42 protein-coding genes, 2 tRNA genes and 1 pseudogene are annotated in these 51,063 nt (G+C 65.1%); 14 read left to right on the forward strand and 31 right to left on the reverse strand.

Going from position 1 to position 51,063, the window contains the following annotated elements:
• Positions 1-240 precede the first annotated feature (240 nt).
• Both EYB42_RS15100 and EYB42_RS17750 read left to right on the forward strand, forming a co-directional pair.
• The gene (locus tag EYB42_RS15100; RefSeq protein ID WP_135450961.1) at positions 241-1,134 is read left to right on the forward strand and encodes an NAD(P)-dependent oxidoreductase; all 894 of its coding nucleotides are present in this window, start codon (positions 241-243) and stop codon (positions 1,132-1,134) included.
• Positions 1,135-1,667: 533 nt separating this feature from the next.
• Positions 1,668-2,333 (forward strand): nuclear transport factor 2 family protein, encoded by a 666-nt coding sequence (locus EYB42_RS17750; protein ID WP_135450962.1) that lies wholly within the window; start codon positions 1,668-1,670, stop codon positions 2,331-2,333.
• 80 nt (positions 2,334-2,413) lie between these two features.
• On the opposite strand, the gene EYB42_RS15110 is transcribed toward EYB42_RS17750, so the two are convergent.
• The 8 genes from EYB42_RS15110 to capB form a co-directional block, all read right to left on the reverse strand.
• Complete coding sequence (locus EYB42_RS15110) at positions 2,414-2,857, reverse strand: GNAT family N-acetyltransferase (protein WP_135450963.1); 444 nt, start codon at positions 2,855-2,857, stop codon at positions 2,414-2,416.
• A 62-nt stretch (positions 2,858-2,919) separates the two neighbouring features.
• Positions 2,920-4,098 carry an ABC transporter substrate-binding protein gene (locus tag EYB42_RS15115; protein WP_135450964.1) on the reverse strand — a complete coding sequence of 393 codons (1,179 nt, stop codon included), beginning with the start codon at positions 4,096-4,098 and terminating at the stop codon, positions 2,920-2,922.
• A 23-nt stretch (positions 4,099-4,121) separates the two neighbouring features.
• Positions 4,122-5,171, reverse strand: a complete 1,050-nt coding sequence (locus EYB42_RS15120; protein ID WP_135450965.1) for a branched-chain amino acid ABC transporter permease — start codon at positions 5,169-5,171, stop codon at positions 4,122-4,124.
• Positions 5,171-6,085, reverse strand: coding sequence for a branched-chain amino acid ABC transporter permease (locus tag EYB42_RS15125; protein ID WP_167851041.1), 915 nt, complete (start codon positions 6,083-6,085; stop codon positions 5,171-5,173). Before EYB42_RS15125 ends, EYB42_RS15120 begins: the two co-directional genes overlap by 1 nt.
• Positions 6,085-6,819, reverse strand: a complete 735-nt coding sequence (locus EYB42_RS15130) for an ABC transporter ATP-binding protein (protein WP_135450966.1) — start codon at positions 6,817-6,819, stop codon at positions 6,085-6,087. The genes EYB42_RS15125 and EYB42_RS15130 overlap by 1 nt, the downstream gene beginning before the upstream one ends.
• Positions 6,816-7,568: an ABC transporter ATP-binding protein gene (locus EYB42_RS15135; RefSeq protein WP_135450967.1), complete on the reverse strand. Its 753-nt coding sequence runs from the start codon at positions 7,566-7,568 to the stop codon at positions 6,816-6,818. The genes EYB42_RS15130 and EYB42_RS15135 overlap by 4 nt, the downstream gene beginning before the upstream one ends.
• The gene (gene capA / locus EYB42_RS15140) at positions 7,565-9,655 is read right to left on the reverse strand and encodes a caprolactamase subunit alpha (RefSeq protein ID WP_135450968.1); all 2,091 of its coding nucleotides are present in this window, start codon (positions 9,653-9,655) and stop codon (positions 7,565-7,567) included. The genes EYB42_RS15135 and capA overlap by 4 nt, the downstream gene beginning before the upstream one ends.
• A gap of 13 nt (positions 9,656-9,668) precedes the next feature.
• Positions 9,669-11,426, reverse strand: a complete 1,758-nt coding sequence (capB, locus tag EYB42_RS15145; RefSeq protein ID WP_240784204.1) for a caprolactamase subunit beta — start codon at positions 11,424-11,426, stop codon at positions 9,669-9,671.
• Between the two features lie 281 nt (positions 11,427-11,707).
• On the opposite strand from capB, the gene EYB42_RS15150 reads away from it, so the two are divergent.
• The gene (locus EYB42_RS15150) at positions 11,708-12,649 is read left to right on the forward strand and encodes an AraC-like ligand-binding domain-containing protein (RefSeq protein WP_135450970.1); all 942 of its coding nucleotides are present in this window, start codon (positions 11,708-11,710) and stop codon (positions 12,647-12,649) included.
• A gap of 83 nt (positions 12,650-12,732) precedes the next feature.
• Here the strand turns inward: EYB42_RS15150 and EYB42_RS15155 are convergent, their stop codons facing one another.
• From EYB42_RS15155 to EYB42_RS15175, 5 genes are read right to left on the reverse strand one after another with little or no spacing between them, the layout of a single operon-like run.
• Positions 12,733-13,701 (reverse strand): 5-oxoprolinase subunit C family protein, encoded by a 969-nt coding sequence (locus EYB42_RS15155; RefSeq protein ID WP_135450971.1) that lies wholly within the window; start codon positions 13,699-13,701, stop codon positions 12,733-12,735.
• Positions 13,691-14,566 (reverse strand): 5-oxoprolinase subunit B family protein, encoded by an 876-nt coding sequence (locus tag EYB42_RS15160; RefSeq protein WP_135450972.1) that lies wholly within the window; start codon positions 14,564-14,566, stop codon positions 13,691-13,693. Before EYB42_RS15160 ends, EYB42_RS15155 begins: the two co-directional genes overlap by 11 nt.
• A 12-nt stretch (positions 14,567-14,578) precedes the next feature.
• Positions 14,579-15,955 (reverse strand): acetyl-CoA carboxylase biotin carboxylase subunit, encoded by a 1,377-nt coding sequence (locus EYB42_RS15165; protein ID WP_135450973.1) that lies wholly within the window; start codon positions 15,953-15,955, stop codon positions 14,579-14,581.
• Entirely contained in the window at positions 15,955-16,188 is a 234-nt protein-coding gene (locus EYB42_RS15170; protein WP_135450974.1) for an acetyl-CoA carboxylase, read from the reverse strand. The genes EYB42_RS15165 and EYB42_RS15170 overlap by 1 nt, the downstream gene beginning before the upstream one ends.
• A gap of 11 nt (positions 16,189-16,199) precedes the next feature.
• Positions 16,200-16,922 (reverse strand): LamB/YcsF family protein, encoded by a 723-nt coding sequence (locus EYB42_RS15175; protein WP_135450975.1) that lies wholly within the window; start codon positions 16,920-16,922, stop codon positions 16,200-16,202.
• A gap of 106 nt (positions 16,923-17,028) precedes the next feature.
• Between EYB42_RS15175 and EYB42_RS15180 the strand changes: the two genes are divergently transcribed.
• From EYB42_RS15180 to mgtA, 4 genes are all read left to right on the forward strand, one after another.
• Complete coding sequence (locus EYB42_RS15180) at positions 17,029-17,934, forward strand: LysR family transcriptional regulator (RefSeq protein WP_135450976.1); 906 nt, start codon at positions 17,029-17,031, stop codon at positions 17,932-17,934.
• Positions 17,935-18,213: 279 nt separating this feature from the next.
• Positions 18,214-19,167, forward strand: a complete 954-nt coding sequence (locus EYB42_RS15185; protein ID WP_240784206.1) for an LOG family protein — start codon at positions 18,214-18,216, stop codon at positions 19,165-19,167.
• Between the two features lie 2 nt (positions 19,168-19,169).
• Entirely contained in the window at positions 19,170-20,540 is a 1,371-nt protein-coding gene (locus EYB42_RS15190) for an MBL fold metallo-hydrolase (protein ID WP_135450978.1), read from the forward strand.
• 152 nt (positions 20,541-20,692) lie between these two features.
• Positions 20,693-23,230 (forward strand): magnesium-translocating P-type ATPase, encoded by a 2,538-nt coding sequence (gene mgtA, locus EYB42_RS15195; protein ID WP_205910001.1) that lies wholly within the window; start codon positions 20,693-20,695, stop codon positions 23,228-23,230.
• 71 nt (positions 23,231-23,301) lie between these two features.
• On the opposite strand, the gene uvrB is transcribed toward mgtA, so the two are convergent.
• On the reverse strand, positions 23,302-25,485 hold the full coding sequence (gene uvrB / locus EYB42_RS15200) for an excinuclease ABC subunit UvrB (protein WP_135450980.1): 2,184 nt from the start codon (positions 25,483-25,485) through the stop codon (positions 23,302-23,304).
• Between the two features lie 135 nt (positions 25,486-25,620).
• Between uvrB and EYB42_RS15205 the strand changes: the two genes are divergently transcribed.
• The 4 genes from EYB42_RS15205 to EYB42_RS15220 all read left to right on the forward strand — a co-directional run bounded on the left by EYB42_RS15205 (position 25,621) and on the right by EYB42_RS15220 (position 27,588).
• Positions 25,621-26,478 (forward strand): class I SAM-dependent methyltransferase, encoded by an 858-nt coding sequence (locus EYB42_RS15205; RefSeq protein ID WP_240784208.1) that lies wholly within the window; start codon positions 25,621-25,623, stop codon positions 26,476-26,478.
• Between the two features lie 225 nt (positions 26,479-26,703).
• Positions 26,704-27,015: an ETC complex I subunit gene (locus tag EYB42_RS15210; RefSeq protein WP_135450982.1), complete on the forward strand. Its 312-nt coding sequence runs from the start codon at positions 26,704-26,706 to the stop codon at positions 27,013-27,015.
• Positions 27,016-27,480: a GNAT family N-acetyltransferase gene (locus tag EYB42_RS15215; protein WP_135450983.1), complete on the forward strand. Its 465-nt coding sequence runs from the start codon at positions 27,016-27,018 to the stop codon at positions 27,478-27,480.
• A gap of 31 nt (positions 27,481-27,511) precedes the next feature.
• Positions 27,512-27,588, forward strand: a tRNA-Arg gene (locus EYB42_RS15220).
• Positions 27,589-27,656: 68 nt separating this feature from the next.
• On the opposite strand, the gene EYB42_RS15225 is transcribed toward EYB42_RS15220, so the two are convergent.
• The 13 genes from EYB42_RS15225 to EYB42_RS15285 all read right to left on the reverse strand — a co-directional run bounded on the left by EYB42_RS15225 (position 27,657) and on the right by EYB42_RS15285 (position 40,853).
• On the reverse strand, positions 27,657-28,895 hold the full coding sequence (locus EYB42_RS15225) for a mandelate racemase/muconate lactonizing enzyme family protein (protein WP_135450984.1): 1,239 nt from the start codon (positions 28,893-28,895) through the stop codon (positions 27,657-27,659).
• A 206-nt stretch (positions 28,896-29,101) separates the two neighbouring features.
• Positions 29,102-29,812, reverse strand: a complete 711-nt coding sequence (locus EYB42_RS15230) for an alpha/beta fold hydrolase (RefSeq protein ID WP_135450985.1) — start codon at positions 29,810-29,812, stop codon at positions 29,102-29,104.
• On the reverse strand, positions 29,805-30,578 hold the full coding sequence (locus EYB42_RS15235) for an alpha/beta fold hydrolase (RefSeq protein ID WP_240784210.1): 774 nt from the start codon (positions 30,576-30,578) through the stop codon (positions 29,805-29,807). The genes EYB42_RS15230 and EYB42_RS15235 overlap by 8 nt, the downstream gene beginning before the upstream one ends.
• Entirely contained in the window at positions 30,578-31,546 is a 969-nt protein-coding gene (locus EYB42_RS15240; protein WP_135450987.1) for a threonine ammonia-lyase, read from the reverse strand. Before EYB42_RS15240 ends, EYB42_RS15235 begins: the two co-directional genes overlap by 1 nt.
• Positions 31,543-32,373 carry an alpha/beta fold hydrolase gene (locus EYB42_RS15245; RefSeq protein ID WP_135450988.1) on the reverse strand — a complete coding sequence of 277 codons (831 nt, stop codon included), beginning with the start codon at positions 32,371-32,373 and terminating at the stop codon, positions 31,543-31,545. Before EYB42_RS15245 ends, EYB42_RS15240 begins: the two co-directional genes overlap by 4 nt.
• A 216-nt stretch (positions 32,374-32,589) precedes the next feature.
• Positions 32,590-33,282: an EI24 domain-containing protein gene (locus EYB42_RS15250; RefSeq protein WP_135451002.1), complete on the reverse strand. Its 693-nt coding sequence runs from the start codon at positions 33,280-33,282 to the stop codon at positions 32,590-32,592.
• Positions 33,282-33,860 (reverse strand): nitroreductase family protein, encoded by a 579-nt coding sequence (locus EYB42_RS15255; RefSeq protein WP_135450989.1) that lies wholly within the window; start codon positions 33,858-33,860, stop codon positions 33,282-33,284. Before EYB42_RS15255 ends, EYB42_RS15250 begins: the two co-directional genes overlap by 1 nt.
• Before the next feature lie 188 nt (positions 33,861-34,048).
• A complete protein-coding gene (locus EYB42_RS15260) occupies positions 34,049-35,152 on the reverse strand; it encodes a class II histone deacetylase (RefSeq protein WP_135450990.1) in 1,104 nt (367 codons plus the stop codon).
• Between the two features lie 58 nt (positions 35,153-35,210).
• Positions 35,211-36,599: a glutamine synthetase family protein gene (locus tag EYB42_RS15265; protein ID WP_135450991.1), complete on the reverse strand. Its 1,389-nt coding sequence runs from the start codon at positions 36,597-36,599 to the stop codon at positions 35,211-35,213.
• Between the two features lie 2 nt (positions 36,600-36,601).
• Entirely contained in the window at positions 36,602-37,975 is a 1,374-nt protein-coding gene (locus EYB42_RS15270; RefSeq protein ID WP_135450992.1) for an aspartate aminotransferase family protein, read from the reverse strand.
• A 135-nt stretch (positions 37,976-38,110) separates the two neighbouring features.
• On the reverse strand, positions 38,111-39,274 hold the full coding sequence (locus tag EYB42_RS15275) for an alpha-hydroxy acid oxidase (protein ID WP_135450993.1): 1,164 nt from the start codon (positions 39,272-39,274) through the stop codon (positions 38,111-38,113).
• A gap of 154 nt (positions 39,275-39,428) precedes the next feature.
• Positions 39,429-40,220 (reverse strand): tryptophan synthase subunit alpha, encoded by a 792-nt coding sequence (gene trpA, locus EYB42_RS15280; protein WP_135450994.1) that lies wholly within the window; start codon positions 40,218-40,220, stop codon positions 39,429-39,431.
• Positions 40,221-40,289: 69 nt separating this feature from the next.
• Positions 40,290-40,853, reverse strand: coding sequence for a TetR family transcriptional regulator (locus EYB42_RS15285; protein WP_135450995.1), 564 nt, complete (start codon positions 40,851-40,853; stop codon positions 40,290-40,292).
• Between the two features lie 48 nt (positions 40,854-40,901).
• Here EYB42_RS15285 and EYB42_RS15290 point away from each other — a divergent pair, with 48 nt between their 5' ends.
• The 3 genes from EYB42_RS15290 (at position 40,902) to EYB42_RS15300 (ending at position 43,248) form a co-directional block, all read left to right on the forward strand.
• Positions 40,902-41,429, forward strand: a complete 528-nt coding sequence (locus EYB42_RS15290; protein ID WP_135450996.1) for a dihydrofolate reductase family protein — start codon at positions 40,902-40,904, stop codon at positions 41,427-41,429.
• 64 nt (positions 41,430-41,493) lie between these two features.
• On the forward strand, positions 41,494-42,591 hold the full coding sequence (gene ychF / locus EYB42_RS15295; protein WP_135450997.1) for a redox-regulated ATPase YchF: 1,098 nt from the start codon (positions 41,494-41,496) through the stop codon (positions 42,589-42,591).
• Positions 42,592-43,157: 566 nt separating this feature from the next.
• Positions 43,158-43,248: transfer RNA gene (locus EYB42_RS15300), tRNA-Ser, on the forward strand.
• 63 nt (positions 43,249-43,311) lie between these two features.
• Here the strand turns inward: EYB42_RS15300 and EYB42_RS15305 are convergent.
• The 4 genes and pseudogenes from EYB42_RS15305 to EYB42_RS15320 all read right to left on the reverse strand — a co-directional run.
• Positions 43,312-43,720: pseudogene (locus EYB42_RS15305) on the reverse strand (IS5 family transposase); the annotation flags it as partial.
• A 67-nt stretch (positions 43,721-43,787) separates the two neighbouring features.
• Positions 43,788-45,287 (reverse strand): HlyD family type I secretion periplasmic adaptor subunit, encoded by a 1,500-nt coding sequence (locus EYB42_RS15310; RefSeq protein WP_135450998.1) that lies wholly within the window; start codon positions 45,285-45,287, stop codon positions 43,788-43,790.
• Between the two features lie 4 nt (positions 45,288-45,291).
• Positions 45,292-47,049: a type I secretion system permease/ATPase gene (locus EYB42_RS15315; protein ID WP_135450999.1), complete on the reverse strand. Its 1,758-nt coding sequence runs from the start codon at positions 47,047-47,049 to the stop codon at positions 45,292-45,294.
• A gap of 70 nt (positions 47,050-47,119) precedes the next feature.
• On the reverse strand, positions 47,120-50,974 hold the full coding sequence (locus EYB42_RS15320; protein WP_346763312.1) for a DUF5801 repeats-in-toxin domain-containing protein: 3,855 nt from the start codon (positions 50,972-50,974) through the stop codon (positions 47,120-47,122).
• Positions 50,975-51,063 lie beyond the last annotated feature (89 nt).

Consider the following 51,063-nt stretch of genomic DNA (forward strand, 5'->3'; position numbering starts at 1 on the left):
TTCAAAAGTCCCATGTGGATCACTCCGTTGCCCCCGCCGCTCACCGCTCTGGGGGAAGGTTCACATGGCTCAATTCTCAGTGGAAATTATACGCCTACCCGGCTCAGTTCTGGGTGGAAATCAACACGCCAAGCTGTTCCTGATGTTGCGTGACCACGCCTTGCGGACCTTGACACCCGAGCAGCTGGCCGACCTGCGCCGTCGCTTAAACTTGACCTGATCCCCTACCGGAGACACGAAATGACCGCCACGAAAGAAAAGATCGGCTTTGTCGGCACGGGGCTGATGGGGCATGGCATGGCCAAGAACATTGTCGAGAAGGGCTATTCCCTGACCGTCATTGCCCATCGCAACCGCGCCCCGGTGGATGACCTGGTGGCGCGGGGCGCGACCGAGGCCGCCTCGCTGGCCGATCTTGCCCGCAGCTCGACCATCATTTTCCTGTGTCTCACCGGCGCGCCCGAAGTAGCGGCCACCGTGGCGGCACTGAAGCCGGGGCTTGCCAGGGGTTCGGTCATCGTCGACTGCTCGACCTCGGACCCGACGGTAACGCTGCGTCTTGCGGCAGAACTTGCCGAGGTCGGTGTCGAGTTCGTTGATGCGCCGCTGAGCCGCACCCCGAAGGAGGCCTGGGAGGGTACGCTGGATTGCATGGTGGGTGCGAAGCAGGAAACATTTTCCCGCGTCCAGCCGGTGATCGCCACCTGGGCCGCCAAGATCGTCCATATCGGCGGCGTCGGCGATGGCCACAAGATGAAGCTTCTGAACAACTTCCTGTCGCTTGGCTATGCCGCGCTCTATTCCGAGGCGCTGGCGCTCTCTCGCAAGGTGGGCATTCCGGTGGCCGAGTTCGACAAGGTGATCCGCGGCGGGCGGATGGATTGCGGCTTCTACCAGACGTTCATGGGCTACGCGCTGGAAGGCAACCGCGAGGCGCACAAGTTCACCATCGGCAACGCCTACAAGGACATGCGCTATGTCGAGGCGATGGCCAATGCCGCAACCGTGGCCACACCCATGGCCAGCGCCGTCAAGAACTCTTTCGCGCTCGCCATGGCAACTGGGGGCGACGGTCCGACGGACTACGTCCCTCACCTGTCTGATTTCGTGGCGCGGGCGAACGGCATTCGCTGAACGCCGTCCATGGGGGCGTCGATCGCCGTATTCCCGCTGGCTTGCTGGTGCAAAATCATGTTCGGCCGCCCGAAGGATCGGCGCCCCATTGCCACCCGCCAAGACAGGCACCCGAACGCCTTTCCCTCCGCTGTCGTTGTTGCAGGAATGGTCCTGTTTCGGCTTTTACGATCAATGAGCTTGGAGTCCGGGTCAGGCAGCGTGTGCCGACGAACTTGTGCCAGCGCCCGGATGGCATGATTGCCAGCCGGCCCCTGCCGATGAAGGACAAAGGGCAGGCGCGCCGTTCATTTCGAAACTTCGGCCACGGATCGCTGAGGTCCAGGTGCACGAAGCCGTGTTTCATGAATCTTGCGCGCTTCGCGTTCCCGTCATGTCAGCCGCGCGATGGATCCGTTCGGGGAAATGTTCAACGCTCCCATCAGACGACTTGCGCAACCGGGCCAATTGCAGGCGACCATGGCAGCATGGACCCTACTCATTGGCCCGGCAGCGCGCTAAGGTCGCTGCGGTGCGTCAGACCGGGAGCAGCCATGACAAAGATCGCCGAACCTGTCGTGCATATCCATGACGATCGTTTCAAGGTAACCGAATGGCGCTTTTCCCCGGGGGCAGAGACGGGGTGGCACCGGCACGAGCACGACTATGTGATCGTGCCGTTGACCGACGGAACCCTGACACTGGACATGCCGGATGGCCAGAGGGCGCAGGCACAACTTCGGCAAGGTGTGCCCTACTCGCGCCGGGTTGGGGTAGAGCACAATGTGACCAACGGTTCGTCCGTCGCCCCCCTGTCGTTCCTTGAAATCGAAGTCGTGGATGACGCCCTTGCCCGGAAGCGACGTGCGACCATGGAACGGTTGATGGCGGCGTTCAACATGCGGGATCTGGATGGGCTGATGGCCTGCATGTCAGCCAATTGCGCCTTTCATGCCGCTGCCGGGCCGGATGCCGAGGGCCGGGTTCACCGCGGCCGCGAGGCGGTTCGCACGGCCTATGCGGCCATCTTCGACACTTTCCCGCAGGCGGCCTGGACCGAGGGCGCGCATGTCGTAGCGGGTGATACGGGCCTGTCGACCTGGCGCTTCGTCGGCACCACGCGCGACGGGGTGTCGGTGGATGTGCGCGGTTGCGATGTCTTCGCCTTCGAGGGCGACCTCATTGCTCTGAAGGACAGCTACCGCAAGGCACGCGGCTAGCTGCGCCGTGCAGAGCCGCACCGACGGGCAGACGACGCCGCATGAGGAAGCTGCCCGCGTCGCGCGGTCTGCATACTGACCTAGCGATTGTAGCGGATGAAAGGCGTCTGCCTGCCGATCCGGTCATACAGCCGCCGACCGGCTTCGTTGAAGTGCTGGGTCAGCCAGTACACGGCGGGCGTGCCGTTGGCATCGGCTGCGGCATAGACTGCCTCGATAAGGCGGCGGCCAAGTCCGGTGCCGCGTGCGGCAGGGTCGACGTAGAGATCCTGGAGGTAACAGACGTTCTCGACCTTCCAACAGTGCCGGTGGAACAGATAATGCGCCAGCCCCATCGCGCGCCCATCAACCTCGGCAATCAGGGCGTTGAAATCCTGCGGATCGTCGCCCAACAGGCGCGCAAAGGTGGTGGCATAGACCACCTCGGGCACCGTGGTTTCGTAATAGTCAAGATAACCCGTCCACAGACGCCGCCAATCGGTTTCGTCGGTGGCACGCAGCGGGCGGATGCTGACCTCGGGCATGTTCCCCTCCGACAGGAAGGCCGGCCCTGAACGCGCGGGGCCGGCCATGCCTTGGCTGTGCTTTACTTCATCAGGTCGGCAACCGGAATGGGCGAGGAGATCGTCCATTCATCGACCACGCCCGGCTTGCCGTTGTTCGTTTCGACGATCAGGTAGCGGGCCCGGTTCTGGTGGTGCAGTTCGCTGGTGAAGGTGCGTGGGCCGAAGAGGGTAGGTTCATCGACCATCTTTTCCAGCTCTGCCACAACGGCGCTGGTCTCGGTCGTGCCGGCACGCTCGACGGCCTTGGCCCAGACGTCGATCATCACATAGCCCGGATAGGTGTATTGCGTGGCCGGCGGCGCACCGGTCACTTCGGTGTATTTCGCGTTGAACTCGTTCACCGCGGGGTTCGGGTCGTCGCCATAGATCGAGCCCTGAACCGGCACGTAGAAGTTCGACAGGTCCGGCACCGCAGACAGCCAGTAGCTGCCATCCACGCCCGAACCGTTCAGGATCATCGAGTTGATGCCCGCAGCGCGCAGCTGCTTGATGGCCGAAACCGCGCCCGGCATCATGGTGCAAAGCATGATCGCATCGGGCTCTTCAGGCAGTGACTTGATCCGGGTGATCTGCGCAGCGATCGAGGCGTCCTCGTTCAGGAAGGTATCCTCGCCGACCAGCTTGGCCTCGGGCAGTTGCGGCAGCATCCAGTCGAAGCCGTCGCAGATGCCTTTGTTGTATTCGGTCCAGGTGTCCAGAAGGCGGTAGAATGTCCGGGCCTCTTTCTTGTTGTAGGCCCATTCCGCCATGGTTGCGCCCTGAACGGCAGCCAGGACCGAAGCCGAGAAGGAGTTCGGCCCGACACCCTGGATGCCGGCCTTGATCGATTCGGCGCAGAGGAAGAACGAGATCAGGCCATTCGATTCCGCCGCCAGCGCGGCGGGGGCGCCAAAGTCGTAATCGCAGGAGACCACGACCATGTCTGCGCCTTGGTCGATGACGGAAAGGCCAGCCTTTGCGCCTTCGGCCCGGTCGGTCTTGGTGTCGGCCTTCACCACCTCGATCGGCTTGCCCAGAAGGCCGCCGGCCTCGTTGATTTCCGCGATGCGGATCATCGCCGCGTCCTGCGCGGGCTTGTCATAGGCCTGCATGAAGCCGGTCTCGGCCGTGGCGAAGCCCACGATGATGCGGTCGTCATCCGCAAGGGCCGCGCTGGAAAGGCACGTCGTGGCGGCAAGGATTGCTGTCAGTTTCTTCATCGTTCAACTCCCGTTGGTTGGTTTCAGTCCGTTCCCGGTTCGACCGGTTTTTCCGTCCGGGCACGCAGCCCGGTCAGTTCGCTGTTGCCCATGATTCCCGATGGCCGGAACATGAGGATGAGGATCATTACCACGCCCAGTGCGATTTCCTGCACGCCGCCCGGCAGGGCGAAGGTGCTGGCGCCCACCTGCACCCCGGCCTCGAGCCAGCGCAGAACCTGGATGAGGCTGGACAGGATCAGCACACCCAGCACGGCGCCCGACAGGCTGCCCATGCCGCCAACGACCAGCATCGAAAGGGTGGTGAAAGTCAGTCCAAGATAGAAGGTATCGGGCGTCACAAGGCCGATGGAATGGGCATAAAGCGCGCCCCCTGCCCCCATGATCGCGCCCGAGATCACGAACGCAATCAGCCTCACGCGGGGGATGTTGATGCCGCTGGCGGCGGCGGCCGTGGGTTCGTCACGCGCGGCACGCAGCGCAAGGCCATGGCGACTGATCGAGAAGGCCCAGGCCACGAAAACCGCCAGAATCGCGGCGATCATGTAAGGCCAGATCGAGCGGACGATCGGAATCCCAACGACCGAGGAGGTCGCGGCCGTGACGCTGCTCCAGTTGGAATAGATGGCGTTGACCATCGCCAGCATCGCAAAGGTCGCAATCGACGCCGCGATGCCCGACAGGCGCATGAGAACGGCACCAAAGACAAGGGCCCAGAAGGCCGCGAAGGTTCCGCCCGCAAGCGCCGCCGCCCAGAAGGGAATCTCCATCTGCATCAGCCAGTCGGGCAGGCCGGGCATGGCGGTGCCCTTCATCATCGGCTTGATCGTCGTCCAGGCCGCGACATAGCCGCCAAGACAGGCAAAGGCGATGTGGCCAAAGCTGATGACGCCGGAATTGCCGATGAAGGTGTAAAGTCCGACGACGAACACCACCTGAAGGAAGATGTCGATCACGGTCTGATTGAATGGCCGAGACCCGACGAACCATGCGATCAGGGCGAAGGCCAAGAGTAGCGCCGAAAGGATCAGCGGCGTGGCGATGGTGCGGCGCAGGATCGAGTAACGGGCCATCACACGCGCTCCTTCGTGCCGCGCGCCGCAAGCAGGCCTTGCGGGCGGAAGATCAGGACGAGGATGACCGCGCCATAGACAAAGGCATCGCGGAAGGCGCGGGCATCGGGCGGCAGGATCACCTGCATCACCGTGGCGATCGCCCCCAGCGCAAAGCCCGCGATCACTGCCCCGGCCAAGCTGCCCATGCCGCCGATCACGGTGGCAATGAAGGCCATCAGCATCACGGATGCGCCCATCATGATGTTTGCCGTTCCGGTCTGGCTTCCCAAGATCAGCGCGATTGCGGCAGCCAGCGCGCCCGACAGCGCGAATGCCCCCATGATCACGCGGTTCGCCCTGACCCCCAGCATCCGCGCCATGGTGAAATTTTCGGCCGCGGCCCGCATCTCAAGGCCAAAGCGGGTGCGGCGCAGAAAGGCGGTCAGGCCGATCAGGACGGCGATGGTCACAAGGATGGTGATCAGCTGCAGAAGCGGGATACGCGCGCCCAAGATCTCGACAGGCTGACTGAGGCCTGGCAGCAGCGAGATGCTTTTCGGTCGGCTGGAGAACAGCATCAGCAGGAAATACCGGATCACGAAGCCAAGAGCAAACGAGGCGATCATCATCGTTGCGGGGTTCGCGCGGCGGAAGCGGCGGAACACCACCACCTCGGACAGCACGGAAAGCCCCGCGCCCACGGCAAGGGTGAAGGGAATCAGCAGGAACCAGGGGAGGTTGCCCGCGAAGATGATCGCGACCGCATCGACCGAGGGCCAGAGCAGCGCGAAGACGCAGAAGGCGATCACGTCGCCATGCGCGAAATTGACCAGCCGCATCACGCCGAAGATCAGCGCGATGCCAAGCGCGCCAAGAGCGTAAAGCGACCCCAGCGACAGCGCGTCGAAGATGACCTGCATCAACCCGCCCATCAATGTTCCCCATATCCGAAGTATGCAGCCTGCATCGCCTCGCTTTGCCCAAGCGCGCGGGCATCGCCGTCCAGCACGATTTCGCCCCCCCGCATCAGCATCATCCGCCCACCCACCATCATCGCGCGGGTGGAAGACTGTTCGACGATCAAGAGCGTCAGCTTGCGTTCGGCGCGAAGCGCGATCAGCCGTTCGTAGACCTGATCGGTGATGTTCGGCGCAAGGCCAAGGCTGGGTTCGTCGATCGCCACCAGACGCGGCGTCGTCATCAGCGCCCGGCCGATGACCAGCATCTGCTGCTGGCCACCCGACAGAAGCCCCGCCTGGCTGTGACGCCGCTCCTTCAGGATCGGGAAGGTGGCATAGACGGCCTCAAGCTCGCTGGCTGCCCGCGCCCGCCAGCCGCGGGTGCCGGAATGCATGCCGGTGCCGACCATCAGGTTTTCCTCGATCGTCAACGAGCCGAAAACGTCACGCCCCTCGGGCACCATGGACAGGCCCAGACGCGCGATGTCCTCGGGCGCCCGGCCGGTGATGTCGTGATCGGCAAAGTCGATCCGGCCCCCGGCAGGGGGTGTGACCCCGGCGATGGCCCGCAGAAGCGAGGATTTCCCTGCGCCGTTCGGGCCGGTAATGAACAGGATCTCACCCTCGGCAAGGGTGAAGGTCACGCCGCGAACGGCCGTAAGCCGCCCGTAACGGACCGAGATGTTGGACAGGGCCAGCAGGCTCATGCCTCTACCTCCAGCACGGGAAGATCGGTGTCGGCGGCGCTGCCCATGTAGGCGTGACGCACCTTCTCGCTGGCGCGGATCACATCGGGCGGGCCGGCCTCGATTACCGCACCGCTGTCGAGGACGACAATGTGGTCGCAAAGGCCCAGCACCAGGCCCACGTTGTGTTCGATCAGCAGGACACCACAGCCCATTTCCCCGGCGATGCGGCGGATCAGGGCGGAAAGTTCGGCCGCCTCCTGTGCGCTCATCCCGGCGGCGGGTTCGTCAAGCAGCAGGAACTTCGGCCGTCCCATCAGCGCCCGACCGATGGCGACGCGGCGTTCGTCGGTATAGGGCAGCGCGCCCGCGATCCGGCCCGCCAGGGGGGCGATGCCAACCCAGTCGAGCATCACCTCGGCCTCGGCGATCGCTGCCGCGCGCGACTGGCCCAGGCCGACGCCGGTGACCTCCAGATTGTCGATCACCGGCAGGTCACGGAACAGCCGCCCGCCCTGAAAGGTGCGGGCAATGCCGCGGCGGCGAACCTCATGCGGCTTCAGTCCCGAAAGGGGCTGTCCGTCCAGCAGGACAGCCCCTTCCGTTGCGGTCTGAAACCCGGTCAGCACATTGACAAGCGTGGTCTTTCCAGCCCCGTTCGGGCCGATCAGCCCGACGATCTGACCGGGCGACACTGTCAGGTTCACCCCCGACAGCGCCTTCAGCCCGGCGAAGGCCACCGATACCTTGTCAGCGCGCAGGTCGTTCATCTTGCTCCTTTCCGGTCGCGGGTGATGAGGTAGGAACCGCTGGCATCAAGCCGCGCCGTCCAGCCCGGTTCGATCACGATGGTTGTGGTGACCTCTTCGATCACCGCCGGCCCCTTTATCACGGCATCGGCCCCAAGCGGCGTTCCGTCATAGATCGGCGTCCTTGTCCGCTTGCCATCGGCGCTGAACACCGCATCGCGGTGGCCCTTCAGCGCCTTCTGCGGCGAAACGCCCTTGCCGATGCTCATGCGGGCGGGCTTGTCTACGACGCCATAAAGCGTGCTTTCGATGTTCACCACTTCCACGGTCGAGGCAGGCTCGGCATAGGTGTAAAGCTCCTTGTGGCGCTTGTGGAAGGCGTCCTTGATCTTGCCGATCGACCTTGCATCGACCTTGAATGTGCCGATTTCGACGGTGCATTCGTGCACCTGCCCGACATAGCGCATGTCGAGGCTGCGCTTCGTCACGATATCCCTGGCCTTGAAGCCGTCAGCCTTCAGATGCGCCACGCCCTGCGCCTCGATCTGGTTGAACAGCTCGTCGATCCGGGCATAGGCCGCGTCGTTGTCCAGCCGCAGGGGGGCGGTGGCCATGTAGTTGTATTTCACGTCGCTGATGATCTGGCCGAAGGCACAAAGACCCGAGGCAAGCTTGGGCAGGACGATGGTGTCGATCCCCATGGCCGAAGCCAGTGCCGTGATATGCGCTGCCGTCGCCCCGCCCGCACCGACCAGCACGAAGTCGCGCGGGTCGTATCCGCGCTCCACGGTCACCCGGCGGATGCCATTCACCATGTTGGCGTTGACGATGGTGAACATCCCATAGGCGGCACGTTCCACGCTCATGCCCAAGGGATCGGCGAGGTTCGCCTTGATCGCCTGATGCGCCTTTGCCGCATCAAGCGGCAGGCGCCCGCCCACCAGCCCGTCGGGGTTCAGATAGCCCAGTACCAGGTTCGCATCCGAAACGGTGGGAAGCTTGCCGCCCTGCCCATAGCAGGCCGGTCCGGGATCCGAGCCCGCCGATTGCGGGCCCATCTGCATCAGCCCCATCTCGTCGATCCAGCCGATCGACCCGCCGCCCGCGCCCAGGGTTTCCACCTGGATCATCGGCACGCCGATCCGGTAACGCAGGAAGTCGATGTTCTTGTTGATGTTCGTCGACCCGTCCTTGGTCAGCGTGATGTCGAAGGACGTGCCGCCCATGTCCACGGTGATGACGTTGCGGTGTCCGAAGGGTTCGCACACATACTGACCCGCTGCCGGTGCCGAGGCAGGACCCGAATTGATGGCATAGACCGAGCGGTCCGTCATCGCCTGGCCGATGGCAAGCCCGCCGTTCGACTGATAGTAGCGGACCGGCTGCTTCGCCCCGAGGCTGCGGAAGTAGCTGTCCACCGCCTCGACATAGCGCTTCATGATCGGCGCAAGATAGGCGTTCACCACCGCCGTCGAGGTGCGGGTGTATTCCCGGACCTGCGGATAAAGTTCGCTGCCCAGGGTCAGGACCACGCCCGGAAGCATTTCGCGCACGATTTCCCCCGCGCGGCGTTCGTGGTCGGGGTGCAGCACCGACCAGACGAAGCTGATCGCCACCGTCTCCACCCCTTCGGCGCGGAAAAGTTCGCAAGCCGCGCGCACGTCGGCTTCGTTCAGGGGCTCGCGCACGCTGCCGTCCGACAGCACCCTTTCGCGCACGCCCCGGCGCAGATACCGCGGCACCAGCATCGTGGCGGGCGGATATTCCGGGTCGTAGCGGTAGCCGTCCTCCTTGTGACCCAGCCGGATTTCCAGGCTGTCCTCATGTCCGGCGGTGCAGATCAGGCCGGTCTTGGCCCCCTTGTGGGTGATCAGAGCGTTCAACCCCACCGTCGTTCCGTTGATGCACAGGTCGCAGTTCGACACCACCTTCTCTGCGGGTATGCCAAGATCCTCGGAGATCAGCGCCAGGCCGTTGCGGATTGCCTGTGTCGGGTCCTGCGGGGTGGAGAGCGCCTTGTAAAGCCGCACCTGCCCGGATTTGTCGGCCAGAACGAAGTCGGTGAAGGTGCCGCCCGCGTCTATGCCCAGTCGGTAATCGGATTTCATCTCATGTTCCCCCTTATTTCGCGGCCATGGCGGCGCGACGACGCGCCCGCAGCTCTTCGGTTGCCTTGATGTCCACATGCAGTGTGGCGGGGTCGGTGATGATGACTCCGTAGTCCTCCCTTGCTCCGTCGATGGAAACGAGACCGTTCTTTACGTCCCAGACCACCTTTTCAACGGCCCGGTCCATCGGGTTGCCGTAGCCGCCGCCGCCGGGGTTCATGTTGGTGATCCGATCGCCCGGCTTGATGACCTTGATGACGTTCTCGCGGATGGTTTCGGTTCTTTCGCCTTGCACCAGTTCCAGCCGCCCGACCTTGGTGTCGATGATCGTGCTGGCCGCGCCCGCCGCGCCCACCGCAGGGATGCGGCGGCCTTCCCCGAAGGTGATGAAGGTCATTTCATCGTTCAGCGGTTCCACTTCCCAGGCGGTGCCGCTGCCCCCGCGGAACTTGCCCGCGCCCCCGCTGTCGGTCATCAGGCTGTAGCGGTGGATGATGATCGGGTAGCTGTATTCCAGAAGCTCCACGTCGCCCGACGTCAGCGCGCCGAAGCAGCATTCCGGCCCGCAGGCGTGCCATCCGTCCTGCGACGGCGTGGCCCCCGCGCCCGAGATGATGGTGGCCAGCACCATCGTGACGTATTCCTCGTTGTGGCGCTTGTCCCAGCCGGCGATGTTCAGCCCGTTGGCATGGCCCCAGCTGGCCGAAACCTTGGACGGCACGGCCTTTTCGAAGGCCAGCCGGACCGCGTCGGTCAGCGTCTCCATCGGGGTGGTGGTGCAATTCATGTGCGGCGCGGGTTCGGCCGCGTTGCAGATCGTGCCCTTGGGGCCGAAATCCACCGTCACGCAGCGGTAGAGCCCCTCGTTGTAGGGGGGCGGCAACTGGGCGAACATCATCAGGCCCAGATAGACGCCAGAATGGCTGTTCCCCTCGTAGCTGTTGATGAAATAGGGGATCTGCGGCGGGCTCGAGATGGCGATATGGCAGCTGTCGCCCTTGATCGTGACAGTCGCCTTGATCTCGAAGTCGCCGTAGCCGTGACCGGCATCCTCCAGGATCGCCGAGCCCTCGTAGGTGCCGTCGGGTACCGCTGCGATCAGGCTGCGCATCTGGCGCTCGGCCATGTCGAGCAGCGTTTCGATGCAGGCATCGACCTGTTCTTCGCCGTATTTCTCCAGCATGGCCAGAAGCGCGCGCTCGCCGACCTGGCAGGCACCGATCAGGGCATTGAAATCGCCTTCCTGGTCACGCCGGGCGCGCATGTTGGTCAGAAGCAGGTTCAGCACATCCTTGCGTGGGGTGCCACGGTCCCAGACCTTGACCGGGGGGATGCGCAGGCATTCGGCATAGATTTCCTTGGCGTTGGGATTGTAGCCAGCCGGCACCGGCCCCCCCACGTCGGTCAGGTGGCCCTTGCAGACCGTCCAGTATTTCAGTTTCCCCTTCCAGAACACGGGCTTGTAGAAACAGGTGTCGATCGCATGGCTGCCGCCCCAGGCCGGATCGTTGTGAATGATGAGGTCGCCTTCATGGATGTCGCCCTCGAAATACTTCGCCACAACCTTCATCGCCGGGATCAGCGAGCCTAGGTGGATCGGAATGTCCTGCCCCTGCAGGATCATCTCCGGCCGGTGGTTGAAGAGCGCGGTCGAATAGTCGTGTGCCAGGTTGAACACCGACGATCGCGCGGTCTTTTCCAGGCTCAGCGTCATCTCGCGCTGCGTCGTTTCAAGAATGCCCCGGACCACCGACAGGGTGATCGGGTCCACCTCGACCTTCTTCCTTTTCCTTGGCGTGCCCGCCATCACGAAACCCTCCCGTAAGGGCCGCGCAACAGGGAAATGGCCGGGCAGGAAACCCGGTGCAGTCGTCTGCCTTCCCTGTCGCGCGGCGTCTGTTGCGCCGTTGGTCGGGGAAGGCTAGCGACGCCATCGCGCTCACGTCTTTGCACCGGGTGCACCGCTTCTTGCGTTTCAGTGCAGGGCGGGTTGATGACCGCTTGTCCGACTCGCACGTCCGTGCCCTGATGCGGCAAAGGGGGAAGGACGCGATGAAGACGACGATCACCACCCGCGGGGTGGATCAGGCAGCCCGCAGCCGGCACTGGCACGAAACGATCGCGCGCATCTACTTTCCGCTGGAACTGACCTTTCACCGCCCCGAGGCCTTTGACGGTGAGCTGACATCCTGGGATCTGGGCGGGGTATCGATCTCGCGCCTGACCTCGGACGCGCTGCTTTACCGCCGTCTGCCCAAGCATTTCCGCGAACCCGGACCCGAGGAATTCCTGGTCACCCTGCCCGCGCGGTCCGAAGTCCGCTTTGCACAGGCAGGAAAGGAGGTACGGGCCAACCCCGGCGCCTTCTTCATTGAGCGCAGCCACGAGCCGTACGAATTCAGCCACGCCGAACCTGCCGACCTCTGGGTGATGAAGCTGTCGAAGGACATGCTGGGCGGTCGCATCCGTGCGCCGGACCGGTTCTGCTCGCTTCAGTTCGATGCAACGAACGGGGCGAACGGCCTTTTCGTAGACATGGTCCACCTGATCCCGCAGCGCTATGACGCGATGAGCGAAGAGACCCGCGCCATCGTGGGCCGCCAGCTGGTGGACCTTCTGGCGCTGGCCATCCAGTCGGACGAGCGGGTTCTGACCTCGGGCGCCTCGACCGTGCGCGCCGCGCACCTGGCGCGCATCGAGGCTTTCGTGCGCCGGAACATCGACGACCCGGACCTCGGGCCGGAAGAGGTGGCGGCAGGCTGCGGAATTTCGGTGCGCTATCTGCACGAGCTGTTGCGCGACACGAACACCACCCTGGGCCAGTGGATCCGCGACACGCGGCTGCAGGCAGCGATGGAGGATCTGAAGAACCCGGCCGACCGCCGCGCCATCGGCGAGATCGCGTATGCGCGGGGCTTTACCGACCAAGCGCAGTTCAGCCGTGCCTTCCGGGCCCGGTTCGGCGTGACGCCGAAAGAGGCCAGGGGCAGGTAGGAAACCGCTCATCGACGCACTTCGTGCGCTTTTCGCTGTGTCGCGACCGGCAGCCAATGGCGCACGATGAGCGGTTGCGTGCATCATTTCCCCAGATGATGACGCACGCGTTGCAGGGCGGCCTGCCGGTCGTGCCGGGCCGCCAGTGCCTGTTCCATGCTGACCTCGACAAAACGTGCCGGGGCATGCGGCTGCAGCTGGCCGATCAGGTCCATGTCGGCACTGATGACGCAGCCAAGCATCATGTAGCCGCCGCCCGACACGGCGTCGCGGTGCAGAACGATGGGCTCGGTTCCGCCCGGAACCTGGATCGACCCGTAAGGATAGCAGGCATCGACGATGTTTGACGGGTTCGACCCCGCTCCGAAGGGCTGTTCGCGCGGGACGAACTCCAGCGCGGTGCCTCCGCGGAAGCGGTAGCCGATCCGGTCCGCCTCGGGCGCAACCTTCCAGGTGTCGGCGAAGAAGCGTTTGCCCGCCTCGGCCGTGATCCGATGCCAGTAAAGACCCGGCAGCATCCGCAACTCGGCCGGGTTGCCCGGCATCCGCCGCAGGGCCGCCGGCACGCTGCCCTTGCCCGCACTGCCCGCGCCCACCGGCAGTTCGTCGCCTGCCTTCAGCGCGCGTCCCTCGTGCCCGCCCAGCGCGCCCAGCGTATAGGTCGAGCGCGACCCCAACTTCAGCGGCACGTCGATCCCGCCAGAGATGGCGATATAGGCCCTGGCGCCGGACTTCAGGAAGCCGAAGGACAGCCGGTCCCCGGCCTTCACAGGAAACGCCTCCCAGCCTGCACGTTCATCGCCGTTCAGCTTCGGCGGCAGGTCCCCCCCGGTCACCGCCACCCAGGCCGGCGCGGTGAATTCCAGTTCCGGGCCCATGAACACTGCCTCCAGCACCGCCGCGCCCTCGTCGTTGCCGACCAGCATGTTGGCCACACGCAGGGCAAAGCGGTCCATGCCCCCGGAGAGGGGGATGCCCAGGTGGTAGTAGCCCGGGCGGCCAAGATCCTGCACGGTCGTCGAAAGCCCCGGAGAGATCACCTTAACGGCCATTGAGTGCCTCCATCAGCTTGGCATTGGTCCCGGCCATGTCCTTGTTGAACTCGGAGAGCGAGAAGGTGGCGGGCCGGATCACCGGCTCGAATCGGTTCTGTTCGACCGCTTCGATAGCCGCGTCGTATTCGTCGCGGCCGATAGGCTTCCACTTGACGATGTCGCCGGGCCGGAACAGGCACATCTCGTCGCGCAGATAGGACACCTGCTGGTTCGGGTCATAGATCGGCATCGGCGTGATCCCGAACATCTGATACCCCCCCGCACCGCGCACCGAATAGATGCAGGAGAAGCAGCCGCCGTGCCCCACAGTCAGCTTGGGGGTGTCGGTTCGCGGCCGCAGGTATTTCGGCACCTGCAACTGCCGCTCCCGCTCCACCATCTGATAAAGGAAAGGCAGCCCCGCCACGAAGCCCACCATCGACACGAACCAGGGCTGGCTGGAATGGGCCTTGATGAAGTTCTCGACCGTGCCCAGCCCGTTGATCTCGGCGGCGTATTCGAGGTCGGTCTTTGTCGGATCCTGGTGCCGCTCGCGGAATCGCATCAGCGTCTCGTGCGTCCAGGGATCCTGGTAGAAGACCGGGATCTCGATGATCCGCGTCTTGAGGCTGGCATCGGACTGTGCCGCTGCTACCTCCATCCCCTGCAACTCTTTCAGCAGGTCGTCCGGCTTGATCACGTCCGGGTCGAACTTGACCTGAAAGCTGGCATTTGCCGGGCAGATCTCGGTCACGCCCTTGATGCCTGCGGCGCGGACCGCATTGGTCATCGACAGCGAGGTGAAGAAGGCCTCGAGCGACATGGCTTCGGAAACCTCTCCGAAGATGTGCTCATCGCCTCCGAAGCTGAAACGGATCGACATGGTCCCTCCCTCCTACGGTTCCAGTTCCGGCAGCAGCCGAGCGGAATGGGTATCCAGCCAGCCTTCCAGCCAGCGGGTATGAACGGCATTGGCCTGAACGTGTTCGTCTTCGGCCAGTGCCAGGAACAGCGGCCTTGTGGTGCGGAGGCCCTCGATGCGGGTTTCCTTCAGGGCCCGCACAAGACGGGTGATCGCCGCCTCTCGCGTTTCGCCATGCACGACCAGCTTGGCAAGAAGCGAGTCATAGAAGGGTGGCACGGTGTAACCCGCGTAAAGCATCGATTCGAAACGCACCCCTGGCCCGCCCGGCACCCGCAGGGCCGAAACGGTTCCCGGGAAGGGTGCAAAATCGCGCGACGGATCCTCGGCGTTCAGACGCACCTCGATGGCGTGGCCGCGCGCCACGATGTCCCGCTGCTTCAGCCGCAGCGGCTCGCCCCCAGCGATGCGCAGGCCCTCGGCCACCAGGTCGATGCCGGTAATCATCTCGGTGACCGGATGTTCCACCTGGATGCGGGTGTTCATCTCGATGAAGTAGAAGCGGTCGCTTTCGTCGTCGTAGAGATATTCGATGGTCCCGGCACCAGAATAGCCGACCGCCCTGGCAAGGCGCACGGCGCTTTGGCACAGATCGTCGCGCACACGGTCGGACAGGGCCCGCGAGGGCGCCTCTTCCCAGACTTTCTGGCGCCGGCGCTGCAGGGAACATTCGCGCTCCCAGCAATGCACGGCATCGGTGCCGTCGCCCAGCACCTGCACCTCGATGTGGCGCGCCTTCGTGACGACCTTTTCCATGTAGAGTCCGCCATCGCCGAAGGCGGCCAGCGCCTCGGCCGCGGCCTGGGGGAAGGCAGCCTCGAACTCGGCTAGGTCGTTCGCGATGCGGATGCCCCGCCCGCCCCCGCCGGCCGCTGCCTTGATCATCACCGGAAAGCCCGTGTCGATCAGGATGTGCCGGGCTTCGTCGATGTCGGCCACGCGGCCCATGCTGCCCGGCACCACGGGAACCCCTGCCGCATGGGCAGCCGAGCGCGCGGCAACCTTGTCGCCCATCGTGCGGATCGCGTCCCCGGACGGACCGACGAAGATCAGCCCAGCCGCCTTGCAGGCATCGGCGAAATCGGCGTTCTCGGCCAGAAAGCCATAGCCGGGATGCACACTGTCTGCCCCCGTATCGGCGGCTGCCTTCAGGATAGCGGCCTGATTCAGATAGCTTTTCTTCGCCGCCGGCGGTCCGATGTTCACGGCCTCGTCAGCGATCTGGACGTGCAGCGCCTCGCGGTCCGCATCGGAATAGACTGCAACAGTCGCGATGCCCAGATCCTTCGCCGCACGGATCACGCGCACGGCGATCTCTCCGCGGTTGGCGACCAGAAGCTTCTGCAGCATCAATCCACCTCGGCCAGCACGGCGCCCGCCATCACGGGCTCCTCGTTGTCGGCAACGAAGCGGATGTTCGTGCCGGCCACTTCGGACCGCACCTCGTGGAAGGATTTCATCACCTCGATCAGCCCGATCACATCGCCCACGGCGACGGAGTCGCCATCGGCCTTGAAGGGCGGCTTGTCGGGGGCAGAAGCGCGGTAGAACGTGCCAGGAAGCGGAGACTGGATCTGGGCCATGGGAAATCCTCTCAGGTGTAGGGCTGGACGGCCGCCCGCACCGCGCGGGCGATGTCGATGGCATTCGGCGTGTCGGAATGGATGCAGATCGAATCGCAGCGCACGGGGATGTCCGACCCATCCGTTGCCGTGCCCTTGCCTTCCGTGATCGCCCGGATGCAGCGCGCAGCCATCAGCGCGGGATCCTTGGCGTCATGCTCGCGCGTGACGATCAGGCTGCCGTCGGGGCGGTATTCCAGATCGGCATAGAACTCTGCAATGAAGCCGTGCCCCCGGGCAGGATAGATCTTTTCATGCAGCGTGCCAGTCATGCCCAGAAGCGGCACCTTGAACACATCTGCCGCGTCGCAGACCGCGTGGGCGATCTCTTCCTGACGCGCGGCCATTCCGTAAAGGCTGCCGTGCGGCTTTATGTGGTTCAGCTCCATCCCCTCGGCCTTCAGGAAGCCGCAAAGCGCGCCCACCTGGTAGATGATGCAGTTGGCCATTTCCTCGCGGCCCATCTTCATCTCGCGTCGGCCAAAGCCCTGAAGGTCGGGCAGGCTGGGATGGGCGCCAACCTTCACCCCGTGCTTCTTCGCCAGCCGCACCGTGGCGCGCATATGGTCGAAGTCGCTGGCGTGAAAGCCGCAGGCAACATTGGCAATGTGGATCATGGGCATGATTCCCGCATCGTCGCCCATGCGCCAGAGCCCGAAGCTTTCCCCCATGTCGCAGTTGATCGTGACCGGCATCGCCCCCCCTACTGCTACTCGATCCCGCCGCAGGTTCGCCTCGGGATGGCTTCATTGCAAATTCGAATTATTGCGATACGATATCAAAAAATCAGATAGGCGTTCGGTGTCCCTTACCATCCGGCAACTTCGCTATTTCATCGCCGCGGCCGAGACCGGTCAGGTCAGCCATGCCGCAATGGAACTGAACATCTCGCAGTCGGCGGTGACGGCGGGGATCAAGGGGCTGGAGGCGACGCTGGGCGCCAGATTGCTGGCGCGAAACGCACATGGCGTATCCGTGACCCCCGAAGGTGCGCGTTTCCTTTCGCGGGCCAAGGCCATAATCGCAGCGGTCGAGGAAGCCACCCGCAGCCCCCTGGGCGAGGAGACCCAGGTCACCGGCCGTCTGCGCCTGGGGCTGACCTACACGGTCGCGGGCTATTTCATGGCCCGCCACTACGCTGCGTTCCGCCGCATCTACCCCGGCATCACGCTGGAACTGTCCGAACAGCCCCGCGCGGCGATCGAGAATGCGCTGGTCTCTGGCGGTCTTGACCTTGCGGTGATGCTGACCTCGAACCTGAGCAACACGGAAGACCTTGCCTCGGAAACCCTGTTCCGCTCGCGCCGGCGGCTGTGGCTGCCGTCGGATCACCGCCTGCTGGCTGCGCCCGAAATCAGCCTGCACGACGTGGCGCAGGAACCCTATGTGATGCTGACCGTGGACGAGGCCAGCCGGACCGCAGGGCGCTACTGGGACAGATACGGTCTGGTCCCGAAAACGGTCTTCACGACATCGTCAGTGGAAGCCGTACGGTCGATGGTGGCCGCGGGCATGGGAGTGACCATCCTCAGCGACATGGTCTATCGACCGTGGTCTCTTGAAGGGCAACGGATCGAACAGCGCCAGACGATAGAGCCGATACCCTCGATGGACGTCGGTCTAACCTGGTCGAACGCGCGGCCCCTGTCGGTTCCCGCCCGTGTGTTCAGTGCTTTCATCACGGCGACCCTGGGATCGGGCAGCTGACGGTCAGCCTGGTGGCACGCAGGGTGCCGCATGCGGCCCGGCGCCCGGCAAGATGACGGATGACACCCTGATGCAGATCAAGGGCAGATCGCCAGCCGCCGGACTAGTTTGCGCACCATGCAGACCCGATTGCCGGTTTCGTGCGAGAGATCACATGACATCATCGGCACGGGTAGCCGATAGTGGGCACAGCCCGGTTGGCAGCCGCGCGAAATGGCGCACGGGGCCGGGCAAGAGCTGAGGGGGCTCGATACCGCGATGGCAAGGACCGGAAGATCTTTGACAGGCAAGCCCGCCCCTGCCCATCCGATCCGGCGTGAGCGTCCGCTGCCCTGGACCGATCCGAAGCCTGACAGCGACGATCCGCGATCCTCGGATCTGGTCAATGCCATTCTGGCCAGCCCCGAATACCGCGAGGCAGACGGCGATCTGGACTTCCTGGAAAGCGGGGTGGCGCGCGGCCTGAGGCTGCAGATGGACTTCCTGAAGACCGAGACACTTTTGCAGGCGCGTGGCATCCGGCATTCCATCGTGGTCTTCGGCAGCACGCGGGTGCCCGAACCCCGCGCAGCGGCCAGGCGGGTCGAGGATCTGGAGGCCGACTGCGCGCGGAACCCCCAGGACGCCGAACTGGCGCAGCGTCTGCGCATCGCGCGGCGCGTGCAGGAAAAAAGCCGCTACTATTCAGTGGCGCGCGACTTCGGCCGGCTTGTCGGGACGGCGAGGGTCGCACCGGGTGGGCAACTTACCATCGTCACCGGCGGCGGGCCCGGCCTGATGGAAGCCGCGAATCGCGGCGCGCATGATGCCGGCGCCCCTACGGTCGGCCTGAACATCACGCTTCCCCACGAACAGTTTCCGAACCCCTATCTGACCCCGGGCCTCTGCTTCCGGCTGCATTATTTCGCCATCCGCAAGCTGCACTTCCTGCTGCGCGCCCGGGCGCTGGTGGTGTTTCCCGGCGGCTACGGCACACTGGACGAACTGTTCGAGACGCTCACCCTGATCCAGACCCGCAAGATCACGCCGATGCCCGTGATCCTGGTCGGGCAGGACTACTGGCGGCGCGTCTTCGATCCCGACTTCCTGGTCGAGGAAGGCGTGATCGACCCCGAGGATCGCGACCTGTTCTGGTTCGCGGAAACAGCCGAGGAAATCTGGTCCGACATCCTGCGCTGGTACGATCAGGCCGGACTTCCCCTTCTGCCCGCAACGACCGACAAGGGAGACTGACCATGCGCCTGACCTTTCACGGAGCCGCAGGCGGTGTGACCGGATCATGCCACCTGCTCGAGGCGAACGGCAGACGCATCCTGATCGACTGCGGCATGTTCCAGGGCGGGCAAGAGCTGGACGAAGAGAATGCCGCCGATTTCGGCTTTGATCCCGGATCGGTGGACCTGCTTCTGCTGACGCATGCCCATCTGGACCACTGCGGACGCATTCCGCTTCTGGTCAAGCGCGGCTTTTCCGGAGAGATCATCTGCACGGCGGCGACACGCGATCTGACGAGGCTGGTCCTGCTCGATTCCGCCAAGCTGCATGAAGAGGAAGCACGTCGCAAACGGCGGCACGGGGAAAGGACCGAGCCGCTTTATGACACCATGGACGTGTTGGACAGTCTGGACCGCTTCGGCCGGATCGCAATCTATGGACAGACCATCGACCTGGGCGATGGAATCGTGTCGCGCTGGCATGATGCGGGACATATCCTTGGGTCCGCCAGCATCTGCCTCGACATCACCAGGAAGGGCATGACCAGGCGCATCCTGTTCTCGGGCGACATCGGGCCGGCGGTCCGGCCGCTGCTGAATGCGCCGCAGCCCCCTTCGGGCGCGGATGTGGTGGTCATGGAAAGCACCTATGGCGACCGCGACCACAGGTCGATGGAAAGTTCGGTTGCCGAGTTCCTGGCCGTGATCCGCCGCACCGTGGCGCGCGGCGGCAATGTCGTCATTCCCACGTTTGCGCTGGAACGGGCACAGGAACTGCTGTTCGTGCTGCGGGAAGGCGCAGGCAGGGGTGCCCTACCGCACGGGCTTCAGGTCTTTCTGGATTCGCCCATGGCGATTTCGGCCACGCAGATCTACCGCCGGCATCCCGGTGATCTGAAACCGGACCTGGCCGCGCTTCTGGCCCAGGGCCGGGATCCCTTTGCCGTGCCGGAACTGCACTATGTCGAAGAGGCAGCGGAATCCATGGCACTGAATGCCATAAGATCCGGCGCGGTACTGATCGCGGGGTCCGGCATGTGCACCGGCGGGCGTGTGCGCCACCATCTGCGGCACAACCTGGGACACGCCGATTGCAGCGTGATCTTTGTCGGCTTCGCCGCCAGGGGCACGCTGGCCCGGATCATCATCGACGGGGCACGCACGGTGAAGCTTTTCGGCGACGAGGTGCCCGTTCGCGCACAGATCCATACGATCAACGGCTTTTCCGCCCATGCCGGCAAGTCGGACCTGATCGACTGGCACAGGAGAACCGGCAACCCGGAGGTAACCTTCCTTGTCCATGGCGAGGACGAGGCGCGCAGCGCGCTTGCCAAGTCCCTGACCGGAACACGGGTCGAGCAGCCCGTCCAGCACGAACGCCATGACCTCTAACCATCCAGATCCGGCCACGGACGGAAGCGCAGGGCAAGGCAAAGGGAGCCGAGACATGGACGCCCGCCCCCATCCTGGCCTGCGCAGAGCCTTGAGTGACCGGCGGCCCCGGCATGCTGCGGGCAATGGGTCGAGGGCCGGGGGGTTCTGCCATGGCTGAGGTTCCGGCTGCCTGGTGGTCATGCCCCGCCTCCGACCTGTTTGAGGCGCTGGGATCGGATTCAGCGGGTCTAGACAGCGTCGAAGCCGCAAGGCGGCTGGAAGAGGCGGGGACGAACCTTGTTTCCGCGCACCGGCGGACTGGATGGGCGGGCCTGCTGCTGCGGCAATACGAAAGCCCGCTGGTCCTGATCCTGATCTTCGCAGCCCTCGTCTCGGCGGTCGTGCAGGAATGGACCGAAGCCGCCATCATCCTGGGTATCGTCGCGGGCAGCACGCTGCTGAGCTTTGCGCAGGAATACCGTGCCGCCCGCGCCGTCGAGGCGCTGCAGGCCCGCCTCGCCCTGACCGTCACCGTGCTGCGCGATGGCAAGCGGGTCGAGCTTCCAGCGCAGGACGTGGTGCCCGGCGACATCGTGCTTCTGTCGGCAGGCGACCTGATACCGGCGGATGGCGTGATCATCGAGGCGCGGGATTTTCTGGTCAGCCAGGCCTCGCTGACCGGAGAATCCTTTCCGGTAGAAAAGCGCCCGGCGCCAACACCACCCGAAGCGCCGCTGGCCGAGCGGACGAACGCCGGCTTCATGGGAACATCAGTCCGCAGCGGCACTGCACGCATGCTGGTTGTCGTCACGGGCAGGGCCACGGCCTACGGCGACATCGCCAAACGGATGAGCCAGCGTGACCCGGAAACCGAATTCGAACGCGGCTTGCGGCAGTTCGGCACGCTTCTGATGCGGGTCATGATGATCATCACGATTTTCGTGCTGACGGCAAACCTGCTGCTGGACCGCCCGGTGATCGACAGCCTGCTTTTTGCCGTTGCACTTGCCGTCGGCCTGACGCCTGAACTTCTGCCCGCCATCGTCAGCGTCACCATGGCCACGGGAGCGCGGCGCATGGCGAAAGACGGGGTTCTGGTGCGCCGATCGGCGGCGATCGAAAACCTGGGAACCGCGGATATCCTGTGCTCTGACAAAACCGGTACGTTGACCAGCGGCCAGATGGCGCTGACTGCGGCAACTGACCCGCTGGGGCAGGAGTCGGACGCCGTATTCCGCCTGGCCCTGATCAATGCCCATTTCGAGACCGGAATCGAGAACCCTCTGGATGAGGCGATGGTGGCCGCGGCCCCGGCCCGAGGCGTGGCCCTGCCCGACAATCCGAAGGTGGACGAGATTCCTTACGATTTCCTGCGCAAGCGGCTGACCATCGTGGTCGATCTGCCGGGCGAGGAAGCCCATCTGGTCGTCACCAAGGGATCCTTCGATACGGTTCTCGACTGCTGCGATACGATCGAAACGCCCGAAGGCACCCTGCCGCTTGACACGGCCCAGCGGGCCCGCCTGGCCGATCTGGTCGCCGACCAGGGGGCGGAAGGGATCCGCGTGCTTGGCCTGGCCTACCGGCGGCTTCCACCAAAGGCGCGCTACGAAGTTGACGACGAAGCCGGAATGACTTTTGCCGGCTTTCTTCTGTTCTCGGATCCGCTGAAGCCGGGAATCGAAAGAACCCTTGTGGATCTGGCCAACCTGGGCGTTTCGGTGAAGATCATCACGGGCGACAACCGGCATGTGGCCGAACACGTCGCCCGCGCAGTGGGGCTGCAACCCGTCGTCATCACCGGGCCCGAACTGGTGGCCGCGCGGGACGAGGCGTTGTGGCACCTGGCCGAAGAATGCAACGTCTTTGCCGAGGCAGACCCGCAGCAAAAGGAAAGAATCGTCCGCGCCCTGCAAACGCGCGGCCATTCGGTGGCCTACATGGGCGATGGCATCAACGACGCCCCGGCGCTGCGACAGGCAGACGTCGGCATCTCGGTCGAGGATGCGGTCGATGTCGCCAGGGAAAGCGCCGACATCGTTCTGCTGGCACCCGACCTGGACATCCTGCGCCGGGGTATCGTCGATGGCCGCCGGACCTTTGCAAACACTCTGAAATACATCCGCATCACCACCAGTGCGAATTTCGGCAACATGATCAGCATGGCGCTGGGCACGCTGTTCCTGCCTTTCCTGCCCCTGACAGCGGCGCAGATCCTGCTGAACAACTTCATGTCCGACATCCCATCGCTGGCAGTGGCCAGTGACCAGGTCGATGCCGAAACCGTGGCACATGCGCCGCGTTGGGACCTGCGGTCGATCCGCAGTTACATGATCGTCTTCGGATTGATCAGCACGCTGTTCGACCTTGTGACCTTCGTCGTCCTCATCCGCGTCTTCGGCGCCGACCAGACCCTGTTCCAGAGCACCTGGTTCGTAGTCTCGCTGTTGACCGAGCTGGCTGTCGTCATGGTCCTGCGGACGCGCCGGGTGTTCTGGTCCAGCCGCCCCAGCCCGCTGCTGCTGCTGGCCACCATGATCATCGCCGTGCTTGGATTGTGCCTGCCCATGATGGGCGCCGTGGCGGGGCTTTTCGGAATGGCGCCCCTGCCTGTCCCGGTGCTGGCCACGGCGATCGGAATTGTGGTGCTGTACATCGCAACCACCGAAATCCTGAAGCTGGCCTTCTATTCAAGGCACGCAGACTGACCGCTGGCGGAAGTGGCGGACAGCCTTCCGGGCCGGCAGACCGCAACCCATGACGCAGCGTACGCCGGACCTCAGCGACCGCCACGGCTGCGCTTTCCGCCGCGCTGGCCTGCCCGTCCGGCGGTGGACCGACCACTGCGCTTCACGGCCTCTTCCACCGCCTCCTCGATCACCTCCTGCCGGGCAAAGGGATCGTCGGCGATGGCCAGTTCCACCGCTTCCAGCCGCTTGATCTCGTCGCGCAGCCGCGCGGCCTCCTCGAACTCCAGGTTCTCGGCCGCCTTGCGCATCTGGGTGCGCAGCGCGTCGAGGTGGGCTGCCAGGTTCTGGCCGACCATCGGCTTTTCCACCTTTGTCGTGATCCGGGTCTGGTCCGTGTCGCCCTGCCAGAGGCCCGCCAGCACGTCCTCGACGTTCTTTTTCACCGTCTCGGGCGTGATCCCGTGCGCCAGGTTGTAGGCCATCTGCTTTTCGCGGCGCCGGTTGGTTTCAGCCAGTGCCCGTTCCATGCTGCCGGTGATTCGGTCGGCATACATGATGACCCGGCCTTCCGCGTTCCGTGCGGCGCGGCCGATGGTCTGGATGAGGCTCGTCTCGGACCGCAGGAAGCCTTCCTTGTCCGCATCCAGGATCGCCACGAGGCCGCATTCCGGGATGTCCAGCCCCTCGCGCAGCAGGTTGATACCCACCAGAACGTCAAAGGCCCCCAGCCTCAGGTCGCGCAGGATCTCGATGCGTTCGATCGTGTCGATGTCGGAATGCATGTAGCGCACCCGTATGCCCTGTTCGTGCAGGTAATCCGTCAGGTCCTCGGCCATGCGCTTGGTCAGCACCGTGACAAGGGTCCGCAGGCCGCGGGCCGAGACCTTGCGGATCTCGTCCAGAAGATCGTCCACCTGCATCTCGACGGGGCGGATTTCGACCACGGGGTCCAGAAGGCCCGTGGGGCGGATCACCTGTTCGGTGAAGACACCGCCGGTCTGTTCCAGCTCCCAGGCGGCGGGGGTGGCCGAGACGAAGATCGACTGCGGGCGCATCGCGTCCCATTCCTCGAACTTCAGCGGGCGGTTGTCCATGCAGGAAGGCAGCCGGAAGCCGTGTTCGGCCAGCGTGAACTTGCGCCGGAAGTCGCCGCGATACATGCCGCCGATCTGCGGCACGCTGACGTGGCTTTCGTCGGCAAAGACGATGGCGTTGTCGGGGATGAATTCGAACAGGGTCGGCGGCGGCTCGCCCGGCGCGCGCCCGGTGAGGTAGCGGGAATAGTTCTCGATCCCCGCGCAGGACCCTGTCGCCTCCAGCATCTCGAGGTCGAAGTTGGTGCGCTGTTCCAGCCGTTGCGCTTCCAGCAGCTTGCCCTCGGACTGCAACTGCTTGAGCCGGTGGAACAACTCCTCCCTGATCCCCTTGATCGCCTGTTGCAACGTCGGGCGCGGGGTGACGTAGTGGCTGTTGGCGTAGATGCGGATCTGCTTGAAGCTGTCGGTCCTGGCACCGGTGAGCGGGTCGAATTCGGTGATCGCCTCCAGCTCTTCGCCAAAGAAGCTGAACCGCCAGGCGCGGTCCTCGAGGTGGGCCGGCCAGACCTCCAGGCTGTCGCCCCGCACCCGGAAGGCGCCGCGCTGGAAGGCGCCGTCCAGCCGGCGATACTGCTGCGCCACCAGATCGGCCATCACCTTGCGCTGGTCATAAAGCTGGCCGACGATCAGATCCTGCGTCATCGCCGAATAGGTCTCGACCGAGCCGATGCCGTAGATGCAGCTGACCGAGGCGACGATGATCACGTCGTCGCGCTCCAGAAGCGCCCGGGTCGCCGAATGGCGCATCCGGTCGATCTGTTCGTTGATCTGGCTTTCCTTCTCGATATAGGTGTCGGTCCGCGGCACATAGGCCTCGGGCTGGTAGTAGTCGTAGTAGGAAACGAAGTATTCCACCGCGTTGTCGGGGAAGAAGCCCTTGAATTCCCCGTATAATTGCGCGGCAAGCGTCTTGTTGGGCGCCAGGATGATCGCCGGGCGCTGGGTGGCCTCGATCACCTTGGCCATGGTAAAGGTCTTGCCGGTGCCGGTCGCACCCAGAAGCACCTGGTTGCGTTCGCCCGACAGGATGCCCTTGGTCAACTCGGCAATCGCGGTCGGCTGGTCACCCGCCGGCTGGAAGGGCGTCTGCATGACGAAACGGCGGCCGCCCTCCAGCTTGGGCTTCGTCAGGACATCCGGGCGCTCGGTGATCGCGTTGGAATTGTTGTGCGGCATGCTGCGAGCCTTTCCGGGGGAAGTCACGGGACGCAACAGATTTGATCCGTTCTTGTTCCCGGACAAGCGCCAATCCGAAGGCCAAGGTTGCCCAGGGAAGGTCAAGCCGCTAAGGCAGACCGGAAGAGGTGCTTGATGGCAGAAAAGATCGACTCGCGCGCGGTGGGGCTTGATGTGGGGCTGGCCTTCATCCGCTGGCTGACCGGGGCCGAAAACCTGCACTACGGGTTTTGGACGGGCCTTGACGTCACCGCCGGCAACCTGAAGGCCGCGCAGGAGGCCTATACGGCCAAGCTGTTCGGTTATCTTCCCGAAGGTCGCTTGCGCATTCTGGATATCGGCGGCGGCGCGGGCGAAACGGCACGAAAGCTGATTGATCTGGGACATGAGGTGCAGATCGTCGTGCCCTCTGCCTTTCTAGCCCAGCGCTGCCGCAAGAACGCGCCGGGTGCTGTGGTGCATGAATGCACATTTGAAGACTTCACAGGCACGGGACCGTTCGACCTGTGCCTGTTTTCCGAAAGCTTTCAGTACATTCCGCTGGCCGAAAGTCTGCCGAAGTGCGCCGCCCTGCTGGCACCGGGCGGGCAGGTGCTTGTCGCCGACTGTTTCCGCACCGAGGCCTACAAGGGCCGGCAGGCGCATGGCCCGCAGCCGGGCGGTGGCCATCCTCTGGCTGCCTTTCGTGAGGCGCTGAACCGTTCTGCCTTCCGTGTGGCGGCCGAGGAGGACATCACCGACGCTGTCGCCCCTTCGATCGACCTGGAACAGCAGTTGTTCAACGTGATCGGGCACGCCGTGACCAGGGTCTCGGACGAGATCCGCGCGAAGAAGCCTGCCGCGCACTGGACACTGGGCCGCTTCATCGGCCTGTTCCTGTCGAAGAAGCGCCGGGCGAACCTGATGCGACGCCTGACCGGAACCGACCGCAACGCCCAGGCATTCAGACGGTTCAATCGCTATCTGATCCTGCGGCTGGAGCAGACGGCATAGGCTGCAGATCAACTTTTGGTTATTTTCTGCCCCGCGCGACATCCCACGGTTGCAACATCGCCCGGGGTCGGGCAACCTGACACGGCAAGCAGCAACTGAAGCTGCCGGTTGGCCCCTTTCCACACACCACCCACACTCCCCGGGGCCGACCGGCAGCCCTTTGCGGACCCTTGCGCTTTCCGCGAAGCTTGGGAATAACGGGGGCCATCTGCCGGAGGACCGAAAATGCGTGCCCGCATCTACCAGCCCGCCAAGACCGCGATGCAGTCGGGGACCGCCAAGACCCATCAATGGGTACTGGAATTCGCGCCCGCCACGGCGCGCGAGGTCGATCCTCTGATGGGCTGGACCTCGTCAGGCGACACTCAGACCCAGGTGCGGCTGCGTTTCGACACCCGCGAGGCGGCCCTGTCCTATGCAGCCGAACACGGAATCGAAGCCGACGTGGTGGACCCCAAGCCGCGCAAGCCTGTGATCCGTCCGCGCGGCTATGGTGAAAACTTCGCCACCGACCGCCGGGGTGCCTGGACGCATTGAATGCCCGCCATTATCGCCGAGGAACACCCGCTGACCCCCGACCTCGCGCTGCTTTTCGAGCGGCATACGGCGGACATGCATGCAGATACGCCGCCTGAATCGATCCACATGATGGACAAGGGCGCACTTGCCGCACCGGGGATCCGGTTCTTCGTGCTGCGCGAGGATGGCGTTCCGCTGGCCATGGGAGCCTTCAAGCGGATTGACGCGACGCACGCAGAGATCAAATCGATGCATGTGCTGGCCGAAGCCCGGGGCCGCGGCTTGTCGAAGGCGATGCTCGACCATCTGATCGCCGAGGCCAGGAAAGACGGTTTCACCCGTCTTAGCCTTGAAACCGGAGTGCAGCCGACCTTCGTGGCTGCCCGCGCGCTTTATGCCTGGGCGGGGTTCATCGAATGCCCGCCCTTCGAGGGCTATTGGGACGATCCGAATTCGATATTCATGACGAAGGTGCTTGCCTGATCCCTTGCCATGCCGCAAAAGGGCGCGGCGCGGGCTCATAGCTCAACTGGATAGAGCAAGGACCTTCTAAGTCCGAGGTTGAGGGTTCGAGTCCTTCTGGGCCCGCCACTTTCCCGCAGGCCGCCGCCGTCGAGGGCATCAAGCCCCCTCCGCCGGCAGTGCCATAAGATGGATGGTCAGGTCGGCGATGAAGGCGCCCCGCCCTCGAAGCGGTTGCCGTGGCGATAGTCGCAGGGCGCTTCCTGCATCTGCAGATGCAGGCCCGTGCCGGTGAAGGGATGGGCGCGGGCCACCTCCTCGTCGAACTCGATCCCCAGCCCCGGGGCCTCGGGCGGCAGGATGTAGCCGTCCTCCCAGCGGATCGAGTTGCGGATCAGCTTCTGGTGGAAGGTGCCGCCGGTTTCGATCGTCTCGGCGATGAGAAGGTTCGGTATCGAGGCCGACAGGTGGATGTTGGCCGCCCATTCGACAGGGCCGGCGTAAAGGTGCGGTGCCATCTGGGCGTTGAAGACCTCGGCCATGGCGGCGATCTTCTTCGCCTCCCAGATCCCGCCGACCCGGCCCAGCGCCGGTTGCAGGATCTTGACGCCACCGGCGCGCAGGAGGGTGCCGAATTCCGCCTTGGTGGTCAGCCGTTCGCCGGTGGCCAGCGGCACGCGGACCGATTTCGCCACCTCGGCGAATTCCAGCAGGTTGTCGGGCGGGATCGGCTCTTCGTACCAGAGCGGGTTGTAGGGTTCCAGCTCCCGCCCCAGCCGGATCGCACCGGGCGTGGAGAACTGGCCATGCGTCCCGAACAGAAGGTCCACCCGGTCGCCCACCGCCGCGCGGATCGCCTTGCAGAAGGCGACCGACCGGGTGATGTCCGACATCGCCGGTTCGTGCCCGCCGCGGATCGTGTAGGGCCCGGCCGGGTCGAACTTCACCGCGGTGAAGCCCGCGTTCATGAACCGCACCGCGGCCTCGGCGGCGGCGTCGGGATCGACCCAGAATTCAGCCGATTCCTTCCCGGGCTCGGGGTAAAGGTAGGTATAGCTGCGGATCCGGTCGTTCATCCGCCCGCCTAGCAGTGCCCAGACCGGGCGATTGCGCGCCTTGCCCAGGATGTCCCAGCAGGCGATCTCCAACCCCGCGAAGGCGCCCATCACCGTTGGGTCGGGGCGCTGGGTGAAGCCCGCCGAATAGGCGCGGCGGAACATCAGTTCGATGTTTTCCGGGTTCTCGCCCTGCATGTGGCGTTCGAACACGTCCTCGATCACGGCGCGCATCGCCTTCGGTCCGACGGTCGAGGCGTAGCATTCGCCATAGCCAACGATGCCGCTGTCGGTGATCAGCTTCGGGAAGATCCAATAGCGCCCGCCCCAGCCGGGAAAGGGCGGGGCAACTACGAAGATTTCAAGATCCCTCAGTCTCATGCGCACACCCCTGCCTGACCCGCATTGCCCCGGGACATGACACATACCGCCCGTGGCCCCCGGCTTGCTGTCCGGAAGGCTAGGGAAGGACGATCCACCCCGCCGTTCTGAAAGCGACAGAAATGCGTCGCCAGCGATTGGGCCCGAGAGGATCGACCGTGCGTGACCCTTGCGGTTTGCGCCCGCAAGGGCTGAGGCCTGTCATGTCAGCCAACCGGATCCGTGATGGAGCCTGCGATTTCCGCCAGCAATGCGGCCAGCCGTCCCGGCATCGACAGAAATGGCGAATGCCCCGACTGCAGCCTGTGGATGCAGCCTGCCGGCAGGATTGCAGCCATGCGCGCCTGATATTCAGGCGGTATGGTCTGATCACTTTCGCAAATGATGTAATGCCTTGGCATCAGCTGCGTCGACCGTGGCCAGAGCGGCGTCTGCTGCGGCAGCACGGGCTGCGGGCAGAGGCGGGCAACGGCATCGGCCGCGACATCGTCGCTGCAGTCCTGGTAGAAAGCCGCCGGGGCAAGGCCCGGATCGATGGTGAAGCTCTGCCTGTCCTCGGCCATCCGTATGGCCGGCAGCAGGGGCTGCGAGGGGCCGGCGCGCCGCATGTCGGCAAGGGTCTGGCCCGCAAATGGAAGATAGGCGCACAGGTAGACCAGGCCTGCAAAGCGCGAGGGATCGGTCTCGGCCGCCGCGGTGATGGCGTAGCCTCCGGCCGAGTGGCCGACCAGAACCGTGCCGGGTGTAGCGGCGGCAAGGATGGCTTGCGCATAGGCATCAAGCGTCGTGGGGCTGCCGTCCCGGCCGGGCAGGTCGATGGCGCGGGCCCCGACGCCAAGTCTGGCAAGTTCGGGCAGCAGCCTGTCGAAGCACCAGGCTCCATGGCAGGTGCCGTGAACCAGAAGCAGGTCAGACATGTCCGATCCGGGTCAGAAAGCCGAGCAGCACCTGGGCAAAGGGGTCAGGCTGGCTGAGCATCGACAGGTGGCTGCCCCCGCGCAACAGTTGAAAGGAAGAACCTGCGATAAGCTCGGCAAGTTCGCGCTGCATGTCGGGCGGTGTCTTGCGGTCGTCACCGCCGGCAAGCACCAGCGTTGGCAGGGTCAGCGTGGCAGTCGTCTGGTATAGATCGGCCGTCGCCACGGCTGCGGCGAGGCCCTGCCAGCCCTCTGGTCGCGTGTCGGAAAGCATCGCGCGCGCGGGCTCGACCACCGGAGAGGTGCGCCAGCGCGGCCCCAGCAGGGCTGCACATTCGGCATCAAGGTCAGGGCCGACCGAGCGCAAGCGGGCGATCCGGGCCTGCCAGGTTGCGGGCGTGGCAAAACGGGTGGCTGACCCTGTCAGCACCAGGGCACGCACAAGGTCGAGGCGCTTCACGGCCAGACCCTGGGCCAGTAGCCCCCCCTCCCCCGCACCCAGCACGACCGCATCCCTGATGGCAAAGTGGTCCATCAGCCGTTCGACATCGCGGATCAGCATGCCTAGGGTGTACGGCGGCGCGGGGCTGTCCGACAGACCGTGACCGCGCAGGTCCAGCCATAATGTACGTGTCGGCAGATGCGGCAGCAGCCCGTCCCAGAGCCGCCGATCCAGGCCGAGGCCGTGGATAAGCACAAGCGGCGGGGCGTTTTCTGGCCCGGTCAGTTCGGCATTCAGCCGCAGATCGTTCAGCCAGACCAGCATCAGGCGAACCGCTTCAGCGCCATGGCAAAGACGGCAGGATCGACATTTCCGCCAGTGGCGACCGCGATCACCGTCTCTGACAGGTCTGGCTGGAAAAGGGCCGCAGCCAGAGCGACGGCGCCACCGGGCTCCAGGACGATGTGCAGATGGGCAAAGGCCAGCGCCATCGCTTGCAGCGCCTGCTCGTCGCTGACGACCAGACCGGGGCCGGCCAGGCGGGAAAGGATCGGCAGGGTCAGCGCGCCGGGCGCAGGTGTGAGGATCGCATCGCAGAGCGATCCGCCCGCGGTCGGGTTCCGCTGACGCCGGCCGGTGGACAGCGACCGCGCCATGTCATCGAAGCCGTCGGGTTCCACGGTCCGCACCCGCAGCTCAGGCGCCCGAGCTTCAAACGCCAGTGCAATGCCGGACGCAAGGCCCCCGCCCCCGCAACAGACCAGCACATCGGCCCCGGCAAGACCGGCCTCGGCCGCCTGCTCGGCGATTTCCAGCCCAACAGTGCCCTGCCCGGCAATCACCTGCGGGTCATCAAACGGCTTGATCAGGGCAAGACCACGCTCGGCTGCAATGGCGGCACCCAGCGCGTCGCGATCTTCGCGGGCGCGGTCGTAGAGCACGACCTCCGCGCCATAAGCGCGGGTGTTGCCGATCTTCACGGCAGGGGCGTCTGCAGGCATCAGGATCACGCAGGGGCTGCACAGACATGCCGCCGCGCGCGCAACCCCCTGGGCGTGGTTTCCCGAGGAATCGGCGATCACCCCGCGTGCCCGCGCCCTGCTGTCCAGCGCGGACAGGGCGGCCCAGCCGCCCCTTGCCTTGAAACTACCGGTCACCTGCAGGCACTCGGCCTTCACAAACACCTTGCGACCGGCAATCCGGTCAAGCAGCGGGGCGTGCAGAAGCGGTGTGCGCCGGATGTGGCCGGCAAGGCGTTCAGCCGCGGCGTCGATCAGCGCGATGTCGGTCATTGCAGGCTTGCCACGAACGACCGGATAAGGGCTACCGCCTCCGGTTCGTCGAGGAAGGGAATATGCGCGCGGCCCGGCACCTCGGCAAACATCATGTCGGGGCGGCGGGCGCGCATCTTGCGGACCGTCGCGGCGGTGAGAAGGTCGGAATTCGCGCCGCGGATCAGCGCAAGCGGCAACCCTGCAAGCGCATCGAAAAGGGGCCACAGGTCGGCGGGCGGACCGTCGAAGGCGGCAAGGAACGCGTCGCGCAGCGCAGGATCGTAGGTGATGCGCAGGCCTTCCGGCGTTTCGATGGCATGCTTGCGCGCCTCGGCCAGCCATCTGGTCATCGGCACCCCGTCGAAGCCCGGGGTCTGGGCCAGACGCTCGGCAAGGCCCTGAAAGGTCTTGCCGGCAGGATTGCGACCGACGTAGTCAAATATCCGCAGCAGCCCTTCGCGGGCGATCTCGGGTCCGACATCGTTGAGGCAAAGTCCCAGAACCCGATCGGATGCCACCGCGCCTAGCAGCATTCCGATCAACCCGCCGCGCGAGGTTCCCAGGATCGCCGCCCTTGCCACGCCCAGGTGGTCAAGCAGCGCCTGCACGTCCTTCGCCTCCTGCTCGACAGAATAGGTCGCGGCACCGGTCCAGTCGCTGGCACCCCTGCCCCGGTAGTCCATCCGGATAAGCCGCAGGGGCGGCAGGTGCGGGATCAGGTAGTCGAAATCGGCCATCGACCGGGTAAGGCCCGGCAGGCACAGCAGCGGCAGGCCCTCGCCTTCATCCCGGAAGGCAAGGCGCGCCCCGTCTGCAGCTTGGAAGTGCTGGATTGCGTCGGTCATCGGGCGAAACTGGCACAGACGGCGCACGGGGGAAAGGGGCAGCGCGGCCATGGCCAAGACCGCCCAACGCCCACCGCTGGACCCGCAGGCTCACCAGGGCTCGGCAGCCAGGGGGTGAACTTTCACGAGGATGGTCACCCCCAACGGCATCTGGCTGCGATCACCAGACTTCAGCTTTGGGCGAGCAAGGCTGAAAACCCTGCTCGGAACCCAAGGTTACCGCCCGTCGGAGACCATGCGATGGAACAGATGCGTGAAGGTCGCCACGCCTAGAACCGGGATCACGAGGTTGAGGATCGGGATCGACAGCGGTGCGGCCATCAGGGTGCCGGCGATCCAGATCCTGATCCCGTTGCGCCGCCGCATTGCCCGGACCTCGGCCACCGGCAGGCGGCGCAGCGCGACCAGGGTGAAATATTCGCGGCCCAGCAGAAAGCCGTTCACGACCCAGAACAGGACCGGCACGAAGGGCCCTGCCAGCGGATAGGCGAAGATCGCCACCACATTCACCGCGATCAAGATTCCGAGGAAGTTCACCGACTGGCGCAGCGCCTCGCCCCAGCCGGGCGCCAGGGCGGGCGGCAGTTGCGGGTAATGCCGGTCTTCGACGGCCTGGGCCACGTCTTCCAGGAACAGCCCGCTGAAGGCCGCGGCGACCGGCACCATCAGAAAGATCGACAGCCCCAGCATGACCAACAGCGAGGTCCATCCCAGAAGTGTCTCGATCCCGGTCACCGGGCCGACGAACGGTACCTCGACGCTGTCCGGGGTCAGCCACCAGATGACCTGCAGGAACCCCGCATAGACTGCCACGAGAAGCGCCAGCGCCAGCAGGATACCAAGCAGCACCACCCGGCGGAAACGCTTGTCGCCCAGCTGCCCCACCGCACGCAGGAAGGAGGAGAGGATCACGCCTCGACCCATGTCACGATACGCCCGAGATCGGGACGGGGGCGGTCCGGGCCATCCGCGGGCGGGGTGCCGATATGGACGATCCCTGCAACGGTTTCCCCTTCGACGCAGCCGAAGGCGCGGGCCGCGAAGACGGGGTCGTGCGCCGGCCAGCCAGTCAGCCAGCAGGCCCCCCAGCCCGCGGCCTCGGCTGCATTGACGATGCCGAAGCACAGCGCGGCAGCGGACATCAGCTGTTCCACTGCCGGGATCTTGGGCGAAGGTCTAGGCGATGAGATCACCACCACGGCCAGCTTGCCAAGGTCATACTGGCCGCGACCCTTGGCCACCATCTCGGCATCACCGCCCAGTTCCCCCGCCCGTTCTTCGGCCAGATTGGCCAGCCGCGCGAAGGCTGCCCCCCGCAGCACGATCAGTCGCCAGGGTTCAAGCTTGCCATGATCGGGGACGCGTGTGGCGGCGGTCAGGATTTCGGTCAGCTGGTCACGATCCGGGACCGGATAGGTGAACAGCTTCGCCGGCCGTGAGCGGCGGGCTTTCAGAAAGGCAAGGGCTGCATCGTTGCGGGTGGGCATGGCGGTCCTGTCGGTTCGCATCGCGCCGGAGCCTAGCCTGGACCATTGGGGGATGCCAGAACCTGCACCCGTTCGGCAAGGCCGGGTCCGCGGCTCGTCGATGATGGCGTCAGTCCTCGCGTCGGGCCCGACGAAGGGTTGCAGTTGCACAAGCGGGCGTTAGGCACGCAAATCGGTATTCCGCGCAATCAGACCCCTAAGGCGCCGGCAGCGTCTTCGATCCACCCGCGCGCAAAGGCATCGAAGCGGGCGTCGGGCTGGCGTTTCTCCAGCACCGGCGCAAGAGGATCGGGGGCACTGACGGGGGCGGCGCTCAGTTCTTCCAGCACGGCGTGGCCACAGAACGGGACATAGACCTCGGAATAGCCGCCCTCATGTACCAGAACCAGCCGCCCGTCGCACAGCGCCGCTGCGGCCTGCATCATCTGGCGGGTCATCAGACGGAAGGTTTCGGCCGTGCAAAGCATCCGGCCCAGCGGATCGACCGCCGCCGCATCGAAGCCGCAAGCGACAATGAGCACCTCGGGCCTGAAACGATGCAGGGCGGGAAGGACCACCCGCTCCATCGCAAAGAGATAGGCGGCATGGCCGCAGCCGGGAGGCAGCGGCAGGTTGATGTTGCTGCCGGGTGCTTCCGGACCTCCCGTCGCCTCGATGCCGCCGGTGTCCAAGGGGTAGTTCCGATCCTGATGCAGGCTGATCGTCAGCACGTCCGGGTCGTTCCAGAAGATGGCCTCGGTCCCGTTGCCGTGATGCACATCCCAGTCGACAACCGCGACACGACGCACAAGCCCTTCGGCCTGCGCTGCCCGGATCGCCACCGCGATGTTGTTCAGCAGGCAGAAACCATTTGGGAAATCGGCGGTACAATGATGCCCCGGCGGGCGCGAGAGCGCATAGGCATTGGCGACCTCGCCCCGCAGGACCGCCCGCAACGCCGCCTTGGCCAGACCCGCCGACAGGGCCGCGATCTCATACCCGCCCTTGCCGAAGGGCGTGCGCAGGCCCAGCTCTCCCCCGCCCGCATCCGACAGTTCCCTGAAGGCCGCAAGATAGCTTTCGGGGTGAACACGCAGCAGGTCGGCGTCGCTGGCCGGACCGGCGCTGCGCATGTCGAGGTGGTGGCAAAGGCCTGTCACATCAACCAGGTTCTTCAGCCGCCGCTTGGTTTCGGGGTTTTCCGGCAGACCGCCGGGCATCGGCTGGACCAGGCCGCCGACCGGAAGGGTAAAGGCATAGTTGCCGCCGCCATGCCAGAAGCAGCGTTCATCGGTGTAAAAGGCGGTCGTCATTGCCAAGCTCTCCCGGGGTGGCAGGCAGCCTAGCCGGCTGGACGCCGGATGGCCAGCGTCAGACCGTGTGCAGGTAGAGGTCGAAATCGACTTCGCTGACTGTGCGCATCACACGCTGGTATTCCGCCGCCTTGATCGCTGTGAAGGTGCGGTGCATGTCCTCGCCCAGGGCGTCCCTCAGGAAAGCCGACCGTTTCGCCGCCTCGATCGCCGACTTCCAGTCGGCCGGAATCTCGGCGCTGCTTTCGTCCTCATAGCCGTTGCCGGTGGTTTCGGGGCCGGGGTCGATCCTGTTCGTCAGCCCGTGACGGATGCCGGCCAACACGGTTGCGGCCACCAGATAGGGGTTGGCATCAACCCCGGCCGGGCGATGCTCGATCCGCCGGGCCCTGATGTCGCCTGCCGGGATGCGCAGGGCGACCGAACGGTTGTTGACCCCCCAGGTCGGGCTGACCGGCGCGTAGGACTGGTTCGCGAACCGGCGCCAGGAGTTCGCATGAGGCGCGAAGACCAGCATGCTTTCGCCCATGGTGCTTTTCAGCCCGCCCAGCGCGTGCAGGATCGTCGGGTTCCACTTGCCCTCTTCCGCTTCCACGAAGACGTTCTTCCCTGCGTCATCCAGCAGTGAGACGTGGAAATGCATCCCGGAACCGGCGTAGTTCTCGTTCGGCTTGGCCATGAAGCAGGCGACGACGCCATGCGCCCGTGCCTGCGCCCGGACGATGCGCTTCAGCCGCATCAGGTCGTCGGCGGCCTGCATCACATCGGTGCGGTAGTGCAGCGTCAGTTCATACTGCCCGGGGGCATATTCCGAGATCAGTGTTTCGGCCTTGATCCCCGCCTTCTCGGCCCCGGCGTAGATGTCGCTGAAAAGGGGCAGCATTCCATGCAGGTGATCGACCGAATAGACCTCGGTCTTGCGGCTGACCCGGCCATCCAGAACGTCGCGGGCGGGTTGCATCTTGCCGTCGGGGCCGCGTTCGGGGTCAAGCAGGAAGAATTCCAGTTCGAAGGCCCCGGCCGGATGCAGCCCTTCGGACGCCAGCGCATCGACCTGACGTTGCAGGGCGTGGCGCGGGTCCGAGGTCATCGGCGCGCCGTCGAGGGTGTACATCGACATGAACACCTCACCGCGCGGGGGCTGGGTGTTGTGCAGGGCCTTCAGCGTGCCCGGAATCGGCCAGGCGCGCAGGTCGCCGTCGCCCTGGTCCCAGATCAGACCCGTTTCGTGCACGTCCTCGCCGCAGATGTCCAAGCCGAGGATGGAAATCGGCAGATGGCGGCCATTGTTGTAAAAGGACAAAAGCTCATGCCGCCGGATGATCTTGCCGCGCCCGATCCCGTTGGCATCGTGCAGGATAATGTCAAAGGCCTCGATTTCGGGATGGGCTTCGAGAAAGGCTTCCGCCTCGGCGGGGGTCGAGCCGGAGGGGCTGGTCGTGGTCATGGTCAGGCTGCCTGGAAAAGATCGGAGAGGATGGCGTCGAAGCTGGCGATCAGGCGATCGACCTGGGCCTTCTTCGTCGCGGGGCTGATCAGCATCATGTTGTGGAAGGGCGCGATCAGCGTGCCCCGGTTGATCAGCGCGGTGTGGATCGCGGCCTCTACCTGCGGCTGGTGGGCGAGGGCGGCTTCGGTCCCGTTGCGCAGAGGGCCGGGGGCGCAGATGAATTCCACCCGCGCGCCGACGCGGACCACATGCCAGGGCGCGCCGTGCCGCTCGATCGCCTTGCGCAGACCGGCGGAGAGGCGTTCGGCCAGTTTCTCCATATGCGCATAGTTTTCGGGCGTCATCACCTCGGCGAGGGTCGCGACGAGGCAGGCGAACTGCATCGGGTTGGCGGAGAGGGTCGTGCCCATGCCGGTGCGGCCGGGCTCGCGTCGGGCGTCGGCCTCATGGTAGCGTTTCGCGGTTTCCTCGGTCAGGCCCCAGACGGCGGTGGGCATGCCGCCGGCCACGCATTTGCCGACGACGAAGATGTCTGGGCGCAGCGAGTGGACGCGGGTATAGCCACCGAGGCCGGACGAGATGGTATGCGTCTCGTCCATGATGAGGAGCGCGCCGTATTTCAGCGCGAGCTGCCGCAGCCCGTCGTGGAAGCCCGCGTGCGGCAGGACCATGCAGGAATTGGTCATCACCGGCTCGGTCAGGATAGCGGCGACGTCGCCCTTGGCCAGCGCGGCCTCGACCCCGGCAAGGTCGTTGAATTCGCAGGCGACGGCGGTCTGCGACAGGTCGTTGACCTGGCCGAGGAGCCCCGGCGCGTTCACCGTGCGGCCGTTTTCCAGCACGACGAAGGTGTCGTCCACCGTGCCGTGGTAGCAGCCGTTGAACACCAGCACCTTGGGCTTGCCCGTGATGGCCCTCGCCACGCGCAGGGCAAAGCGGTTGGCATCGGTTGCGGTGGTGGCGATCTGCCAGCGGAAGGATCCGAACCGTTCGGTCAGAAGGCGCCCGGCCTCAAGCGCGGTCTCGGTCGGCAGCATGTAGGTCAGGCCGCGGCGGGCCTGGTGGCGGATGGCTTTCGCCACGGGCGGCGGCGAATGGCCAAACATCGACCCGGTGTCGCCGAGACAGAAATCATCGAGCGTGATGCCGTCGATGTCCTCGATCCGCGCGCCATGGGCCTTTTCGACCAGCGGCAGGTGCGGCATGGGCCAGTCGGACATCCAGTGCATCGGCACGCCGCCGAGGAAATGCCCCGCTCCCTTCGCAAGGGCCTTGGCGGCCTTCGGTCGGGCCTTGGCATAGGCCGCCGCCTCGCGCGCGGCAAAGGCGGCAAGGCGGTCCTGCGGGATTCCTGCGATCAGGGTGTCGGGCATGGGCGTCGTCTCTCGGATACTGCCCGTATATGCGACAGAATTTGATCAAAAAGCAAGCGGCGGCTCGTCCTGCATCTGCGACGCGCCCTCGCAGCGGCCGCGAGCGGTCGCAAGGCCGCCGACGACCTGTATCCGTCAGGCCCAGCGGCCCTCGAAATCTTCGGGCACCAGCAGGTTGTGCCGCCCCATGTCCTTCACATCGCGTTCGCCGCACAGGGCCATGGTGATGTCCATCTCCTTGCGGATTACCTCCAGCGCCGTGGTCACACCAGCCTCACCCATTGCGCCGAGGCCGTGGATATAGGCCCGGCCGATCATGGTGCCCTTCGCGCCCAATGACAGGGCCTTCAGCACATCCTGGCCCGAGCGGATGCCCGAATCCAGCCATACCTCGGTCTGGTCCCCGATTGCCCGGACAATCGACGGCAGCATTCGGATCGAGCTCAGTGCCCCGTCCAGCTGCCGTCCGCCGTGGTTCGACACCACGACGGCATCGGCCCCGGCATCTGCGGCCATCCTCGCATCCTCGGGGTCGAGAACGCCCTTCAGTATGAACTTGCCCTTCCACTGGTCACGGATGCGGGCAACCTTCTTCCAGTCGAGCTTCGGATCGAACTGTTCGTTCGCCCAGGCTGTCAGGTCGGCAAGGCTGGTGACGTTCTTCACATGGCCGACAATGTTTCGGAACTGCCGCCGCGGTGTCTTCAGCATGTTCCACGACCACCGCGGCTTTGTCGCCATGTTGATCAGGTTCGGAATGGTCGGCCGCGGCGGGCTGGTCAGCCCATTCTTCAGATCCTTGTGCCGCTGGCCGAGGATCTGAAGGTCCAGCGTCAGCACCAGCGCGCTGCACCTCGCGGCACGGGCACGTTCGATGACGCCGTCCACGAAATCCTCGTCCTTCATCACATAAAGCTGGAACCAGAACGGGTCGGGGCTGTGGGCGGCCACGTCCTCGATGGAACAGATCGACATGGTGGAAAGCGTAAAGGGAACGCCGAATTTCGCAGCCGCGCGCGCGGCGTGGATCTCGCCGTCGGGGTACTGCATCCCGGTCGAGCCCACTGGGGCCAGAGCCACCGGAATCGTCACCTTCTGCCCGGCCATCGTGCTTTCCAGAACGCGGCCCGACAGGTCGCGCGCCACGCGCTGGCGGAAGCGCAGCAACGCAAAGTCGGTAGTATTCTCGCGAAAGGTCTGTTCGGTGTAACTGCCGCTTTCGCAGTAATCCCAGAACATCTTCGGCGTGCGCTTCCTGTGCAGGCGCTTCAGATCCTCGATGCAGGTGATGACGGGCATGGGCGCGGTCCCTCGCGGCGGATTGGTAAGCTTGTGTTACCAATGCCGCAGGGTCACGTCCATCCTTTCGGCACGGGCGAGGAAAGGCGTGCAACGGGGTTCATCACCGGCGGCGGGCCCGATCCCATGGTGGACGCCGGCGCCGCGCGGCGTGTCAGGCCGAATGCGCCCCATCCGACAGGGCCTTGACGCGGGCCAGCACCTCGGGAACCGGCACGCCGGCACCGATGTCCTTCACGATGGCCGAGCCTACGACACAGCCGTCGGCGACGGAAGCGATGGCCTTCGCGGCCTCGGGCGTGGTGATGCCGAAACCAACGATCACCGGCAGGTCGGTAGAGCGCTTGATCCGCGCGACCTCGGGGGCGACATCCGCCGCCTGCGCCGCCGCTGCCCCCGTAATCCCGGTGATCGAGACATAATAGACGAAACCGCTGGTGTTCTGCAGCACCTTGGGCAGGCGCTTGTCATCGGTGGTGGGCGTGGCAAGGCGGATGAAGTTGATGCCGGCCTTCTGGGCCGGGATGCACAGTTCGTCGTCCTCCTCTGGCGGCAGGTCAACGACAATCAGGCCGTCTATCCCGGCTGCCACCGCCTCGTGCAGGAAGCGGGCGACGCCGCGGGAATAGATGGGGTTGTAGTAACCCATCAGCACGATCGGCGTGGTCTTGTCCGCCTCGCGGAAGGCGCGCACCATGGCCAGCACCTTGTCCAGCTTCATCCCGCCTTCCAGCGCGCGCTGCCCCGCAGCCTGGATCGTCGGGCCATCGGCCATGGGGTCGGTGAAGGGCATACCCAGTTCGATGATGTCCACCCCAGCCCCAGGCAAGCCCTTCATCACCGCCAGAGAAGTCGCCTGATCGGGGTCACCACCCATGATGTAGGCGACGAAGGCCTTCTTCCCCTCGGCCTTCAGCCGCGCGAAGGTATCGTCGATCCGTGTCATGGCATCCCCCGGTAAACCCGGTTCCATCTGCCATGCGCAGGCGGGGGAAATCAATGGGTGCCGGGCACCCTATCGCAGGCCCACTGCGCGAAACCAGGCGCCAAGCGCGGCCTGGACATAATCAGCCGCTGTCCCCTGCCGCGTGAAGGCCCACCAGATCAGCGCCCCCTGCCAGACCTGCAGCATCTGCCAGCCAAGGCCCAGGCCGACTTCTGGCGCAGGGTCAAGCCGGCGCCCCAGGGCCGCCGCCAGCCGCTCGCCCCAGGCCTTGCCGCGGGCTCGCAGCACCGGGTTGCGGAAATCCTCGCGCAGCAGGAGAAGGCCCTCGGTCACATCCGTTTCCGCCTGATCCAGAGGCATCAGGGCTGCCAGAAGATCCATCGCACCCTCTGCCCCTTCAGCCGCCCCGGCATCCGCCGCATCGGTCGCCGCGTCCAGCCGGTCCCATGCTCGCAGCAGGACCGCCTCGATCATCGCCTCGCGGCTGCGGAACCGCTGCACCAGCGTGGCCGGAGACACCCCCGCTGCCGCCCCGGCCAGCGCAAGGGTCAACCCGTCCGGCCCATGCCGGACAAGTGCGGGCATCAGCCGGTCAAGCAGGTCGCCGTCGGAAACGCTCTTGTGTCTTGCCATGGGCGAAAATATTAAATGTGCGTTTATTTATTTTCAAGAGGGAATCGCATGGCGCGCATCCTCGGTTACATCGCGGCCAGTCTGGACGGGTTCGTCGCTGCCGCGGATGACAGCCTAGACTGGCTTTTCGCCTACAACGACATGGACCTGGGCGAGCACGGCTACGACCGGTTCCTGAAGCGCATCCGGACCGTAGTCATGGGCCGCGCAACCTACGATTTCCTTGAAAGGACCAGGGCCCCCTGGCCCTATGCCGCGCAGCGCGCCTTCGTGGTAACCTCGCGCCCGATCCCTGCCCCACTCGGCCCGCTGGAAACCCGCAGCGATGTGGACGCGCTGATCGCCGAGTTGCGCGCCCTGGACGACGGTGATGTCTGGATGGTCGGCGGCGGACAGTTGCAGATGGCCTTTCTGGAACGCGGCGCCGTGGACGAGATCGAGATCTACGTCATCCCCGAACTGATCGGCGGCGGCCCGCCGCTCTTTCCGCCGACCGGCCTGCGCGCCAGCCCCCGGCTGATCAGCGCCAAGGCATTGGATCGCGGCTGCGTGCGGCTGCACTATGCGCTGACCTGACGCCCAAGCTTGATCCTGTCGCGCCTCGCCCGTAGAAGGCGCGCTGTCGCCAATGGAGGGCATGATGGGTTTCAAGATGGGCATCGTCGGGCTGCCGAACGTGGGCAAGTCCACGCTCTTCAACGCGCTGACCCGCACGGCGGCAGCGCAGGCGGCGAACTTTCCCTTCTGCACGATCGAACCCAACGTGGGCGAGGTGGCCGTCCCCGATGCCCGGCTGGAGAAACTTGCCGCGATTGCCGGGTCGAAGCAGATCATCCCGGCGCGGATGACCTTCGTGGATATCGCGGGTCTCGTGCGCGGCGCTTCGAAAGGCGAAGGGCTGGGCAACCAGTTTCTGGCCAACATCCGCGAATGCGATGCCATCGCCCATGTGCTGCGCTGCTTCGAGGACAGTGACATCACCCATGTCGAGGGCCGGATCGACCCGGTCGCTGACGCCGAAACCATCGAGACCGAGCTCATGCTGGCAGACCTCGAGTCGATCGAACGCCGCCGGGCGAACCTGGCGCGCAAGCTGAAGGGCGGCGACAAGGAGGCGGCCGACCAGGACCGGCTTCTGGCCCAGGCCCAGCAGGCGCTGGAGGCCGGCCGGCCGGCCCGCACGGTCAAGGTTGCCGAGGATGACCGCAAGGCCTGGCGCATGCTCCAGCTTCTGACTGCCAAGCCCGTGCTTTACGTCTGCAACGTCGAGGAAGCCAGCGCCGCCACCGGCAACGCGCAGTCGGCCCGCGTGGCAGAAATGGCGGCAAGACAGGGCGCCGGAACGGTGGTGATCTCGGCCCGGATCGAAGAGGAACTTGCCCAGTTGCCGGAAGACGAGGCCGCGCTGTTCCTGCAGGAGATGGGTCTCGCCGAGCCCGGCCTCGACCGGCTGATCCGTGCGGGTTACGCGCTGCTCGGCCTGCAGACCTATTTCACCGTCGGCCCGAAGGAGGCGCGCGCCTGGACGATCCCCAAGGGGACGCTTGCCCCGCAGGCGGCCGGCGTGATCCACGGCGACTTCGAAAAGGGCTTCATACGCGCCGAGACCATCGCCTACGACGACTACATCGCCGGAAATGGCGAGGCAGGCGCCAAGGAAGCCGGCAAGTTCCGCGTGGAAGGCAAAACCTACGAGGTCCAGGACGGCGATGTCCTGCACTTCCTGTTCAACGGCTGATCCACAAACCTGACGTCTGCCCATGGGCAGGATCTGACAGGCGATCCGGGCCGCAGATATGCCGACGTTCCAAGGGATGGCTTTCCCGCAGCCGGATTTGCGGTCTGGGACAACCTTTCCCTTGCCGACAGGATGATCGGCTCTTTGTTTGAAATGCGGATCAGCCGCAGGCAGCGGCCTGCAAAGGCGGTGGGCCTGCCGGGCGCCGCGACTTTTCTGCGCACCCGTACATGGAAGCGCATCACATGCGGCGGGACAGGCGGACCTAAAGGCGCCTTATTCCTGTTTCTTCCGAATGCCGATGACCCGACCCTCGGCGCACCGGCCACGCTTTACCACCTGGGCCATCGGTTGGGTTTGCGTCCCTGTGGAACCGGATCGGGCGTAGGGGCAATGTCAGCCAGAACCTGCCTGAGAAGATCAGTCGCGATCCTGGCCTGATCCAATCAGATCATGAAAGGTGCTACCGCATCTCTTGCCTGGCAGGCCCACAATTGTCCCCGCCATCCCCTTTTCCCGTGCCTTTCCCCTTGCCCCCGCCGCACCGCCCCGATAAACGGGCAGGCGGAGACGTGGCCGAGTGGTCGAAGGCACACCCCTGCTAAGGGTGCAGACCTCTAAAGGGTCTCGAGGGTTCGAATCCCTTCGTCTCCGCCATATCTGATTGATTTAGCGGAATTTTCCCAAAGATGAGTGGCTCGGCTACAACCTCATCGATCTTCAAAGCCAGAACTGGACGGTTGCGGCCAGGGCGACGGCGGAGAGGAAGGCCTTCGGGCATCTGTCGTAGCTGGCATCTGGCGCAGTCGTTCAGCCGGCCGAACATGATCTCGATGCGTTTGCGGCGTTTGTAGCGGCGCCTGTCGTAGCGGATGACCCTTCCGCATGACTTCCGACCGCGGATGCAGGGGCGTATCCCTTTGTCTTTCAAGGCATCCCGGAACCAGTCGACATTGTACCCCCTATCGGCGATAAGCCATTCCGTGGCCGGCAAACTGCCCATTAGGGCTGCGGTGCCGGTGTAGTCGCTGACCTGGCCTGCCATCATGAAGAGCCGCAGCCAGCGGTCCTTGGCATCGGTCACGGCGTGCAACTTCGTGTTCAGCCCGCCCTTCGTGCGCCCGATCACCCCAATCAATTCGGGAGACTGCATCACGCAGACCGGGCGTCATCAAGCCAGGTAATGGGTTCTGACCCTAGCGTTCCAGAAAGCTGCGCCGCCGGCTTTCGAGGATGGGGGCAAGGAAATACTCCATCGCGCTGCGCTCCCCATCGAGGAGCATGACCTCGGCCGGCATCCCGGGCACCAGCTGGACATGCGAGAGCCCCTCGATATCCTGCGGGTCGACCTCGATCTGGGCCAGGAAGTAGGCGGCGCCACTGCGCTCGTCCACGAAGGCATCGGCCGAGATCGACTGAAGGCGGCCATGGATCTGCGGCATGTTCCGCTGATTGTAGGCCGACAGGATCACCCGTGCAGACATGCCCGGCGTGATCCGGTCGATGTCATGCGGCTGCACGCGGGCGCTGATCATCAGATGGGCCTCGTCCGGGACGATGTCGGCGATGGGCTCGCCGGGCCGGATGACCCCACCCCCGGTCGTGGCGCGCAGGTTCATTACCCGGCCGGCAATGGGCGCGCGGATCACCGTCCGCTCCAGCATGTTCTCGCGCGAGGGCATCTGGCCGCGAAGTTCGGCAAGGACACGCCGGATCTCTGCAAGTTGTCCCGCGATCGCCTCGCGGCGCTCCTCGTCAACGGCCAGAAGCTGGAGCCGGGTCTCGCCCATGGCCTCGGCGTTCTGGGCGATGCGCGCACGGTTCATCGCGATCGAGGCCGCAACCTCTGCACGCGTGCGCTGAAGGGCAAGGATGCGCGGCTTGCGCTCGAGTCCCTGGGCCAGCAGGTCGTCGGCTGCGGTGATCTCCTCGTCGATCAGGGCAAGTTGCTCCTCCTCGGCTGCGATCACCTGATCAAGGCCCGCATTCTGTTCGCCGAGTTGCAGAATGCGGGCCTCGAGAATCGAGATGCGGCTGGCCAGCGTGGCGCGCCGGCTAGCTAGAAGCTGCCGCTGGCCCTCGATGACCTGCCGCATGGCTGGGCTGTCGTCGGCAAGCAGAACGTCGGGAAAAACGATCTCGGGCGCATCCGTGCGCTCGGCCTCAAGCCGGGCCTCGGTGGCGAGGACGTGAAGATATCGCTCGCGGATCTCGGCATCGAGCGAGCGCGCGGCGGTGTCGTCGAGGGTAATCAGCGGATCCCCGGCGGAGACGGGGTCGCCCTCGCGGACATGGATCGCGCGGATGATGCCACCCTCGAGGTGCTGGACGGTCCTGCGGTATCCGTCAGGGCTGATCACGCCGGGAGCGAGGGCCGCGCTCGCGAGGGGCGCATAGATGGACCAGGCGCCGAACACGAACACGAACACCGCCGCCGCCACCAGACCAAGCCTCTTGGCCCCGCGCGTCAGCGCAGCGAGGTCGCCATTGGCACCGGCACCGAGCGACCTGCGGCTGCGTCGGCCACGGATCCAGACTGCTGTCAAAAGCGCGACCAAGAAGGCGAGCGAGACCAGGAGTCCTGCGGCCTGCTTGCCCGCATCGATCCCGGCGAGGCCCGGGAACTGGCCAGCGATATCCATGAACCAGTCCTGCGCCGCATCCCACAGACCCGCCAGAGTGATGGAGCCGGTCATGGCGTCATTCTCCTGCCGTCACGTTTTCTGGTAGCCCCGCATCAGGCTGCACTGCGGCGCTGCCGGCCCGCCGCACCGCCATGGTGGGGACGTGCCGCACCGGCTGGAGGAGCTGGTCGCGCGGTCCGAAGCCGGCAACCGTGCCGTCGTGCATTGCAAGGATCATGTCGGCGCATTTCAGCACCGATGCCTGGTGCGTCACGATCAGGACAGTCGTGCCGGACCGCTTCAGCGCGGCCAGGGTCTCGATCAGTGCGCGGTCGCCCACCTGGTCGAGGTTGGAGTTGGGCTCGTCTAGCACGACGAAGGCCGGATCGCCATAGATCGCACGCGCCAGCGCCAGCCGCTGCCGCTGGCCCAGAGAAATGCGGTGCGAGTGCAGCGAAATCTCGGTCTCATAGCCGTTGGGCAGCGCAAGGATCAGCTCGTGCACCCCGGCGATCTTGGCGGCACGCACCACGGCGTTGCTGTCGATCTCACGGAAGCGGGCAATGTTCTGCGCCACTGTTCCGGGCAGGAGTTCGACCTGCTGCGGCAGATAGCCGATATGGGGGCCAAGATCCTCGGGGCTCCAGTCGAACACGTCTGCCCCGTCTAGCCGGACATGCCCCCGCGTCGGTCGCCAGGCGCCTACGGCAAGACGGCAGAGTGTGGATTTGCCCGATCCCGAAGGGCCCAGGACGGCGCAGTTCTGGCCGGGCTCAAGCGCGAAGCTGATCCCGTGCAGGACCGGCACGCTCGAGCCTGGTGGCGCATATATGACATTTTCGAACGACAGCCGGCCCTGCGGCCGGGGCAGCATGACCCGCGGCGCATCAGAGCGCGCGGCCTCGGCAAAGAGGTCGGTCAGGTTTGCCCGCGCCGCCCGCGCTGCCACGAAGGCCCGCCAGGCACCCGTCGCGCGCTCGATGGGCGCCAGCGCACGCCCCATCACGATCGAGGCCGCGATCATCGCTCCGGCCGTGGTCTGGCCATTGAGCACCAGGTAGGCCCCGGCAGCCAGGATGCCGATCTGCAGGCCCTGGCGCAGGCTTCGTGCGATGGAGAGGATCGTTGTCGTGCGATCGCTGAGCGTCTGCTGCTCGGCGTTGAGGGTGCTCTGGGCCCGGCCCCAGGTGCCAAAGACGCCCTGCGCCATGCCGAGGGGGCCTATGGTCTCGCCGGCATCGACAAAGCGGTTGGCGTTGTCCTGCTGGGCCTTGGCCATCTGCGCCAGCTGCATCTGGCGGTTTCGCGTGAGCGCATCGTTTGCCAGCGCAAGCCCGAGAAGCGCCAGCGCCCCCACCGTCGCGAAGACACCCAGCGCCGGATGCAAGAGCCAGATGAACGCAAGGAACACCACGCTCCACGGTGCGTCGAGGAAGGCCAGCACCGCATCACCCGCATAGAAGCGGCGCAGGTCGCCCACATCGCGCGTGCCGGCGCGGCCGCTCCTGCCGGCCAGCCTGGATTCCATCGCCTGCTGCAGCATCGGCGCGCTGAGCTGGTCATCCAGCCAGCTTGCGGTGCGCGCAAGCGTCTTGCGCCGGGCGTGTTCCAGTACGCCGTAGATCACGATGGCAAAGACGGCAATCAGCGTGAGCCAGATCAACGTGTCGAGTGAGCCGCTGGAAAGCACGCGATCATAGACCTGCAGCATGTATATGTTCGTCACGAGCAGAAGCAGGTTCAGAAGGCAGCTGAGAAGGACAAGAACGGGAAACTGGCGCCTGACGGCACGCAAGGCGAGGGTAAGACGGTCTGCTCCGGGCGTTGGTGTCATGGTGCAACTTCCACCGCTGGGGGAAGGGGGACAGGCCCGCCGTGGCGATGGCGGACCCGCATGATCGGCGTCAGGTCATCATTCCGTCAGCCGCGAGATCGATCGAGAAGGTGTCTGTGGCGAAGTCGTCGTCGCCGTCGAACAGCGTGGCGGTGAAGTCAAGCCGCAGCGGTTCGGGGTTCAGAGTTTCCTCGATGCTCCACTGGATCACCGGGATCTTGACGGTGCCCAGCCCCATGGTCAGCTGCACCGCATCGATCCGTTTGTCGCCGGCATCGATGTCGAAGTAGCTGCCGCCCTGCGCCGCCTTCGGCACCGTGGGATCGCCACGCAAGGCGGGCTTCACCATGTTGGCGGTGACAAGGACGTGATCCGTCACGGTGCCATCGGTGTGGAAGACCCGGAAGTACAGCTCCTCGGTCGCGGTGTTGTAACCCCCCACAGAGTTCGAGATGAAGACCCGGACGTTGTCGACCACCTCCTCCGGGTTGAACACGAAGCTCTCGTCGCCCGCCTGGATGCCGGCACGCGACCCGTCGAGGTTATTGTTGTTGATCCCGATTCCTGCGGTCGACACGTTCATCTGCGTCGAGGCGCTTATCAGGGTCGGGATCTGGTTGGTCGGGGTCAGGAAGCTCCGGATCTGCGCCTCGCTAAGGTCAGTCGCACCGGGAACGACAAGGTCGAGCAGGTCGTTCGGGGGCGTGTTGCCCATGATGCCCGAGGCAGATGCCGTGGCGACAACCCCGAAGAACACGACATCATCGGCCCCGCTCTCGCTGCCGCCGAACATGAGCGTACGCACCGGGTTGGGACCGCTTGCCTTGAGCGTACCCTGAGAACTGTCCTTGAGCGTGGTCCCAGACGGCGGCGTGGTCACCACCAGGCTGTAGCTTTCGGGATCGTCGGGATCAAAGGTCAGCGTGAACTCGACCTTGTCGGGCTGGCCGTCGCCGTTGAAGTCGCCCGTAATCCAGCCGTCGAAGCTGCGGTCGCCGGTCCGGACGAGGCTGCTGTTGTCGCCGGTGGCGATGACCGTTCCGAACTGGCTGATCTCAAAGCTGTTGAGCGCCACGTTCAGCGACTTCAGGCCATCGTTCCCCGCATCAGGGGTCCAGCTTCCCTTGGCGCCCGTCATGTAGGTTCCACTCGCGTTCCCGACGGTGACCATCGGATTGTCATCCGCGAACGAGAAGTAGTCACCAACCGAGACAGTGTGCGTGGCGGTGTCGCCGTCGCCATCCTTGGCGGTTGCGGTCACCGAGATCACCACATCCGCCAGGGTAACCGTGTCGCTGGGATCGTTGGCGTTGGGATGCATGATTGCCCGCATCTGTTCCAGTTCGACCACGCCCGTGCTGGCGTTGATCGAGATCTCGAACACCGTCGGTCCGCTCGCGGCGCTCGCAAGGCTGGTGCCGGCCTTGCCGGTGATCGTTGTCCCGTCAGAAGACATGAACAGGAACACTGGATTGCCGGTCGCGGTATCAAGAACCCCGCTGTTTGCGCTGGCCACCCCGATCGAAAGGGTATAGGTCAGCGCGTCTGTGGCCGCCGGCCCGTCGGCGCCATAGGAGACGTCGAACAGCGTCGCAAAGCTGGCCGAGGCCTTCGCGTTGAGAGCGGCATCGCTCGCCGTAAGAGACTGCGGATCTGTGCCGGTCTCGATGGCGGGCGTGTCGTCGTTGACATGGACCGAGACGGAGGATTCCGCCCAGTCGCCGTCGCCGTCCGTCACCCGGTAGTTGATGGTGAAGGTGACGTTCTCCTCGCTGCTGCCAGGGGTCGGGTGGAACACCGGGGCGAGATGCGTCATGGTGTAGGCGCCCGTGGTCGGGGTGACCTCGACCTTCAGCACGGCAACCGGCGCACCGTTCTGCATCTGGCTGATGGTCAGGGTCGCGGCGTCGGGCGACAGCTCTTGGCTGAAGCCGCCCGTCACGGGCAGCGTCGCGAGTTGCAGAAGCACCGTGCCCGCCTCGTCGGCCCCGAAGCCGTGGGCCAGCGTGCCCGTGGCCGTGGCCGAGGTGCCCGCCACATCGTCCGCGCCGCCCGGGTTGGCCGCGGCGTTCGTCGTCTGTGCCGTCTCGTCGTCGAACTGCACGGCGCTGTTCGCCCCGGCCTCGGGCGCATCGTCCCTGAAGGTGAAGCGGTCGCCCACGTTCACGCTCTTCTCGACCCGGTCGCCGTCGCCGTCGGTCGCAATGGCGGTGATCGAGATGGCCTCGTCGGCCAGCGTCAGCGCCTCGTCGGGATCGGTGGCGTCGGGATGGGCGATGGCACGCTGCTGGTCGAGCGTGACCTTGCCATCGGCATCGACGCTGATGACGAAGACGACCGCGCCATCCTCGGCAGCAGCCTTGTCCGGTCCCGCGCGCCCGGTGACGGTCTTTCCGTCCGCCGACAGGAACAGGAACACCGGATTGCCGGTCGCGGTGTCCGTCAGCCCGCTGTCGGCGTCCTCCACCCCGATCGAAAGGACATAGCTCAGCCCGCCCCCGCTCGCAGCGCCATCAGCCCCAAAGCTGGCCGAAAAGAGCCCGGCAAAGCTGCCAGAGGCGTCCTCCGAAAGGTTCGTCTCGTCCACCGTCAGCGCTTCAGGCCGGGTGCCGAGCATGATCGAGGGCCCGTCATCATGGAAGATGATCTTCGAACCGATCTCCATGGTGGAACTTGCCGCCTCGGTCAGCGCGAAGCCGCCAAGGTCGAAGCCGATATTGCTGCCCGAGCCCTGCGCGGGCTGGTCGTTGCGGATCAGGACGCGGTTATGATCGGCATCCGTTGCATAGCGAATGATATCGCCCGTGAGTACGCCGGTAATGACAGCCGAGGTACCCGAAAGGTCGACGCTAACGCCCTGCGTCCCGACCACATTGGAACCACCGCGGATCACCTGGACGCCCGAGATGTTGATCGCAATGTCGCCAGACACCAGCGGATTGCCGTCGACGTAATTTACGCCGGGGGCATCTGCCGTGAAATAGGCCTCTACCCGCACGGTCGCGGTAGCGTTGTTCGGCTGCATCTGGGAGATGGTGAATTCGGCAGCCCGCACAAGAAGAGTGGCCGTGAACTGGATGTTGGCCTCGACGTTGGCCTCGGTCGAGCTCAGCGGCTGGCCGGGGTTGTTCCCTGCGCCAGGTCCGGCAAGGTAGTCTGGGTTCGCGCCCGTCACAAAGGTCAGGACCAGCGCCTCCTTCGCGTCGATCCGCTGGTTGTTGGTGCCGAGGGTCGTTGTGCCGCCGCCCTGGCTGCTGTTGACGGTGCTGCCGCTCGAGACGTTGGCGCCCGCGGACTGATTGGCGGGGTTTTCGCCCGTCACGAGAATTGCCTGCGACGAGGTTCCGAACATCATGAAGAGATTCTGGCCAGACGGTGCGTTGGCGAAGGAGAAGTTCTGCGCTGCATTGGCGGTGACGTGGACGAGGTTCGACAGATCGACCGCATCGTCGGGATCCGCGGCATCGGGATGCTGGATCGCCTGGTACTGTACGGTCCACAACTTGGCACCGGTCGGCGGCATCCCCCCCGTGGGTTGAAGGTAGACAGCAAAGACGATGACGCCGCCCTGGGTCTTGCCAAAGACGATGTTGTCGTCCACCCCGTCGGTCCAAAGATAGATGGCGTCGCCGCTTGTCGTCTGCAGACCGCTATCGAGACCGGCCAGAGGTTTTCCATCCGCACCGGAAAGGGAGATGTTGCCCAGCGTGCCGGTGGCACCGAAGTTCACGACGTTTCCGTTGCTTCCGGCAGCCCCGATCGCGGTTGACGCGCCAAGGTCCGCCAGTCGAGACGAGAAGGCAAGAGGAATTGCCGGGAAAAGGACATCATCGTCCTGCAATCCCGCAGTCTCGTCGTGAATGATCGAGGTTCCGGTAAGCGTGATGAGGGTCAGGACCCATTGATTTTGTAGACTTGGCCTGATTCAATCTCCGAAAGGAGACTGGAGCATGAGCAACCTTTTCTGGCTGACCGACGCGCAGATGGCGCGGCTGAAGCCCTTCTTTCCCAAGA

Source organism: Tabrizicola caldifontis, from assembly GCF_004762095.1.
Classification (GTDB): Bacteria; Pseudomonadota; Alphaproteobacteria; order Rhodobacterales; family Rhodobacteraceae; genus Tabrizicola; species Tabrizicola caldifontis.

Excerpts from the sequence above, each read along its gene's own strand:
- EYB42_RS15310 (WP_135450998.1), bottom strand. The coding sequence starts at position 45,287 with ATGACCGGCTCCATCACTCTGGCGGGTCTGTGGGATGCGGCGCAGGAC.
- EYB42_RS15290 (WP_135450996.1), top strand. The coding sequence starts at position 40,902 with ATGGCGCGCATCCTCGGTTACATCGCGGCCAGTCTGGACGGGTTCGTC.
- mgtA (WP_205910001.1), top strand. The coding sequence starts at position 20,693 with ATGGCTGAGGTTCCGGCTGCCTGGTGGTCATGCCCCGCCTCCGACCTG.
- EYB42_RS15255 (WP_135450989.1), bottom strand. The coding sequence starts at position 33,860 with ATGCCCACCCGCAACGATGCAGCCCTTGCCTTTCTGAAAGCCCGCCGC.
- EYB42_RS15160 (WP_135450972.1), bottom strand. The coding sequence starts at position 14,566 with ATGTCGATCCGTTTCAGCTTCGGAGGCGATGAGCACATCTTCGGAGAG.
- uvrB (WP_135450980.1), bottom strand. The coding sequence starts at position 25,485 with ATGCCGCACAACAATTCCAACGCGATCACCGAGCGCCCGGATGTCCTG.
- EYB42_RS15270 (WP_135450992.1), bottom strand. The coding sequence starts at position 37,975 with ATGCCCGACACCCTGATCGCAGGAATCCCGCAGGACCGCCTTGCCGCC.
- EYB42_RS15165 (WP_135450973.1), bottom strand. The coding sequence starts at position 15,955 with ATGCTGCAGAAGCTTCTGGTCGCCAACCGCGGAGAGATCGCCGTGCGC.
- EYB42_RS15235 (WP_240784210.1), bottom strand. The coding sequence starts at position 30,578 with ATGCTGGTCTGGCTGAACGATCTGCGGCTGAATGCCGAACTGACCGGG.
- EYB42_RS15150 (WP_135450970.1), top strand. The coding sequence starts at position 11,708 with ATGAAGACGACGATCACCACCCGCGGGGTGGATCAGGCAGCCCGCAGC.
- EYB42_RS15175 (WP_135450975.1), bottom strand. The coding sequence starts at position 16,922 with ATGCCGGTCACGATCAACTGCGACATGGGGGAAAGCTTCGGGCTCTGG.
- EYB42_RS15315 (WP_135450999.1), bottom strand. The coding sequence starts at position 47,049 with ATGACACCAACGCCCGGAGCAGACCGTCTTACCCTCGCCTTGCGTGCC.
- EYB42_RS15240 (WP_135450987.1), bottom strand. The coding sequence starts at position 31,546 with ATGACCGACATCGCGCTGATCGACGCCGCGGCTGAACGCCTTGCCGGC.
- EYB42_RS15130 (WP_135450966.1), bottom strand. The coding sequence starts at position 6,819 with ATGAGCCTGCTGGCCCTGTCCAACATCTCGGTCCGTTACGGGCGGCTT.
- EYB42_RS15275 (WP_135450993.1), bottom strand. The coding sequence starts at position 39,274 with ATGCCCGTCATCACCTGCATCGAGGATCTGAAGCGCCTGCACAGGAAG.
- EYB42_RS15110 (WP_135450963.1), bottom strand. The coding sequence starts at position 2,857 with ATGCCCGAGGTCAGCATCCGCCCGCTGCGTGCCACCGACGAAACCGAT.
- capA (WP_135450968.1), bottom strand. The coding sequence starts at position 9,655 with ATGAAATCCGATTACCGACTGGGCATAGACGCGGGCGGCACCTTCACC.
- trpA (WP_135450994.1), bottom strand. The coding sequence starts at position 40,220 with ATGACACGGATCGACGATACCTTCGCGCGGCTGAAGGCCGAGGGGAAG.
- EYB42_RS15285 (WP_135450995.1), bottom strand. The coding sequence starts at position 40,853 with ATGGCAAGACACAAGAGCGTTTCCGACGGCGACCTGCTTGACCGGCTG.
- EYB42_RS15205 (WP_240784208.1), top strand. The coding sequence starts at position 25,621 with ATGGCAGAAAAGATCGACTCGCGCGCGGTGGGGCTTGATGTGGGGCTG.
- EYB42_RS15215 (WP_135450983.1), top strand. The coding sequence starts at position 27,016 with ATGCCCGCCATTATCGCCGAGGAACACCCGCTGACCCCCGACCTCGCG.
- EYB42_RS15125 (WP_167851041.1), bottom strand. The coding sequence starts at position 6,085 with ATGGGCGGGTTGATGCAGGTCATCTTCGACGCGCTGTCGCTGGGGTCG.
- EYB42_RS15100 (WP_135450961.1), top strand. The coding sequence starts at position 241 with ATGACCGCCACGAAAGAAAAGATCGGCTTTGTCGGCACGGGGCTGATG.
- EYB42_RS15170 (WP_135450974.1), bottom strand. The coding sequence starts at position 16,188 with ATGGCCCAGATCCAGTCTCCGCTTCCTGGCACGTTCTACCGCGCTTCT.
- EYB42_RS15120 (WP_135450965.1), bottom strand. The coding sequence starts at position 5,171 with ATGGCCCGTTACTCGATCCTGCGCCGCACCATCGCCACGCCGCTGATC.
- EYB42_RS15210 (WP_135450982.1), top strand. The coding sequence starts at position 26,704 with ATGCGTGCCCGCATCTACCAGCCCGCCAAGACCGCGATGCAGTCGGGG.
- EYB42_RS15190 (WP_135450978.1), top strand. The coding sequence starts at position 19,170 with ATGCGCCTGACCTTTCACGGAGCCGCAGGCGGTGTGACCGGATCATGC.
- EYB42_RS15265 (WP_135450991.1), bottom strand. The coding sequence starts at position 36,599 with ATGACCACGACCAGCCCCTCCGGCTCGACCCCCGCCGAGGCGGAAGCC.
- EYB42_RS15225 (WP_135450984.1), bottom strand. The coding sequence starts at position 28,895 with ATGAGACTGAGGGATCTTGAAATCTTCGTAGTTGCCCCGCCCTTTCCC.
- EYB42_RS15135 (WP_135450967.1), bottom strand. The coding sequence starts at position 7,568 with ATGAACGACCTGCGCGCTGACAAGGTATCGGTGGCCTTCGCCGGGCTG.
- EYB42_RS15245 (WP_135450988.1), bottom strand. The coding sequence starts at position 32,373 with ATGACCGACGCAATCCAGCACTTCCAAGCTGCAGACGGGGCGCGCCTT.
- EYB42_RS15230 (WP_135450985.1), bottom strand. The coding sequence starts at position 29,812 with ATGTCTGACCTGCTTCTGGTTCACGGCACCTGCCATGGAGCCTGGTGC.
- EYB42_RS15260 (WP_135450990.1), bottom strand. The coding sequence starts at position 35,152 with ATGACGACCGCCTTTTACACCGATGAACGCTGCTTCTGGCATGGCGGC.
- EYB42_RS15155 (WP_135450971.1), bottom strand. The coding sequence starts at position 13,701 with ATGGCCGTTAAGGTGATCTCTCCGGGGCTTTCGACGACCGTGCAGGAT.
- EYB42_RS15115 (WP_135450964.1), bottom strand. The coding sequence starts at position 4,098 with ATGAAGAAACTGACAGCAATCCTTGCCGCCACGACGTGCCTTTCCAGC.
- ychF (WP_135450997.1), top strand. The coding sequence starts at position 41,494 with ATGGGTTTCAAGATGGGCATCGTCGGGCTGCCGAACGTGGGCAAGTCC.
- EYB42_RS17750 (WP_135450962.1), top strand. The coding sequence starts at position 1,668 with ATGACAAAGATCGCCGAACCTGTCGTGCATATCCATGACGATCGTTTC.